Origin of the sequence: Serratia proteamaculans (assembly GCF_946227095.1) — a bacterium.
Taxonomy (GTDB): Bacteria; Pseudomonadota; Gammaproteobacteria; order Enterobacterales; family Enterobacteriaceae; genus Serratia; species Serratia proteamaculans_E.
Genome location: NZ_CAMISV010000020.1, coordinates 1 through 57,671, shown reverse-complemented (window position 1 = coordinate 57,671; position 57,671 = coordinate 1). Strand labels below are relative to the sequence as shown.

55 protein-coding genes and 1 tRNA gene (1 of these 56 running past the window's edge) are annotated in these 57,671 nt (G+C 54.6%); 17 read left to right on the top strand and 39 right to left on the bottom strand.

Features of this window, described 5'->3' with window-relative positions; translation table 11 throughout:
- The 3 genes from rcsF to proS all read left to right on the top strand — a co-directional run.
- Positions 1-93, top strand: the end of a protein-coding gene (rcsF, locus tag OC597_RS25470) for an envelope stress sensor lipoprotein RcsF (protein WP_262211074.1). It extends 312 nt beyond the left edge of the window; only the last 93 of its 405 coding nucleotides appear in the window; its start codon lies beyond the left edge, outside the window; it ends in the stop codon at positions 91-93.
- Positions 90-797, top strand: coding sequence for a tRNA (N6-threonylcarbamoyladenosine(37)-N6)-methyltransferase TrmO (gene tsaA / locus OC597_RS25465; protein WP_261425213.1), 708 nt, complete (start codon positions 90-92; stop codon positions 795-797). Before rcsF ends, tsaA begins: the two co-directional genes overlap by 4 nt.
- A 124-nt stretch (positions 798-921) precedes the next feature.
- On the top strand, positions 922-2,640 hold the full coding sequence (gene proS, locus OC597_RS25460; RefSeq protein ID WP_261285184.1) for a proline--tRNA ligase: 1,719 nt from the start codon (positions 922-924) through the stop codon (positions 2,638-2,640).
- Between the two features lie 51 nt (positions 2,641-2,691).
- On the opposite strand, the gene nlpE is transcribed toward proS, so the two are convergent.
- The 3 genes from nlpE to OC597_RS25445 are packed head-to-tail and all read right to left on the bottom strand — an operon-like array spanning position 2,692 to position 4,370.
- A complete protein-coding gene (gene nlpE, locus OC597_RS25455) occupies positions 2,692-3,375 on the bottom strand; it encodes an envelope stress response activation lipoprotein NlpE (protein ID WP_261258501.1) in 684 nt (227 codons plus the stop codon).
- 29 nt (positions 3,376-3,404) lie between these two features.
- Positions 3,405-3,818 carry an alternative ribosome rescue aminoacyl-tRNA hydrolase ArfB gene (arfB, locus tag OC597_RS25450; protein ID WP_262211073.1) on the bottom strand — a complete coding sequence of 138 codons (414 nt, stop codon included), beginning with the start codon at positions 3,816-3,818 and terminating at the stop codon, positions 3,405-3,407.
- A 3-nt stretch (positions 3,819-3,821) separates the two neighbouring features.
- Positions 3,822-4,370 carry a YaeQ family protein gene (locus OC597_RS25445; protein WP_099065025.1) on the bottom strand — a complete coding sequence of 183 codons (549 nt, stop codon included), beginning with the start codon at positions 4,368-4,370 and terminating at the stop codon, positions 3,822-3,824.
- A gap of 213 nt (positions 4,371-4,583) precedes the next feature.
- On the opposite strand from OC597_RS25445, the gene OC597_RS25440 reads away from it, so the two are divergent.
- Positions 4,584-4,784, top strand: coding sequence for a YaeP family protein (locus OC597_RS25440; protein ID WP_012146467.1), 201 nt, complete (start codon positions 4,584-4,586; stop codon positions 4,782-4,784).
- Positions 4,777-5,034: a Rho-binding antiterminator gene (rof, locus tag OC597_RS25435; RefSeq protein ID WP_349289746.1), complete on the top strand. Its 258-nt coding sequence runs from the start codon at positions 4,777-4,779 to the stop codon at positions 5,032-5,034. The genes OC597_RS25440 and rof overlap by 8 nt, the downstream gene beginning before the upstream one ends.
- Before the next feature lie 86 nt (positions 5,035-5,120).
- Here rof and OC597_RS25430 read toward each other — a convergent pair whose 3' ends face one another.
- The 8 genes from OC597_RS25430 to OC597_RS25395 form a co-directional block, all read right to left on the bottom strand.
- Entirely contained in the window at positions 5,121-5,438 is a 318-nt protein-coding gene (locus tag OC597_RS25430; protein WP_181575030.1) for a c-type cytochrome, read from the bottom strand.
- Between the two features lie 17 nt (positions 5,439-5,455).
- A complete protein-coding gene (tilS, locus tag OC597_RS25425; protein WP_262211072.1) occupies positions 5,456-6,766 on the bottom strand; it encodes a tRNA lysidine(34) synthetase TilS in 1,311 nt (436 codons plus the stop codon).
- A 56-nt stretch (positions 6,767-6,822) separates the two neighbouring features.
- On the bottom strand, positions 6,823-8,271 hold the full coding sequence (gene dtpD / locus OC597_RS25420; RefSeq protein ID WP_099065022.1) for a dipeptide permease DtpD: 1,449 nt from the start codon (positions 8,269-8,271) through the stop codon (positions 6,823-6,825).
- A gap of 66 nt (positions 8,272-8,337) precedes the next feature.
- Positions 8,338-10,479: a lysine decarboxylase CadA gene (cadA, locus tag OC597_RS25415; protein WP_262211071.1), complete on the bottom strand. Its 2,142-nt coding sequence runs from the start codon at positions 10,477-10,479 to the stop codon at positions 8,338-8,340.
- Between the two features lie 91 nt (positions 10,480-10,570).
- Positions 10,571-11,920, bottom strand: coding sequence for a cadaverine/lysine antiporter (gene cadB, locus OC597_RS25410; RefSeq protein ID WP_099065020.1), 1,350 nt, complete (start codon positions 11,918-11,920; stop codon positions 10,571-10,573).
- A 359-nt stretch (positions 11,921-12,279) separates the two neighbouring features.
- A complete protein-coding gene (gene cadC, locus OC597_RS25405) occupies positions 12,280-13,836 on the bottom strand; it encodes a lysine decarboxylation/transport transcriptional activator CadC (RefSeq protein WP_261258513.1) in 1,557 nt (518 codons plus the stop codon).
- A gap of 88 nt (positions 13,837-13,924) precedes the next feature.
- On the bottom strand, positions 13,925-14,314 hold the full coding sequence (locus OC597_RS25400) for a VOC family protein (RefSeq protein ID WP_261258515.1): 390 nt from the start codon (positions 14,312-14,314) through the stop codon (positions 13,925-13,927).
- Positions 14,315-14,437: 123 nt separating this feature from the next.
- Positions 14,438-14,671 (bottom strand): glutaredoxin family protein, encoded by a 234-nt coding sequence (locus OC597_RS25395; RefSeq protein ID WP_262211070.1) that lies wholly within the window; start codon positions 14,669-14,671, stop codon positions 14,438-14,440.
- A gap of 151 nt (positions 14,672-14,822) precedes the next feature.
- Between OC597_RS25395 and OC597_RS25390 the strand changes: the two genes are divergently transcribed.
- Positions 14,823-15,368 (top strand): MarR family winged helix-turn-helix transcriptional regulator, encoded by a 546-nt coding sequence (locus OC597_RS25390; protein ID WP_085118514.1) that lies wholly within the window; start codon positions 14,823-14,825, stop codon positions 15,366-15,368.
- Here OC597_RS25390 and OC597_RS25385 read toward each other — a convergent pair.
- The 18 genes from OC597_RS25385 to rpsB form a co-directional block, all read right to left on the bottom strand.
- A complete protein-coding gene (locus tag OC597_RS25385; protein ID WP_262211069.1) occupies positions 15,365-17,509 on the bottom strand; it encodes a lysine decarboxylase LdcC in 2,145 nt (714 codons plus the stop codon). The genes OC597_RS25390 and OC597_RS25385 overlap by 4 nt on opposite strands.
- A 133-nt stretch (positions 17,510-17,642) precedes the next feature.
- The gene (accA, locus tag OC597_RS25380) at positions 17,643-18,602 is read right to left on the bottom strand and encodes an acetyl-CoA carboxylase carboxyl transferase subunit alpha (protein ID WP_262211068.1); all 960 of its coding nucleotides are present in this window, start codon (positions 18,600-18,602) and stop codon (positions 17,643-17,645) included.
- Positions 18,603-18,614: 12 nt separating this feature from the next.
- Positions 18,615-22,103: a DNA polymerase III subunit alpha gene (gene dnaE, locus OC597_RS25375; RefSeq protein ID WP_261258525.1), complete on the bottom strand. Its 3,489-nt coding sequence runs from the start codon at positions 22,101-22,103 to the stop codon at positions 18,615-18,617.
- A gap of 83 nt (positions 22,104-22,186) precedes the next feature.
- Entirely contained in the window at positions 22,187-22,780 is a 594-nt protein-coding gene (gene rnhB / locus OC597_RS25370) for a ribonuclease HII (protein ID WP_262211067.1), read from the bottom strand.
- Positions 22,777-23,925, bottom strand: a complete 1,149-nt coding sequence (gene lpxB / locus OC597_RS25365) for a lipid-A-disaccharide synthase (protein ID WP_261258527.1) — start codon at positions 23,923-23,925, stop codon at positions 22,777-22,779. The genes rnhB and lpxB overlap by 4 nt, the downstream gene beginning before the upstream one ends.
- Positions 23,926-23,928: 3 nt before the next feature.
- Positions 23,929-24,717, bottom strand: a complete 789-nt coding sequence (lpxA, locus tag OC597_RS25360; RefSeq protein WP_135317742.1) for an acyl-ACP--UDP-N-acetylglucosamine O-acyltransferase — start codon at positions 24,715-24,717, stop codon at positions 23,929-23,931.
- A 3-nt stretch (positions 24,718-24,720) separates the two neighbouring features.
- Positions 24,721-25,176, bottom strand: coding sequence for a 3-hydroxyacyl-ACP dehydratase FabZ (gene fabZ, locus OC597_RS25355; RefSeq protein WP_017893789.1), 456 nt, complete (start codon positions 25,174-25,176; stop codon positions 24,721-24,723).
- Positions 25,177-25,337: 161 nt separating this feature from the next.
- Positions 25,338-26,360 carry a UDP-3-O-(3-hydroxymyristoyl)glucosamine N-acyltransferase gene (lpxD, locus tag OC597_RS25350; RefSeq protein ID WP_085118523.1) on the bottom strand — a complete coding sequence of 341 codons (1,023 nt, stop codon included), beginning with the start codon at positions 26,358-26,360 and terminating at the stop codon, positions 25,338-25,340.
- Between the two features lie 3 nt (positions 26,361-26,363).
- Complete coding sequence (gene skp, locus OC597_RS25345; RefSeq protein WP_261258532.1) at positions 26,364-26,861, bottom strand: molecular chaperone Skp; 498 nt, start codon at positions 26,859-26,861, stop codon at positions 26,364-26,366.
- Between the two features lie 157 nt (positions 26,862-27,018).
- A complete protein-coding gene (bamA, locus tag OC597_RS25340; protein WP_261258534.1) occupies positions 27,019-29,424 on the bottom strand; it encodes an outer membrane protein assembly factor BamA in 2,406 nt (801 codons plus the stop codon).
- Positions 29,425-29,459: 35 nt separating this feature from the next.
- Positions 29,460-30,815 carry a sigma E protease regulator RseP gene (gene rseP, locus OC597_RS25335; RefSeq protein WP_261258536.1) on the bottom strand — a complete coding sequence of 452 codons (1,356 nt, stop codon included), beginning with the start codon at positions 30,813-30,815 and terminating at the stop codon, positions 29,460-29,462.
- A 28-nt stretch (positions 30,816-30,843) separates the two neighbouring features.
- The gene (gene cdsA, locus OC597_RS25330; RefSeq protein WP_099065008.1) at positions 30,844-31,692 is read right to left on the bottom strand and encodes a phosphatidate cytidylyltransferase; all 849 of its coding nucleotides are present in this window, start codon (positions 31,690-31,692) and stop codon (positions 30,844-30,846) included.
- A 9-nt stretch (positions 31,693-31,701) separates the two neighbouring features.
- Positions 31,702-32,460, bottom strand: coding sequence for a (2E,6E)-farnesyl-diphosphate-specific ditrans,polycis-undecaprenyl-diphosphate synthase (gene ispU, locus OC597_RS25325; RefSeq protein WP_219016854.1), 759 nt, complete (start codon positions 32,458-32,460; stop codon positions 31,702-31,704).
- A 278-nt stretch (positions 32,461-32,738) separates the two neighbouring features.
- Complete coding sequence (gene ispC / locus OC597_RS25320; RefSeq protein ID WP_262211066.1) at positions 32,739-33,935, bottom strand: 1-deoxy-D-xylulose-5-phosphate reductoisomerase; 1,197 nt, start codon at positions 33,933-33,935, stop codon at positions 32,739-32,741.
- Positions 33,936-34,092: 157 nt separating this feature from the next.
- Positions 34,093-34,650, bottom strand: coding sequence for a ribosome recycling factor (gene frr, locus OC597_RS25315; RefSeq protein WP_085118535.1), 558 nt, complete (start codon positions 34,648-34,650; stop codon positions 34,093-34,095).
- 123 nt (positions 34,651-34,773) lie between these two features.
- A complete protein-coding gene (gene pyrH, locus OC597_RS25310; RefSeq protein WP_085118537.1) occupies positions 34,774-35,499 on the bottom strand; it encodes a UMP kinase in 726 nt (241 codons plus the stop codon).
- Between the two features lie 148 nt (positions 35,500-35,647).
- On the bottom strand, positions 35,648-36,499 hold the full coding sequence (gene tsf / locus OC597_RS25305; protein WP_085118538.1) for a translation elongation factor Ts: 852 nt from the start codon (positions 36,497-36,499) through the stop codon (positions 35,648-35,650).
- Between the two features lie 127 nt (positions 36,500-36,626).
- Entirely contained in the window at positions 36,627-37,352 is a 726-nt protein-coding gene (gene rpsB, locus OC597_RS25300) for a 30S ribosomal protein S2 (protein WP_020828365.1), read from the bottom strand.
- A 356-nt stretch (positions 37,353-37,708) separates the two neighbouring features.
- Here rpsB and map point away from each other — a divergent pair, with 356 nt between their 5' ends.
- The 4 genes from map to OC597_RS25280 all read left to right on the top strand — a co-directional run bounded on the left by map (position 37,709) and on the right by OC597_RS25280 (position 42,643).
- A complete protein-coding gene (gene map / locus OC597_RS25295; protein ID WP_012146495.1) occupies positions 37,709-38,503 on the top strand; it encodes a type I methionyl aminopeptidase in 795 nt (264 codons plus the stop codon).
- 74 nt (positions 38,504-38,577) lie between these two features.
- Complete coding sequence (gene glnD / locus OC597_RS25290) at positions 38,578-41,256, top strand: bifunctional uridylyltransferase/uridylyl-removing protein GlnD (protein WP_261258556.1); 2,679 nt, start codon at positions 38,578-38,580, stop codon at positions 41,254-41,256.
- A gap of 43 nt (positions 41,257-41,299) precedes the next feature.
- A complete protein-coding gene (dapD, locus tag OC597_RS25285) occupies positions 41,300-42,124 on the top strand; it encodes a 2,3,4,5-tetrahydropyridine-2,6-dicarboxylate N-succinyltransferase (RefSeq protein ID WP_085118544.1) in 825 nt (274 codons plus the stop codon).
- Positions 42,125-42,253: 129 nt separating this feature from the next.
- On the top strand, positions 42,254-42,643 hold the full coding sequence (locus tag OC597_RS25280; protein WP_006318690.1) for a DUF3461 family protein: 390 nt from the start codon (positions 42,254-42,256) through the stop codon (positions 42,641-42,643).
- A 161-nt stretch (positions 42,644-42,804) separates the two neighbouring features.
- Here OC597_RS25280 and OC597_RS25275 read toward each other — a convergent pair whose 3' ends face one another.
- Genes OC597_RS25275 through OC597_RS25265 form a run of 3 tightly spaced genes read right to left on the bottom strand, consistent with a single transcriptional unit; the run spans position 42,805 to position 44,387 of the window.
- Complete coding sequence (locus OC597_RS25275; protein WP_176980358.1) at positions 42,805-43,254, bottom strand: flavodoxin; 450 nt, start codon at positions 43,252-43,254, stop codon at positions 42,805-42,807.
- 33 nt (positions 43,255-43,287) lie between these two features.
- Positions 43,288-44,058, bottom strand: coding sequence for a tRNA pseudouridine(65) synthase TruC (gene truC, locus OC597_RS25270; RefSeq protein ID WP_261258558.1), 771 nt, complete (start codon positions 44,056-44,058; stop codon positions 43,288-43,290).
- Positions 44,058-44,387, bottom strand: coding sequence for a YqcC family protein (locus OC597_RS25265; RefSeq protein ID WP_165366331.1), 330 nt, complete (start codon positions 44,385-44,387; stop codon positions 44,058-44,060). Before OC597_RS25265 ends, truC begins: the two co-directional genes overlap by 1 nt.
- 183 nt (positions 44,388-44,570) lie before the next feature.
- Between OC597_RS25265 and OC597_RS25260 the strand changes: the two genes are divergently transcribed.
- Complete coding sequence (locus OC597_RS25260) at positions 44,571-45,809, top strand: MFS transporter (RefSeq protein ID WP_262211065.1); 1,239 nt, start codon at positions 44,571-44,573, stop codon at positions 45,807-45,809.
- A 619-nt stretch (positions 45,810-46,428) separates the two neighbouring features.
- Here OC597_RS25260 and syd read toward each other — a convergent pair.
- Positions 46,429-46,980 (bottom strand): SecY-interacting protein, encoded by a 552-nt coding sequence (gene syd, locus OC597_RS25255; RefSeq protein ID WP_262211064.1) that lies wholly within the window; start codon positions 46,978-46,980, stop codon positions 46,429-46,431.
- 63 nt (positions 46,981-47,043) lie between these two features.
- Between syd and queF the strand changes: the two genes are divergently transcribed.
- The 3 genes from queF (at position 47,044) to xni (ending at position 50,402) form a co-directional block, all read left to right on the top strand.
- Positions 47,044-47,889, top strand: coding sequence for an NADPH-dependent 7-cyano-7-deazaguanine reductase QueF (gene queF / locus OC597_RS25250; RefSeq protein ID WP_262211063.1), 846 nt, complete (start codon positions 47,044-47,046; stop codon positions 47,887-47,889).
- A 211-nt stretch (positions 47,890-48,100) separates the two neighbouring features.
- Positions 48,101-49,465 carry a nucleotide 5'-monophosphate nucleosidase PpnN gene (gene ppnN, locus OC597_RS25245; protein WP_261258566.1) on the top strand — a complete coding sequence of 455 codons (1,365 nt, stop codon included), beginning with the start codon at positions 48,101-48,103 and terminating at the stop codon, positions 49,463-49,465.
- A 181-nt stretch (positions 49,466-49,646) separates the two neighbouring features.
- Entirely contained in the window at positions 49,647-50,402 is a 756-nt protein-coding gene (gene xni / locus OC597_RS25240) for a flap endonuclease Xni (RefSeq protein ID WP_261285195.1), read from the top strand.
- 32 nt (positions 50,403-50,434) lie between these two features.
- On the opposite strand, the gene rlmM is transcribed toward xni, so the two are convergent.
- The 4 genes from rlmM to OC597_RS25220 all read right to left on the bottom strand — a co-directional run bounded on the left by rlmM (position 50,435) and on the right by OC597_RS25220 (position 53,511).
- The gene (gene rlmM, locus OC597_RS25235) at positions 50,435-51,538 is read right to left on the bottom strand and encodes a 23S rRNA (cytidine(2498)-2'-O)-methyltransferase RlmM (protein ID WP_099064997.1); all 1,104 of its coding nucleotides are present in this window, start codon (positions 51,536-51,538) and stop codon (positions 50,435-50,437) included.
- A complete protein-coding gene (locus tag OC597_RS25230; RefSeq protein ID WP_099064996.1) occupies positions 51,531-51,926 on the bottom strand; it encodes a DUF423 domain-containing protein in 396 nt (131 codons plus the stop codon). Before OC597_RS25230 ends, rlmM begins: the two co-directional genes overlap by 8 nt.
- A gap of 51 nt (positions 51,927-51,977) precedes the next feature.
- Positions 51,978-52,895, bottom strand: coding sequence for a transcriptional regulator GcvA (locus OC597_RS25225; RefSeq protein WP_085118561.1), 918 nt, complete (start codon positions 52,893-52,895; stop codon positions 51,978-51,980).
- A 391-nt stretch (positions 52,896-53,286) separates the two neighbouring features.
- Entirely contained in the window at positions 53,287-53,511 is a 225-nt protein-coding gene (locus tag OC597_RS25220; protein ID WP_085118562.1) for a YgdI/YgdR family lipoprotein, read from the bottom strand.
- 194 nt (positions 53,512-53,705) lie between these two features.
- Between OC597_RS25220 and csdA the strand changes: the two genes are divergently transcribed.
- Positions 53,706-54,911: a cysteine desulfurase CsdA gene (gene csdA, locus OC597_RS25215; RefSeq protein WP_262211076.1), complete on the top strand. Its 1,206-nt coding sequence runs from the start codon at positions 53,706-53,708 to the stop codon at positions 54,909-54,911.
- An 18-nt stretch (positions 54,912-54,929) separates the two neighbouring features.
- Positions 54,930-55,364 (top strand): cysteine desulfurase sulfur acceptor subunit CsdE, encoded by a 435-nt coding sequence (gene csdE / locus OC597_RS25210; protein ID WP_262211062.1) that lies wholly within the window; start codon positions 54,930-54,932, stop codon positions 55,362-55,364.
- Here csdE and tcdA read toward each other — a convergent pair.
- Together tcdA and mltA are read right to left on the bottom strand one after the other, a co-directional pair.
- Positions 55,355-56,161, bottom strand: a complete 807-nt coding sequence (gene tcdA / locus OC597_RS25205; RefSeq protein WP_262211061.1) for a tRNA cyclic N6-threonylcarbamoyladenosine(37) synthase TcdA — start codon at positions 56,159-56,161, stop codon at positions 55,355-55,357. The genes csdE and tcdA overlap by 10 nt on opposite strands.
- A gap of 87 nt (positions 56,162-56,248) precedes the next feature.
- Complete coding sequence (gene mltA / locus OC597_RS25200) at positions 56,249-57,391, bottom strand: murein transglycosylase A (protein ID WP_085118567.1); 1,143 nt, start codon at positions 57,389-57,391, stop codon at positions 56,249-56,251.
- Positions 57,392-57,612: 221 nt separating this feature from the next.
- Here mltA and OC597_RS25195 point away from each other — a divergent pair.
- Positions 57,613-57,671 (top strand) — tRNA-Met (locus tag OC597_RS25195).

Sequence of the window (57,671 nt, the reverse complement as noted above, 5' to 3'; positions counted from 1 at the left end):
CTGTTGCATGACTGCCAGATTGTCAGCGGTGTTGCCGGCTGTTACCAACAGGCTATTTGCCAGGGTTCAGCGCTTAACGTTTCGTCCAAATGACCGAATTTGTTTTCAATCAGATCGGTACCATCCGTTCACCGTATAAAGAAAAGTTCGCCGTTCCCCGCCAACCGGGATTAGTCGAAGACGGTGGCGGTGAGTTAGTGCTGCTGCCGCCCTATAATCAGGCGGAAGCGGTACGCGGCCTCAGCGAATTCAGCCATCTGTGGGTGATGTTTATTTTCCATCAAACCATGGAGGGCGGCTGGCGGCCTACCGTCCGGCCACCCCGCCTCGGCGGTAATGCCCGGATGGGAGTATTTGCTACCCGCTCGACCTTCCGCCCCAATCCGCTCGGCATGTCGCTGATCGAATTAAAAGGCGTACGGGTGCAGGGCGGCGAAGTGGTGCTCGAGTTGGGCAGTCTCGATCTGGTTGACGGCACGCCGGTGGTGGATATCAAACCCTATCTGCCGTTTGCCGAAAGCCAGCCGCAGGCCCGCGCTGGGTTTGCTCAGGCAGCACCCTCCGGGGATATGCCGGTAAGCTTTACCCCAGAGGCGGAACAACAGCTGCAACAACATCAGCAGCGTTATCCGCACCTGCGGCGTTTTATCAGCCAGGTGCTGGCTCAGGATCCACGTCCGGCCTACCGCAAGGGGCAATCAGCGGAACGGGATTATGCCGTCTGGCTACTGGATTTCAACGTGCGTTGGCGAGTGGTGGATCAACAAACCGAGGTGCTGTCTGTCGACCTGCGTTAAAATTCCACCGTCTCTCTTTTGACAACCCGCTCGCACTGGTAAACTAAATCACTTTCGAAAATTTTGGCTGCCCTAACTACTGGCAGCCGGTTGCAATTTGCAGTTCTAACGGAACCAAAACACCATGCGTACTAGCCAATATCTGCTCTCCACCCTGAAGGAGACACCTGCCGATGCCGAAGTGATCAGCCACCAGCTGATGCTGCGCGCCGGGATGATTCGCAAGCTGGCCTCCGGTCTTTATACCTGGCTGCCGACCGGCCTGCGCGTTCTGAAAAAGGTTGAAAACATCGTTCGCGAAGAAATGAACAATGCTAACGCGATCGAAGTTTGCATGCCGGTGGTACAACCTGCCGATTTATGGCAGGAAAGCGGCCGTTGGGAACAGTACGGCCCTGAGCTGCTGCGCTTTGTTGATCGTGGCGATCGTCCCTTCGTGCTGGGTCCAACCCACGAAGAAGTGATCACCGATCTGATCCGTAACGAAATCAGCTCTTACAAGCAGCTGCCGCTGAACTTCTTCCAGATTCAGACCAAGTTCCGTGATGAAGTGCGCCCACGTTTCGGCGTTATGCGCTCACGTGAATTCCTGATGAAGGACGCCTACTCGTTCCATACCTCACAGGAATCTCTGCAGGCAACCTACGAAGCAATGTACGAAGCCTACAGCAAAATCTTCAGCCGTATGGGTCTGGACTTCCGTCCGGTGGATGCCGATACCGGTTCGATCGGCGGTAGCGCATCACACGAGTTCCAGGTGCTGGCCGACAGCGGTGAAGATGATATCGTGTTTTCCACCGGCTCCGATTTTGCCGCCAATATCGAACTGGCAGAAGCGGTTGCCCCGGCCGAACCTCGTGCTGCAGCCAGTGAAGAACTGCGCGTTGTGGATACGCCGAATGCCAAGACCATCGCCGAGCTGGTAGAGCAATTCCAACTGCCGGTGACAAAAACCGTCAAGACATTGCTGGTGCGAGCCAAAGAAGACAGCGGCCACAAACTGGTTGCTCTGCTGGTGCGTGGCGATCACGAACTGAATGAAATCAAGGCCGAGAAGCTGCCGCAGGTTGCTGCTCCAGTAGTCTTTGCCACCGAAGAAGAGATCCGCGCCATCGTGGGTGCAGGCCCTGGCTCACTCGGTCCGGTCAATTTGCAGGTTCCCGTGGTTGCCGATCGCAGCGTAGCGGCGATGAGTGATTTTGGTGCCGGTGCCAACATCGACGGTAAACACTACTTCGGCATCAACTGGGAGCGCGATCTGCCGCTGCCACAGGTTGCCGATATCCGTAACGTCGTAGAAGGCGACGCCAGCCCGGATGGTAAAGGCACACTGCTGATCAAGCGCGGTATCGAAGTGGGTCATATCTTCCAGCTCGGTACCAAATACTCAGAAGCGATGAAAGCCACCGTACAGGGCGAAGACGGCCGTAATCAGGTGCTGACCATGGGCTGCTACGGTATCGGGGTCACCCGCGTGGTCGCTGCCGCTATCGAGCAGAACCATGACGAACGCGGCATCATCTGGCCGGATGCTATCGCGCCATTCCAGGTGGCTATCCTGCCAATGAACATGCACAAATCCTTCCGCGTGCAGGCGCTGGCAGAAGAGTTGTACAACACGCTGCGTTCCCACGGTATCGACGTGATCCTCGATGACCGTAAAGAGCGTCCAGGCGTGATGTTCGCGGATATGGAACTGATTGGCGTACCGCACTCTATCGTGATCGGCGATCGTAACCTCGACAGCGAAGAGATTGAGTACAAGAACCGCCGTGTCGGCGAGAAGCGAATGATTAAAACCGGCGAAGTCATTGATTTCCTGCTGGGACAGATCAAGCGCTAATCCGCTATTGCAGAAACTAAAAACCCGCCTAGGCGGGTTTTTTTATGGCGATTATTTGCTGTCGCAATTTTTACTGCGGTCGAAGGCTATTTTTCCGTCCGGCACCAGTGCCTTCTCGGTAAGCCCCTCTTCCATTGACGGCTGAACGCTAAAGTGGCCATTCAGGGTCAGGAACACCGGTTCACCCGGCGTTTTGTAAGCCTTGGCATAACCCTGCTCCAGCGCAATAGTATTGTCGACCGGGAAAGTCTTACCGGTGGCACAATCTTTAAACACCGCCGCATCCGCCATGTAGGTGTAGCTGCCTTTCAGCGACATCGGCGTTTTAGGCAAGGCTTTCTCTACCGGTTCAAGACGGTAATTCAGCTGAGATTCAATCGGCATACCGGTTTGATCGAGCATTTCCAAACTTTTACCCACCGGACGGAAATAGCGCTTATCGCCACGGCTGTCGGTCAGCACCAGCTTATCGGCAGTACGCGCCCATTTGCCATAGTCAGCAAAGGTTTGATCGCCGTCTTTGGTGCCGCGATAGGTTTCCTGCAGCACGAAAGTGCCGTCTTTATCCAGGAACAAATTGGTATCCAGACCACCGCAGTCAGCACAAGGCAGCACGCCCTGATAACTTTGTTGCATCGCCTGAAGAGGTTGTTCTTTCGGCTGGTAGTGGTTATTACATCCCAGTAACGAAAGTGCCCCTGCCGCTAAAAACAGGGCCAGTGTAATTTTTTTCACAGTTATTCTCCTACTGTGTTCATGTGTCCTTAAGTGCGGATCTTGCCGCGCAGCGCTTTCGTCGCGCCTTTGCGTACCTTGCCTTCCAGGCGACGTAATTTTGCCCCTTTAGTGGGCTTGGTCGCCTTGCGTGTTTTTTCCACCACCATCGCCTGCTGGATCAACGAAACCAGTCTGGCCAGCGCCGCCTCGCGGTTTAATTCCTGGCTGCGATATTCCTGCGCTTTAATAATCACCACGCCATCGGCGGTAATTAAATGATTATTCAGGGCCAGCAGCCTTTCCTTATAATACTCTGGCAGGCTGGATGCCCGGATGTCAAAGCGCAAATGGATAGCCGTTGAGGTTTTGTTCACGTGCTGGCCGCCCGCGCCCTGCGCGCGGATTGCCGTCAATTCCACTTCGTTATCCGGTATGGCTAAGTTTCTTGACAGTTCAAGCACCGGTCACACCTGTGCCTGTTGCCATTCGGCAAACTGGATTTCCAGACTATTCTGAGCGTCAGAAAGCCAGATAGTTCCCTCTTGCAGCGTGGCCTGCAGCGTCATATTGCGGCTAACCAGCGCCGCCAGCTTGCCTAATTGTTCATCATCCAAAAAACGGATGCTTAGGTTTTTGTGGTTTGCCACTTTGCTCTGCATCGATTGCCACCATACGTGGCCCGCACGTTCGCCGTAAGCGTACAGCACTACTCGCGGTGATTGGTTGCAGGCTTTCTTGATGCGTTTCTCATCCGGCAGGCCCATTTCGATCCACATTTCCAGCCCGTTATGATCGTTACGTCGCCAAATTTCCGGCTCATCATCGGCGCTCAGACCTTTGGTAAACACCAGTCGCTCATCGGCATGGCAGATCCAGGCCAGCAGACGCAGCATCATGCGCTGTTCAGTTTCAGAAGGATGTTGGGCCAAAGTGAGCGTGGCGTCGTGGTAGAAGTGACGATCCATATCAGCGATATTGACCGTGGCTTTATAAATAGTAGCTTTCAGCGCCATGGGTGACCTCATTATTATCAGGCGACAGTGTACTAGATTTGGCCCAACCGCGGCCAGCCCGGCCGGGCAAAGCCCGGTGCGAAAGCCGCGCTGAGGTGCTAATAACTCCACAATAGCTGTGCTATAGTCGTCTAGGATAGAGTTAAGCTCCGAGTGCCTGCGCCTCATCGCTATTGGGCTTCGATGACGCAGAGGTTCTTAAGGGAGGAAACTGTGCAACAATACTGTGAGTTAGTACGCCGTTTTTACGCCGAGATCGGCAGTGGTGATCTCGGCTACGTGCCTGATGCGTTAGCATGTGTATTAAAGGCATTGGACGAAGTTGCTGCGAATAGCACGCTACCGTCCTCCGTTAGGGAACAGGCGGCCTTTGCCGCCGCTAACTTATTGGTGAGCGACTATGTTGATGAATGATGAGTACCAATCCATCAATTGCGATGACTATGAAAGCCTGGAACTCGCCTGTCAGCATAACTACATTCTGAAGCTGGAGTTACGCGACGGAGAAAAACTCGAAGGCAAAGCCACCGAGCTGAAGTTTACCAAGGGCGTTGAGTACCTGATTATCGATCGGGCCGGCGACGCTCTCAGCTTGCGCCTGGATCACATCCTCAGTTTCAGTCATCCGGAAATCGGTACCGTGGTCGTCAGCCTGTCTGATTGATTTAGCGGTAACGCCATCCCAACAGGGCAGCCCAACGGCTGCCCTCGTCATTTATGGCTTCAGGCTGGTTTGGGTTTGAGACTGGCCTAGGGTTTGAGACTGGCATAGTAGGCCGCCAGATCGGCAATATCCTCATCAGACAGCGCGGAAACGTAGGCTTTCATTACTTCCGCCTGCCCACCATTGCGCTCGCCCTTCTTGTACGCCTGCAGCGCATGCTCCAGATACATGGCATTTTGCCCCGCCAGATTCGGGTACATGGGCATTGAAACCTTCCCTTCCGCCCCGTGGCACGCCATACAACTGGCGGATTTATCCTTGCCCGCTGCCGCATCGCCCGCCGCCATCGCCGGCAAACTGCACAGCCCCAACATCACCACCATTGCGCTCACAAATTTCATCATGCTTCCTCAGTCTATTATTATTTTTTACGCCAATGCAGCCGCCAGGGTTGCTGCCCTTCGGGCACTTGTCCGGCCTCGCTGACAAAAACACCCAGCGCAGCGATAAGCTGGTCATCATAATAGATCAACGGGATACGCTCACGCTGCCACGGAGGAATACCCAACTCCTGCCACAGTTTTTTAATCGGTCGCGAATGGGCGCGCCCAAGGATGCGGTGTTTACCCTGAGCGGTAAAACGAATACTGACTTTTTGCTGGGGTTGCGGCGCACACAGGCAAATCTCGCCCTCCCCACTGACCAGCTCACCCAATCCATCCGGCAGTGTCAGCGAGCTGGCCAATGACCAGTTTAGACAAATTTCACGCAGATCGGCCATCAGTGGCAGCAGAGACAGGCGTCGGCGGAAGCGGCGGAGCTGATATTGTCCCAGTTGCAATTGCGGTTCGGCATCATCGCGGCTAAGCGCCACTTCATCCCATAGCCGCTGCAACTGTTCGCGTGAGGGCATGGTAACGCCAAATAGCGCGATCCAACGGCGCAACAAAGCAAAACGTCGGGCCGGCGAGCACGTCTGCAGACCATCAATCGCCAACGTACGCTCTTCGTCGAGTAGCGAGTGCAGTTGTTCTGCCAGCAGCTCATCCAGTAATTGCTCCTGCTCGGCACACAGGCTGGCGCTACGCGCCGTCGCAGCGGCAAAGTGCGGCCAGCGCTGGTTCAGCAGCGGCAATATCTGCAGGCGCAAAAAATTGCGGTCGAAGCGCGAGTCCTGATTACTGTCGTCGTCAATCCAGCTGAGCTGATGCTGCTGCGCGTAGGCTTCCAACTGCTGGCGGGAGTGACCCAACAGTGGGCGCAGCAGGCTATTCTCCCCCAGCGACGTCTGTGCAGCCATTGCCGACAGGCCCGCCGGGCCGCTGCCACGTTTTAGTGCCAGCAGGAAGGTTTCACATTGGTCGTCAAGGTGTTGCGCGGTAAGCAAGGTTTCACCGGCCAGCAGCGTGGTAGCAAAAGCAGAATAACGTGCTGCCCGGGCTGCGGCTTCGATCCCCCCGTGCTGGCTATCAACCTGCACGTGCTGAACCACCAAGGGTAGCTGCCAGGCAGCGCATTGTTGCTGGCAGTGCGCTACCCATTGGTCGGCAAAAGCACTCAGGCCGTGGTGTACATGTACTGCGCGAAGCTGCAAGTCTGGCAATTGCTGGCGTAACCCCACCAGCAGGTGCAACAGCACGCTGGAATCCAGCCCGCCACTGAATGCCACCAGCAAGTGCCGATGTGCGCCCAATTGGCGGGCAAGCTGTGCAGATAATTGATTGCTATTCATTGATTAGGCTTAATAACGTCCAGATAGCTGCACGTTAACCCCCGTCATACTATCAATCAAGCATTAACCGCACGGATATGACGACCGGCCAGCAACCACCACATGGCCAACACTGCCACCACTGCCGCCGTGCATCCCAATGCCCACCAACCAATTTGTGCAAACAGGTGGACATAGGCCTGCGCCGTCGCTCCCGTAGCCGGATCTTCAGCGGTTTGACCGGCGATAATGCCGGCCAGGTAATTGGCTATCGAGCCGGTGGTCAGCATATAAATACCGGTCAGCACCCCGGTAGCGCCGGGGATATTCAGCCGGGTAATCTGCGCCATAGCGACTGGATCGATAAACAGTTCGGCAAGCCCCATCACCGACAGCCCGGCGATCATCAGGCTCATTGACCCTTGGCCATAACGGGCGTTAAGCGCCATCAGGGTAAAACCGACGCCAATCAGCAGCAAACCAAAGGCGAACTTTCCCCAAATGCGCAGGGTGCGACTGCCATTGCCGTTGCCCCGCACCAACCAGGCCAGCATCACACCGCCAAACATCACGGCAAAAGCGTTAACCGACTGGAACAATGCGGTCGGCACCGTCCAGGAAAACCATTGGCGGTCGACAAAGCGATCGATAAACAGACTGATCGAGCTGCCCCCCTGCTGGGCAAAGGCCCAAAACAAGGTGCCCAACAGCATCAACATCACTATCTGCCACAGCCCACGGCGTTGCACCGTGGTGGCCCGGGCCATAATGCGGATCACCATCACTACCGCGGCAGCGCACACCAGCATCAATAATTGGCCGGCCAGGTCGTAAATAAACAGCGCAGTGAAGAACAGCGGCGCCAATAACAACATGGCACTTAGCCATACCCAGTTCGGTACCCGCAGCGTGGTAACGCACATCTGCGCCCGATCTACGCCGCGCGTGTGGCTGAAATGACGGCTGCCGAACAGGAAGATCGTCAACCCGGCCAGCATGCCGATCCCCGCCAGCGCAAAGCCGACGTGCCAGCCGTAGCGTTCGGCCGCCAGCCCACAGGCGATAGGTGCCAGGATCGAGCCGACATTACCGGCGGCATACAGCAGTGAAAAGCCCCCTTCACGGCGCGTGTCCTGCGGTTGATACAACTCGCCCAGCAGGCAACTGATATTGGATTTAAACAGGCCGTAGCCACAGATGATGATCGACAGTGCCAGGTAGAGTGAATGCGTCGAGACGGCGCTCAGGCCGAGTACGATATGGCCCAGCGTCATCAGTACCGCGCCGGCAATGACCGCGACGCGGTTGCCCAGCAGGCGATCGGCAAGCAGGCCGCCGAGGATCGGTGTGACGTAGACCAGGGAAGCGTAGGCGCTATAGAGGCTAATGGCGCGGCTGTCGGAATAACCAAGTTGGTGGGTAAGATAGAGAATAAGTAACGCACGCATGCCGTAAAAGCTGAAATATTCCCAAATTTGTATTGCTACGACATAGTAGATTGCGCGCGGCTGTGAGGGTGTTTTCATTGTTTTCTCCCATCAGTCGGTGAACGACAAAAGGGGAAGCGCAAGCGCCTCCCCCTGTTATTTCACTTATTTATCGTTTTTCAACACCTTCACGGTGTAACATCCATCCGCCTGGCGATAAGCACCATGGATATCCGTTTCGAAGCCTGGATAATGCGCGCCGATTTCGCACAGCATTTGCAGGAATTCCAGCACCGGACGGCTTTCCTCGGTGAGCATTTCACCCGGCATGACCAAAGGAACACCCGGAGGATATGGCAGGATCATGTTGGCATTCACTTTGCCCACCATGTCTTCCAAATAAACCTCTTCCACTTCGCCGTGCAGCTCTTTCTGGAAGGCTTTGAACGGATTCATCACCATCGCCGGCAGCACTTCAAAAGCACGGTACATCAGGTCTGGCAGGTTATGGTGTTTCACCAGATTGTGAATGTTCTGGGCCAGTTCCTGGATGCGCATGTTCTCATAAAACTCTGGTGCTTCTTTGTACAGCGAAGGCAGCATGTTTTTCACCCGCAGGTTCAGATCGAACGAGCGTTTAAAGTCAGTCAGACCGCGCAGCAGGCTGAGAGCTTTGGTTTTGTCGATGCCGATGCTGAACAGGAACAACAGGTTATACGGGCCGGTTTTTTCAACAATGATGCCGTGCTCATCAAGGTATTTAGCAACCAGGCTGGCCGGGATACCGAACGACTCCATTTCGCCGTCTTTGCTCATCCCAGGAGTCAGCATGGTGACCTTGATTGGGTCAAGGTACATATGCTCGTTATCAATACCTTTGAAACCATGCCAGGCGCTATCGGAACGCAGTGGCCAACATTCCGCTTCATCAATGTGCTCTGGCTGCCAAACATCAAAGAACCAGCCTTCAGACTCGACGTTCAGACGTTTGATTTCTTTACGGAACTTAATAGCACGTTCAATCGAACCGTTAATCAGACGCTTACCGGCATTGCCTTTCATCATTGCCGCTGCGGTTTCGGTAGAGGCCACGATGCCGTAGTGCGGTGAAGTGGTGGTGTGCATCATGTAGGCTTCATTGAAGGTTTCTTCGTTGATGTCGCCTTTCACGTGGATCATCGAAGCCTGTGAGAACGCCGCCAGCAGTTTATGGGTGGATTGGGTTTCATAAATCACTTTCCCTTCCACGCGGCCACCGCTCATACCGCATTTGCCTTTATAAATCGGGTGGAAATTGGTGTAAGGCACCCAGGCAGAGTCAAAGTGGATGGATTTCACATCCAGCGTGCTCTTGATGAAATCGGTGTTATACAGCAGACCGTCGTAGGTCGAGTTGGTGATTACCGCGTGTACCGGCCAGGTCGCGTTCGGCGTCTCTTTCACGCGTTTAGCGATAGTGGTGCGAGCAAATTCGCTCTGTGGAATACCACCAAGGATGCCGTAAGCATTACGGGTCGGGCGGAAATAGATCGGCGTAATGTCGCTCATCATCATCAGATGGGTCAGCGATTTGTGGCAGTTACGGTCAATCAGCACGGTGCTGCCGGCGGGTGCGGAGTACATACCGACAATTTTGTTGGCGGTAGAAGTCCCGTTAGTCACCATATAGCTGCGTTCAGCGTTGAAGACGCGAGCAATATACTCTTCAGCTTCTTTGTGCGGGCCGGAGTGATCCAGCAGTGAACCCAGTTCGGAAACCGAAATAGAAACGTCGGATTTCATCGCGTTCGGGCCAAAGAAATCATAGAACAGGCTGCCGACCGGGCTTTTCTGGAAGGCGGTACCGCCCATATGACCCGGAGTACAGAAGGTGTATTTACCTTCACGCACGTATTTGAACAGCGCTTTGGTCAGCGGTGGCAGGATGGTGTCAACGTACTCATCGGTGTTTTGTTTGATCTTGTCGGCAATGTCGTTGGCCGCACCGAGCGCATATTCAAAGAAACGCACCTGCATACGCAGATCGTTCAGGCTGACGTCCAGCGTTGAATAGGTGTTGGCAAAGGCATACAGCGGCATGTACTCATTCAATTCGCTGATTTCTTGGCACAGCTCAAGGTTGTATTTATCCCAGTCAAAGATCACCCCGCACAGACGGGCATTATTCTCGATCAGTTTGAGCAGGTCTTCGCGATCGTTAGGGTAGACAATGCGGAAGTTCAGTTTTTCCAACGCGTTGTGCAGTTCGCGGATGGGCTCTTCTTTGAAGTAGACACCCATGTGGTTCATGATAGCAATAACGTTCATAATCATTTCTCCAGGTAATGCGAGCCCCTTGCCATCACGGATGACAATAGTTGTTGCAAGGGGCTGAATTAAGAAGTGGGTCAGTGCGTGCTTAGTGCGCTTTGGCCGTCGAGCTGTTGTCGATGGCTACAGCATTGGCTTTAGCTGTCTGACGGGTATTCATTTTGCGGGCGTAGAACATCAGGATGATCAGGCTGATGATGAAGGTGCCGGCCAGTTCGAACGATTCGGCCCCCATCAGTGCGATGAAGCAGAAACCACAACCCAGAACCGATGCCACCAGGCTCAACAGGTTACGGATGTTGACGCCTTCAAAGCGGATCAGGTCTACGCAAGAGTAGAAGTAAGGCAGCATGGTCAGCAGCACCGCAATACCGGTCAACATCCCGAAGAGATCGGAAGCTTTACCACCGCCGGAGCTCATGGCAGTAATCAGTACCATCAGCGCGGTCATTTTGCAGCTGGCCAACAGCAGGCCTTTTCTAGGAATGCCGTTCTTATCCAGTTCACCGTAAACTTTCGGGAAGTTACCGTCGTTGGCGGCACGGACCCCAGCCTGGCCAACCAGCATCATCCAAGAACCGAGTGAAGTCAGGCAGGCAAAGGCGGTAAAGGCAGAGACCAAAGGTGCGGCCCAGTTACCCATAATGGCAGAGGCACTGACGGCGAACGGTGCGCCGCTGGCAGCCATTTGGCTAGCCGGGAACATACCGCTCATCACCTGAGTGGCCGCAATGTAGATAATCCCGGCCAGCGCGGTACCCAGCATGGTTGCCAGCGGTACGGTGCGTTTCGGGTTTTTCACCATGCCGGTGCTCACGGCGGCAGACTCTACGCCGATGAACGCCCACAGGCACAGCAGAATACTTTTGATTACCGCATGGCTGTCGGTGGTACCAGAAGTGTTCCAGTTAGCGTGATAGGTTGCAGCGTCGAACCAATGCCAGCCGGCAGTCGCGGTCACAATCACCGGGATCAGCACCAACACCAGGCCGAGGGTGGTCAAACGGCTGACCCAGGTCCCGCCGAGCAGGTTAATAAAGGTGAACACCCACAAGATGGCGATACAGGCGATACCTGCCGGCACCGGATTGTTCAGCTCTGGGAAAAAGGTAGAGAGGTAAGAAACTGCGGTAATGCCGATGGCCAAATTACCGATCCAGTTAGCATGGTAATAAAGCACGCCGGTCTGGAAACCAAATGCCGGGGAAATTTCACCGGCGTAAGCAATAGGACCACCCTGCTGTGGGTTTTTGGTGGCCAGACGCGCATAAACATAAGCCAGCGACATAGCACCAATAATGGAGATTACCCATCCCCAGATAGCGATAGAACCGAGACTTGCCAGGTTCGCGGGTAATAAGGCAATGCCGCTCCCCATCATATTACCGGCAACGACACCGGTGCAGGCAATAAGCCCTATTTTCTTGGATGAAGCCATGGTCAGTTTCTCCTGATTTTGATTTCTTATAAGTCTTGGTCGTTATGCAATTTTGCTAATGACCGAACTTGATAGTCAGGATGCTAATCATCGGCGGGAATAAAGTCCTAAAGATAAAGTGATATTACGCTCATGATCATACAAATGATAAATTGAGGTTTTTCATTAACACATCAAGAGATAAATACGCGCTCAAGAAAAGATAAACTTCAATTAAAAACAATAAGATAAGCATGTTATCCACAATAACAAATGAGAATATAAGAGGATAATTCATCAACGCATGGGGTTATTTTATTTAACAAATAAAACACAACAAATAACACCGCCGAGCAATGATATCGCCCGGCGGTGTGGGTTTATTGAGTTTGTTTATCGGGGTTGTAGTTTTCGAGGTAGGGAACTACGGTGTTGACTGAGGTATGGAAGACGGCATTGCGGATCCAATGCAACGTATTCTCACCCGGGCGCAGATTAAACGCGGTGATATAGGAGTCTGCAGCCAAACGGTTATGACCCTGCATCTCATAAACCTTGCCGAGTAACACATAATTCATCCATGACATCTGCAGCTCGATACCCTTATTTATCGCCTGATAAGCCTCATCGGTTTTCCCCTCCCCCAGCGCCTGTATCGTACGGATTTGCTGAATAATCGGGCTGTCTTTTAATGCCGGCAGCGCATCCAGGCGGGTTATCTCCGTCTCCAGCTGCGTCAGTTGCACGCTGTCAAAAGGTTGATAAGAGTTACGCAGCAAGTCCGCCAGCGCTTTTTCCGCCGCAACATAAATAAAGTCTGGAGATTTTTTAGCCATTTCGCCCAACAGATTGCTGGCATGGGTCAGGGAATCGATATCCCCCTGGATCAGCAGCTGATGCGCCTGATAATACTGCTGCAGGGCCGGGCCGGAGTTGGGCAACAGCTGCATCAGGCGCTGCTGCAAGGGTGCCGGCCATGGCTGATTGAGTGCCACAGACAGACTGCTCAGGAAGTCCTCCTGAATTTTTAGCTGGTTATCCGTAGTCACAAAGTAACGTTTATCCAACATGATCGAGCTGTCCGCATTGTCCACCAGCCGTACCGACAGGAAACATTGCTGCGCGCGATAATGGCGCTGGTTGACGAACTCAATGGTCAGCGATTTACCCGAGCTGCTGGGCCCGGTGTAGTTATAGTTGGTCTGATCGTGCACCAGGAAGGTGGAATAGGTATTCAGCGAATCCGTCACCACTTCGCTCAGGCCGACGACATAGGAAAGTTGCGGCGTCCAGTTACTGCAACTGTTGCCTCCCTGAATGCGGATATCAATATCACGCGGGTTCATCAGCACCGGCATAGTGGATTCCGGAATACGCTGGGACAACGTTGCGATAGCAACAAACACCACACAAGCGCTCAACGCGGTCAGGAAAGCCAACCAGACCCAGAACGGAGATTGACGGTAAAAAGGCGCCTTCGGTTTTGCCGCGGGCATTTTTGCCACGCTGGGTTTTGGCGGTTGATAGTCTATGCCGTCGTCTTCACTGCCATCTTCCGGCTCATGAGTGATGACCGCCAGCCGTGGCGCCGCAGGCAGGGTCGCCTCTTCCCCTTCACACCACATCACCGGCGCAGCCAACTTATAACCACGCTTAGGCACGGTAATAATGTATTCCGGGCTGTTACTGTCCCCGTCTTTCAGGTATTTGCGCAGTTCGGAAATACTCTGGGTCACCACATGATTGGTGACGATGTTGCGCTTCCAAACGTTATCGATCAGCTCATCGCGACTCAACACCACATCCGGGTGTCGGGCGAAATATTGCAGCATATCGATTAAGCGGGGTTCCAACGCCAGTTGGCGCCCGTCACGGCTTATTTTGTTGTCTGCGGGAGTAACCAACCACTCACCAACGCGAAAAACAGGTTCTTGCATAGTGAAAATAACTCAAAAGGGGGTACGGCAAGCGCGGGATAATACCATATGAGGGCGTGGCCTGCGTCGATACGCCCCGATTAAGCATTCATACCTCATATAATTCTAGAGGTAGTCCATCAGGATCGCTGAAAAAAGTGAAGCGTGACTGGGTATAAGGATCGACACGCACCGGCTCACAAACCACCCCGGCAGTTTGCAAATGCTGAATGGCCTGCTCAATATCGTCGACGCTGAACGCCAGATGGCGCAGGCCACAGGCTTCCGGGCGGCTGACGCGGGCGGGCGGTGACGGGAATGAAAACAGTTCGATACTGTATTGACCGTTGAGCGCCAAATCCGCCTTCCAGGAATCACGCTCTTCACGATAGAACTCACCCTGCAGGGTGAAACCCAGAATATCGCAGTAAAAACGCTTACTGGCAGCATAATCTGAACCAATGATTGCGATGTGATGTACCTGACGTAGTGCCAACATGGTGCTGCCTCATTATCGGTTTGATGAGGCACGGTATCCGGCGACGCGGGCAACGTCAACGGCAAAAAGCCCCGCAGGATAAGACGGGACTGTCATTCAGGTCTCTGTAACGTAACGGACCGATCAGGCTTTAAGATCAGCCAATGCCGCACCGTAGTTGATGTGCAATACCTGCCCATCCACCACCAGTGCCGGCACGCTCTGTACCCCGGCTTTTTCTGCATCGGCGAGACGCGCCGGCTTTTCACCCAGATGCACCACCTCCACCTGCACATCCTGGCTCAACAGGTCCAACAACTGCTGCTCTGCGCTGACGCAAACCGGGCAACCGGCGTGATAGAAAACGGCCTTAGTCATGATAATTCTCCTTGGTTATGACTGTTGCGGGCGAAATATGCCCACCCACTTAGTTTCGATTCGAAACCAAATGCACAATAAATCCTCCCTCCTGACTTGTCAATATAGTTTTTAATCGATACTATTTTAACGGCCTAATGAGGAGGATATATTGAGACTGTTTGATTTACTGGAGCGACTGAATAGCCTGCAACGCAGCTGGCTGCGCAACCATGAAGAACTGGATAGCCTGCCACCGGTGCAATTGAGTGCGTTGTATTATCTGGCACGCTGCAACCATTACTCCAACACGCCGATGGCAGTGGCGGAATATCTCGGCCTGACCAAGGGCACGGTATCGCAATCGCTAAAAAAGCTGGAAAGTAATGGGATGATCGCCCGTACTGCGGATGAGAAGGACCGCCGTAGCGTCAGGTTAAAGCTGACCGACAAGTCACGTGCATTGATGGATGCTCTGTTCCCACCGGCCTACTTACAAAATGCGCAGGATGCCATGCAGCAGGACGGTGGGCAGTTGCTGGAACTGTTGACGCAGTTACTGCGCCAGTTGCAAAAGCAGGATGATAACGTGGCGTTATTCGGCGAATGCCATCGTTGCCGTTATCACCAGCGGCAGGACGGCCAACCATTTTGTGGGCTGACGCAGGAACCGCTGCCATCAAGCAGCGTGAACCTGATTTGCCGGGAGTTTGCTTAAGCTAGCGGCGCTTTCAGCACCTTCACCAGATAACGTCCGTCCTCGGTCAGTTTCGCACCATGAATATCGGTTTCAAAGCCCGGATAGCGTTCGCCGATCGAGCACAGCATCAGCAGGAAATCGAGTACTGCACGGCTCTCTTTGGTGATCATCTCGCCGGGCATCACCAAAGGTACCCCCGGCGGATAAGGCAGGATCATATTGGCAGCCACCTTGCCAACCAACTGATCCAGTTCGCAGGTTTCTACGTTGCCACGCACCTGTTGCTGGAACATCTGATGCGGCGTCAGCTTCATTTCAGGCAGCACGTCAAACGCCCGTTGCATCAGGCCTGGCAGATCGTGCCGGCGGATTAAACTGTGGATCCCAGCAGCTAAATCCTGGATGCGCATATTGCGGTAGAAATCCGGATCTTCCGCAAACAGATCCGGCAGCATGTTCTTCACCCGCAGGTTGAGATCGTAAGCGCGTTTGAAATCGGTCAGACCACGCAGCAGGCTCATCGCCTTGGTTTTATCAATACCGATGCTGAACAGGAACAGCAGGTTATAAGGCCCGGTTTTTTCTACCACGATACCGCGCTCATCCAGGTACTTCGCCACCAGCGCCGCCGGTATCCCGCTCTCTTCCAGCATGCCCAACTCATTCATGCCCGGCGTCAGGATGGTGACCTTGATTGGATCGAGATACATGTGGTCGCGGTCGGTATTGCCGAAACCGTGCCAGTTATCATCCGGGTTCAGTGGCCAGCACTGCGCCTCGTCGATCTCCTCCGGCTGCCAGATGTCGAAGAACCAGCTATCGCTCTCCCCTCGCAACCGCTGTACCTCGCGGCGGAAATGCAATGCACGCTCCACCGAGCGATTAATCAAACGCCGCCCCGGATTACCACGCAGCATCGCCGCCGCGGTTTCCATCGAGGCCACAATGCCGTAATTCGGCGAAGTGGTGGTGTGCATCATATAGGCTTCATTAAAGGTGCTTTCGTCATAGTCACCCTTAATGTGGATCATCGAGGCCTGCGAAAACGCTGCCAGCAATTTGTGCGTAGACTGGGTTTCGTAGATCACCTTGCCGGGCGTGCGCTCACCGCTCATGCCACTCTTGCCGTCGTAAATCGGATGGAAGTTGGTGTAGGGCACCCAGGCTGAGTCAAAGTGGATCGAGGGCACATCCAGCGTCTGTTTGATGTAATCGGTGTTATACAGTAAACCGTCATAGGTAGAATTGGTGATCACCGCATGTACCGGCCAACTGGCATTAGCCGTCGCCGCGACCCGGCCGGCAATGCTCTCATGGGTAAATTCATGCTGTGGGATGCCACCGAGAATGCCATAGGCGTTACGCAGTGGGCGCAGGTAGATCGGGACTATATCGCTCATCATCAGCAAATGGCATAAGGATTTATGGCAGTTGCGATCAATCAATACCGTGCTGCCGGTCGGTGCCGAATACATGCCGACAATTTTGTTGGCGGTGGAGGTGCCGTTGGTCACCAGATAACTCTGTTCTGCGTTAAAGGTACGCGCAATATACTCTTCGGCCTCCAGATGCGGACCGGTGTGATCCAGCAATGACCCCAGTTCGGTGACCGAAATCGAAACGTCGGCTTTGAGAGTATTGGCACCGAAAAAGTCGTAGAACAAACAGCCAACCGGACTTTTCTGAAAGGCGGTACCGGCCATGTGCCCTGGGGTACAGAAGGTGTATTTCCCCTCACGCACGTAGTTAAACAGCGCCTTGGTCAAAGGCGGCGTAATAGTATCGATATATTCGTCAGTGTATTGCTGGATGCGCTGGGCAATATCATCCGCCGCATTCAGAGCGTACTCGAAGAAATACAGCGCCATCCGCATTTCATGCAGGCTGACGTCAAAGGTGGAGTGGGTGTTGATAAAGGCATACAACGGCAGATATTCATTCAGCTCATTGATGTCGCTGCACAATTCCAGGCTGTAATCGTCCCAGTCAAAAATCACTCCGCAAATGCGCGCGTTGGCCTCGATCAGCTTTAACAGGTCACCGCTGTTTTTCGGATACACCAGTTGGAAATCCATTGCAGTCAGTGCGGTGTGAAGCTCGCGGATCGGCTCGTCTTTATAATAAACGCCCGCTGGGCTCATGATCGCGATGATATTCAACGGCTGCTCCTGTCAGTTAACCAGCAATCGTCTATAACAACATGAAAACCCCGGACTGTGTACCCCAAAACCCCCTTTTCATCGGCCAAAAAAAAACCGCCCGGAGGCGGTTTCTTGCAACACATGATAAAACTCAGCAGTAGCCGTAGTTCATCAGGCGTTGGTAACGACGGTTGCGCAACTCTTCGTTGTTCAGACCGTCGAGATCTTTCAGATCAGCCAACAGCTGCGCTTTCAGCGAGGCTGCCATCGCCGGCACGTCACGGTGAGCAGAGCCCAAAGGCTCCGGGATCACCGAGTCGATCAGCTTCAGTTCTTTCAGCCGCGGTGCGGTAATGCCCATCGCTTCTGCAGCCAGAGGAGCCTTGTCGGCACTCTTCCACAGAATGGAGGCACAGCCTTCCGGTGAGATCACCGAGTAGGTGCTGTACTGCAGCATATTCACTTTGTCGCCAACGCCGATAGCCAATGCGCCGCCAGAACCGCCTTCGCCGATCACGGTGCAGATCACCGGGATATTCAGGCGAGACATTTCACGCAGGTTATGGGCAATCGCTTCTGACTGGCCGCGTTCTTCCGCGCCCACACCCGGGTACGCCCCTGGAGTGTCGATGAAAGTGATCAACGGCAGTTTGAAGCGAGAAGCCATTTCCATCAGGCGCAACGCTTTGCGATAGCCTTCCGGTGCTGGCATGCCGAAGTTACGGCGGATTTTCTCTTTGGTTTCGCGGCCTTTCTGATGACCGATGATCATCACCGGGCGACCATCCAGACGAGCAATACCACCGACAATCGCTTTGTCATCGGCATAAGCGCGATCGCCTGCCAATTCTTCGAAGTCGGTGAAGATGTGTTTGATATAATCCAGGGTATAAGGACGGCGTGGGTGGCGTGCCAATTGGGCAACTTGCCAAGCCCCAAGATCGGAAAAAATCTTGCGCGTCAGCTCAACGCTCTTTTCACGAAGGCGCTTAACCTCTTCGTCCAGATTAATATCTAATTTTTCGTCTTGACGGCTGACTGCAGTCAGCGAGTCAATTTTCGCTTCCAGCTCTGCAATCGGCTGTTCAAAATCAAGAAAATTCAGACTCATAGCATTCCTATTTTAGTCAAATTCCAGTTCCACCTGCTCATTACCTACCAAAGTCCGCAAATCTATCAATAAGCGGTCGGTGGGCGTCACGCGCCAGGTTGCGCCAAAACGCAGCTTGGCCCGCGCATCTTCCCGTTGATAGTAAAGATGCACTGGAATCGTCCCCGAGCGATGGGGTTCCAAAGACTGACGGAGACGGTTCAAAAGCTGGTCATCAATTTGCCTGTCCGTCAGCGAGATAGCAAGTCCGCGAGCGTATTTTTCACGAGCTTCACTGATGTCCATTAGCTCGCGGGCAGTCATTTTAAGCCCGCCGCTAAAGTCATCAAAGCTGACCTGTCCACTGGCGATCAGGATACGGTCTTTTTCCAATAAATGCTGGTATTTTTCTAACGCATCGGTGAATAACATCACTTCCAGACGGCCTGAACGGTCATCCAGCGTACAAATTCCGATGCGATTACCGCGCTTGGTGACCATAACCCGTGAGGCGATCACCAGCCCAACGGCGGTCGTCATCTTGCCCCGATCCGTCGGGTGCATATCTTTCAAACGCTGGCCACCGGCATAGCGTTCGATTTCCTTCAGGTACTGGGTGATCGGGTGGCCGGTGAGGTACAACCCCAGAGTTTCCCGTTCACCGTCCAGCACCACCTGCTCCTGCCAGAGGGGCACGTTGGCGTAGGATTGCTCCACCTGCTCTGGCGCTTCCGCCAGTACGCCAAACATGTCCACCTGGCCAATCGCTTCGGCTTTGGCATGCTGATCGGCCGCTTTCAGGGCGTCGCCCAATGAATTCATCAGTGCGGCACGGTGCGGCCCAAGGCGGTCGAATGCCCCGGACATGATCAGTTTTTCCAGAATACGGCGGTTCAGTTTTTTGATATCAGAGCGTGCACAGAGATCAAACAGGTCTTTGAAATAGCCCTGCTCGCCACTGTTACGCGCTTCAAGAATAGCTTCAATCGGCCCTTCCCCGACGCCTTTGATTGCGCCGATGCCGTAAACGATCTCACCTTCGTCGTTAACATGGAAATGATACTGGCCGCTGTTGATGTCCGGCGGCAGGATTTTCAGGCCCATACGCCAGCATTCATCCACCAGCCCCACCACCTTATCGGTGTTGTCCATATCGGCGGTCATTACCGCCGCCATAAACTCGGCCGGATAGTGCGCCTTCAGCCACAACGTCTGGTATGACACCAGCGCATAGGCGGCGGAGTGCGACTTGTTGAAGCCGTAACCGGCGAATTTCTCCACCAGGTCAAAGATTTTTACCGACAGTTCGCCGTCGATGCCGCGTGATTTTGCCCCGTCCTCGAAACCGCCGCGCTGCTTGGCCATCTCAACCGGGTTCTTTTTACCCATCGCACGACGCAACATGTCCGCGCCGCCCAGCGAATAACCGGCCAGTACCTGGGCAATCTGCATCACCTGTTCCTGATACAGGATGATGCCGTAGGTAGGCTCCAGCACCGGTTTAAGCGACTCATGCTGCCACTGAATATCCGGATAGGAAATCTCTTCACGTCCGTGTTTACGGTCAATAAAGTTATCTACCATGCCTGACTGCAGCGGCCCTGGGCGGAACAACGCCACCAGTGCGATCATATCTTCGAAACAGTCGGGCTTCAGGCGTTTGATCAGGTCTTTCATGCCGCGTGATTCGAGCTGGAAGACCGCCGTGGTCTCCGAACGCTGCAGCATGTCGAAGCTTTTCTTGTCCTCGAGCGGAATGGCGGCGATATCGATCGGTTCCAGCCCGGTTTTCGCACGGCGGGCGTTGATCATCGCCAACGCCCAGTCGATGATGGTCAGGGTTCGCAGACCCAGGAAGTCAAACTTCACCAACCCGGCGTATTCCACATCGTTCTTGTCAAACTGGGTTACCGGATGCTGGCCTTCAGCGTCGCAATACAGCGGGGCAAAGTCAGTGATTTTGGTCGGTGCGATCACCACACCACCGGCGTGCTTACCGGCGTTACGCGTCACCCCTTCCAGCTTGCGCGCCATGTCGATCAGCGCTTTGACTTCCTCATCGGCCTCGTAGATCTCCGGCAGTTGCGGCTCGGCAGCAAAGGCTTTTTCCAGCGTCATGCCCGGATCGGGCGGCACCAGCTTGGAGATGCGATCAACGAAGCCATACGGGTGACCCAGTACACGGCCCACGTCGCGAATAACCGCTTTCGCCGCCATGGTACCGAAGGTAATGATCTGCGATACCGCCTCACGGCCGTACATCTCCGCGACGTGCTCAATCACCAGATCGCGTTTTTCCATGCAGAAGTCGACGTCGAAGTCAGGCATCGAAACACGTTCCGGGTTAAGGAAACGTTCGAACAGCAGGTCAAATTCCAGCGGGTCAAGATCGGTGATTTTCAGCGCATAGGCCACCAGTGAACCGGCACCAGACCCACGACCCGGCCCTACCGGCACGTCGTTGTCCTTCGACCACTGGATGAACTCCATCACGATCAGGAAGTAGCCCGGGAAGCCCATCTGGTTGATCACTTTCAGCTCAATATCCAGACGTTCGTCGTATTCAGGGCGGCGCTCAGCGCGCACCTGCGGATCCGGGAACAGGAACTCCAGACGATCCTCCAGCCCTTCCTTCGACTTAAGGACCAGGAAATCCTCGGTGGTCATCTCACCGGTTGGGAACTGCGGCAGGAAGTACTCGCCAAGGCGGATCGTCACGTTACAACGTTTGGCGATCTCTACGCTGTTGAGTAACGCCTCCGGGATGTCGGCAAACAGCTCGCACATCTCGTCTTCGTTACGCATGTATTGTTGCGGAGTATAGTTACGCGGACGCTTGGGGTCGTCTAACGTGAAGCCGTCGTGGATGGCTACGCGGATCTCATGGGCATCGAAGTCATCCGCTACCAGAAAACGCACATCGTTAGTGGCCACCACCGGCAGCCCACGTTCCGTCGCCAGCGCCACCGCAGCATGCAGGTAGTTTTCTTCGTCCGGCCGACCAGTGCGGATCAGTTCGAGATAATAACTGTCGGGGAAGTACTGCTGGTAGAACTCCAGGCACTGCTCCACCTGAGGCTGGTTGCCGCGCAGCAGAAACTTGCCGACGTCGCCCAGACGGGCACCAGAGAGCAGAATGAGCCCTTCACGGTGTTCAATCAGCCAGTCACGGTCGATGATCGGACCGGCGGCGCCGTAACCACGCTGATAGGCGCGCGAAATCAGCAACGTCAGGTTTTGGTAACCTTCATTATTGGCGGCCAGTACGGTGAGCTGTGCCAGCTCATCGCCCAGCACTTCGCTTTGCACATGAAAATCTGCGCCGATGATCGGTTTGATCCCGGCGCCGTGCGCGCTGCCATAGAACTTCACCAGACCACACAGGTTGGTAAAGTCGGTAATTGCCAAAGCAGGCATGGCTAACGCGGCGGCTCTTTTCACCAACGGTCCGATCTTGGCTAATCCATCAATCATGGAGTAGTCACTATGAACGCGCAGGTGAATAAAACGAGGTTCGGCCATATCCAGATACCTGAATCTAGGGGCTCAGCGAACTGAACCCGGGTTAACTCTATCGCGTGCCTGGCCCGGATAAGGCCGGCAGATTACAGCGCCAGCACCCTTCTGACCGGGGCAAAGCTGCGGCGATGATGTTCGGTCGCACCCAGCGCGGCCAGCCGCTCCAGATGGAAAGCGGTTGGGTAGCCTTTATGCTGCGCAAAACCGTAGTCCGGGAATTCCCGATCCAGCTCGGTCATTTCGCGGTCACGCGTTACCTTCGCCAGAATGGACGCGGCGCTGATTTCCGCCACGCGGCTATCGCCTTTCACCACCGCCTGCGAACGCATCGGCAATTTCGGGCAGCGGTTACCGTCAATCAATACCATGTCCGGCGCGATATGCAATCCAGCAACTGCACGCTGCATCGCCAACATAGTGGCATGCAGAATGTTCAGTTGGTCAATCTCGTCCGGCTCGGCGCGTCCCAAACTCCAGGACAGGGCCTTCTCGACAATTTCGTCATACAGCGCCAGGCGGCGTTTTTCGCTGAGTTTTTTCGAATCCGCCAGCCCTACGATTGGCAGCGCAGGATCTAGGATCACCGCAGCGGTCACAACCGCGCCCACCAAAGGGCCACGGCCAACTTCGTCCACGCCGGCAATCAGCTTGGCGACAGGATAGATGAAAGGTTCAATCATGCTTTTGCCAGCTCCAACACAGCCTGAGCGGCCTGTTCATCGGCACCACAACGGATGCTTTGGTGCAAATTAAGGAAAGTCTGTTTCAGTTCGTCAGTTTGCGGACTAGCTTCCAGCAGCGGCATGACCGACGCCGCCAACTTGTCCGGCACGCAATCGTGCTGCAACAGTTCGGTGACGATTTCACGACCGGCCAGCAGGTTTGGCAGTGAGACATAAGGCGTTTTCACCAACCGTTGCGCTATCCAGAAGGTGAACGGCTTCATGCGGTAACCCACTACCATCGGGCACTTGGCCAGCATGCACTCCAGCGCGGCAGTGCCGGAGGCCAGCAATGCGGCGTCGCTGGCGATCATCGCCTCGCGCCCCTGACCGTTGAGCAAGTGAACCCTTAACTCTGGCGCCACTTCAGCCTTGATGCGTTCGAACTGTTCGCGTCGCTTGGCGTTAACCAGCGGCACCACCAGTTCCAGTTCCGGATAGCGGGTACGCAGCAGCTGGGCCGTTTTCAGGAAATCGGCGCTTAGCATTTCGACTTCCGCACCGCGGCTGCCCGGCAACAGGGCCAGACAACGTGCATCCGGGGCGATGCCCAGCGTGGCGCGCGCAGCCAGTTTATCCGGTTGCAGCGGCATGGCGTCGGCCATGGTGTGGCCGATAAACCGACAGGGAACGTTGAAACGATCGTAAAACGCTTTTTCGAAAGGGAGAAACGCCAGCACCAGATCGGTGGCTTTGCCTATTTTGAAAACGCGCTTTTGACGCCAGGCCCAAACGGACGGGCTGACATAGTGAATAGTGCGGATGCCGCGCTGTTTCAGGCGACCCTCCAGGGTGATATTGAAGTCCGGCGCGTCGATACCCACAAACACGTCCGGCTTCAGTTCGCTGAACCGGCGGGTCAGATCCTTGCGGATCTTTAACAGGCGTGGCAGGCGCTCAAGCACCTCGACCACGCCCATTACCGCCAGTTCTTCCATTTCGTACCAGGTTTCGCAGCCTTCAGCCTGCATCAGCGGGCCGGCGACGCCAACAAAACGCGCGTCGGGGATCTGCGCCTTGAGCGCGCGGATTAAACCGGCGCCAAGAATATCACCGGAAGTTTCTCCGGCGACCAATCCGATGGTCAATGGGCGATTTTGCATAGGTCAGCGAATAATACCGCGGGTGGAACGACCAAAGAAATCAAGGAACTGCTGCACCACCGGCTGTTCTTTCGCCAGGGTTTCGATTTCTGTTTTCGCTTCATCCAGCGTTTTCTCGCTGCGATAAAGAATTTTGTAGGCGTTACGAATGGCCTGCATTTCATCTTTATCAAAACCACGACGCTTCAGGCCAACGGCGTTAACACCGAATGGCGTGGCGTGGTTACCCTGCGCGATGACAAAAGGAGGCACGTCTTGGGCAACACCGGAACAACCGCCCACCATCACGTGAGTACCGATAATGCAGAACTGATGGATAGCCGTCATACCACCGATAATGGCATGATCATCAATTTCCACATGGCCGGCCAGCGTGGCGTTGTTTGCCAAAATACAGGAGTTACCCACCACACAGTCGTGCGCAACATGCACGTTGACCATCAGCAGGTTATCATTACCTACTTTGGTCAAACCGGTGCCCTGCGCTGTGCCGCGATGAATGGTGACGCTTTCGCGGATGCGATTGCGATCGCCAATCTCGACACGCGTCGGTTCACCCGCGTATTTCAGATCCTGATTCACTTCACCAATAGAGGCGAACTGATAGATCTGATTGTCGCGGCCGATTTTGGTCAAGCCATTCACCACAATGTGAGACTTCAGTACCGTGCCTTCGCCGATTTCCACCTGGGAGCCGACGTAGCAGAAGGGACCGATGTGCGCGCCAGCGCCGATAACGGCGCCTTCTTCAATAATCGCGCTAGGATGGATAAAGGCGGTTTTGTCGATCACGGATTAAGCCTCCCGGCTGCGCGCGCACATCATGGTTGCTTCGCAGACAATTTTGCCGTCGACGGTTGCCACGCCTTTAAAGCGCGTCAGACCACGACGAGTTTTCTCAAAGGTGACTTCCATGATCATTTGATCACCAGGCACGACCGGACGTTTGAAGCGGGCTTCGTCGATACCGGCAAAGTAATACAACTCGCCCGGTTCCAGTTTGCCGACGCTTTTAAACGCCAGAATACCGGTGGCTTGAGCCATGGCTTCCAGAATCAATACGCCTGGGAAAATCGGCTTACCAGGGAAGTGTCCCTGGAAAAACGGCTCATTTACGGATACGTTCTTCACCGCACGCAGGAATTTGTGCTCCTCAAACTCGAGGACGCGATCGACCAGCAAGAACGGGTAACGGTGAGGAAGCAACTCTAAAATTTCTGCAATATCCAGAGTATGAGTGTCAGTAGTCAAAATACTCTTCCTGTCTCTAAAAACTGATGGCATCAACAACACGGCCTGCGCTGCCCCCAATAAGGAGGAAGTCATGCAGGCCGCAAATTAACAACTCTTTGCGCTTTTGGTCTCATGACCAACGCGTTTCGTTTTGTACCCAGCGAGGCGGGCGGTAGTGATTAGTCTTTTCCGACTTTTCGTTCGACAGCTTTTAAGCGCTTGCTAATCTCATCGATATTCATCACCAACGCAGCGGTTTTACGCCAAACTTTGTTGGGTTGTAACGGAATGCCCGAAGAGTATACCCCAGGTTCGGTGATTGGTCGCATAACCATTCCCATTCCGGTGACAACAACTTTGTCGGCGATCTCCATGTGACCGTTGATCACGCTGGCTCCGCCGATCTGGCAATAGCGGCCAATCTTCAGGCTACCCGCCATGATCACACCGCCGGCAACGGCAGTATTGTCGCCAATCACCACGTTATGTGCAATCTGACATTGGTTGTCGATGATAACACCATTCCCGATCTGGGTGTTATCCAACGCGCCACGGTCAATGGTGGTGCAAGCGCCAATCTCGACGCGATCGCCGATGATTACCGTGCCCAGCTGAGGGATTTTAATCCACTCGCCACGTTCGTTAGCATAGCCGAAACCATCAGCACCAATCACAGTACCTGATTGGATCAGGCAGCGCTGACCGATCTCGACTTCATGATAAATAGTTACGTTTGCCCACAGACGCGTACCCGCGCCAATGCGTGCCAGTTTGCCGATAAAGCAGCCAGGACCGATAACCACGTTATCGCCCAGAACGGCGCCAGACTCGATCACCGCATTAGCACCAATGGCCACATTTTGTCCCAGAGTGGCTGCAGGTGAGATAACCGCGCTTGGGGCGATATCCTGAGCCGGAGACGGCGTGGTGTCCATCAGTTGCGCCATGCGCGCGTAAGTCAGGTAAGGGTTTTTAACCACCAGCGCCGCAGAACGACAGTGTGGTAAATCCGCCTCGGTAAGCACTACTGCGCTTGCCAGGCAGGAGGACAGCTGCTCTTGATAGCGGCTGTTTGACAAAAACGTGATTTGGCCAGCCTGTGCCGAATGCATTGAAGCAATGCCGGTGATGACGAGATCGCCATCACCGTGCAATTGTGCATCCAACTGCTGCGCTAGATCAGCCAGTCGAATTGAAGGCATGTGTTATTTAACCTGTTTCAGCACGTCAGCAGTGATGTCTTTAGAAGTCCCTGCGTAGGCAACTGCGTTAGCATCGATGACTACGTCGTAGCCTTCTTTGCTGGCAACAGATTTCACAGCGTCCTGAATACGGCTCAGGATTTTGTTACGCTCTTCCATCTGACGGCGACGGTTGTCCTGCTCAAAAGCCTGTGCTTTCTGAGAGAACTGCTCGCGCTGTGCCATTACGTCTTTTTCCGCCTTGCTGCGATCGCTGGCTTTCATGGTAGCGCCATCACGCTGCAAACGTTGCATTTTGGTCTGAAGGCTACGCTCCATGTTCTGAAGCTCACCCGCACGGCCTTTAAACTCGTTTTCCAGCTGTTTAGCTACGGCTTCACGAGCCGGCAACTGTTGGAAAATGCTGGAGACGTTAACTACAGCGATCTTATCTGCTGCCTGAACGCCAGCTGAAGCAGCCATTGCTAAACCGAGGCCTGCGGCACACAACCACTTTTTCACTATAAACTCCTTACCATCACCCATTTGTGTCATATGACACTGAAGTACACAATCTGCCAGACTTATCCCGAAAACAATGAGAATCATCTCTCTGTGCTCTGACGGGCGCCTGGCATTTGCGATTCTTAATAACTGCTATGCCCAGAAGCGGGACCTGTTACCAGGTCTTGCCAATGTTAAACTGGAACTGTTCGGACTTGTCGCCTTCGTATTTCTTGATCGGGTTGGCATAGGAGAACACCAACGGACCCAAAGGTGACATCCACTGCAAGGCGATACCGGCAGAAACGCGGATATTGCTCGCTTTACTGTAGTCCGGAATATCGTACATGCTGGTCTGAGCGTCATTCTTCCAGTTGGTATCCCATACCGTACCCGCATCCATGAACAATGAAGTACGCACTGAGTTGGCGTATTTCTCGCTGATAAATGGCGTTGGCGTGATCAGCTCCATACTGGCAACGGCCATGGCGTTACCGCCCACCGCATCGTCCGAACTACACACGGCGGCACCATTGGTACAGGTATACGAGTTAGAATTGTAGTACGCCGCTTTCGGGCCAATGGTGTTGGAACCGAAACCACGCACGGTGCTCGAGCCGCCGGCGTAGAAGTTCTCGTAGAACGGCATTTCTTTGCCGCCCAGACCATCGGCATAACCCAGACGGCCACGACCCAACAGCACCCAGGTGTGGTCATCGTTGATTGGGACGTATTGCACGCTGTCCAGCGTCATTTTGTAGTATTCGTTATCCGACCCCGGAATGGTGACTTTACCATTCAGCGTTGTGCGGTTACCCGAGGTTGGGAAATAGCCCCGGTCAAGGTTATTGTAGGTCCAACCCAGGTTCAGCGTGAAGTCATCGGCAGAATAGCTGGCCCGATCGGTCTTGTTCGGATCCAGACCCATCGAGTCCAGATAACGCCACATGGCAACCTGCGGCTGCATGTTAGACAAGCCGTTATGCACGTAACCCAAGCCGGTGCGCAACGAGTTGTTTTCGTTGATCGGGAAGCCCAGGGTGCCGTCGATACCGTAACTCTTGTTGGTATAATCGGACAGGTCCGCGTCATCGGCTTTAAAGTCGTTGTAGAAGATACGGCCACCCAAACTCACACCGTCAACGGTGAAGTACGGGTTGGTTACCGACAGCTCGGTGTAAGTCTGGTAGTCGTTCTTGGTCCCGCTGATGCCGACGGAATAGCCGGTCCCCAGCCAGTTGTCCTGCTGAACGCCCGCCTGGAAGCTCACGCCGCTCTCGGTGCCGTAGCCGACGCCGAAGTTGAAGGTACCGGTGTTACGCTCTTTCACCTTGTAGGTGACGTCAACCTGATCCGCAGTACCCGGAACGCGCTGGGTTTCCACATCTACCGTTTCAAAATAACCCAAACGGTTCAGACGCTCTTTACCCTGCTCAACCTGAGCGTTGCCCAGCCACGCACCTTCCATCTGACGCATTTCACGGCGCAGTACGGAATCTTTACTGGTGTCGTTGCCTTCAAACTTGATGCGACGCACATAGAAACGGTTACCCGCATCAATGTTCACATGCAACTTAACGGTTTTATCCGCGTCGTTGATTTCAGGCTGGGTAGAAACACGCGGGTAGGCGTAACCATAACGGCCCAACATCGTTTTGACGTTGTCTTCCATCTTGGTCACTTTACTGCCGTTATACAGCTCACCTGGCTCAATCTTGGTCAACTGGGCAACTTCCGCCGAGTGGCCGGCCAGATTGCCGTTTACCACCACGTCGGTGAGCTTGTACTGCTCGCCTTCAGTGATATTGACGGTGATGTAAATGCCTTTTTTGTCCGGCGTCAGGCTGACCTGAGTCGAATCAATATTGAAACGTGCATAGCCGCGGTCCAGATAGAAACTGCGCAGGGTTTCGAGGTCACCCGCCAGCTTTTGTTTCTGGTATTTGCGATCGCCAACCACGTTCCACCATGGCACTTCATCACGCAGTTGGAAGCGTGAGATCAGTTCATCATTGGTGAAGGCATGGTTGCCGACAATGTTGATTTGTTGAATCTTGGCGGAAACCCCTTCCGTGAACACCAGTTTCAGGTCGACACGGTTACGCGGCAACGGCGTGACTACGGCTTTCACCGAGGCACTGTATTTACCGACGCTGTAGTAGAAGTCTTCCAGCCCTTTTTCAATGCTGGATATGGTAGTGCGATCGAGCGCTTCGCCAACCCGAACGCCAGAGGCCTCCAGGTTTTGCTTGAGCATGTCATCTTTCACCGACTTGTTGCCGGAGAAAGTGATGCTGGCAATGGTAGGGCGTTCCTTAACCTGAACAATCAGCGTAGTACCATCGCGCAGCACGCGAACGTCCTCGAAGTTGCCAGTGGCAAACAAGGCACGGATGGTATTACTGATATCATCGTCAGTGACGGTATCGCCTACGCGAACCGGCATGTTGAGTAACGCCGCACCGACGGCGACTCGCTGCAGGCCTTCGAAATGAATATCCTTCACTACGAACCCGTCTGCACCGTATACGGTGGCGCTGCCAAACAGCAGCGACGCTATGAGCAACTTTTTCATCGCCATCGTTGTTATGCGTTCTTCCTAACCTATCCCCGCCCCTAAAGACGAGAAAAATCATTGAAAAGTGCAAGACCCATTAAAAGCACCAACACGATCGAACCTATGCGGTAACTGTAGTCCTGTACTCGCTCGGAAACCGGCCCACCCTTCAGCTTTTCTATCGCCAGGAAGAGGAGATGCCCACCATCTAACACCGGTAATGGGAACAGGTTGATGATACCCAGGTTGACACTGATCAACGCCAGGAACATCAGATAATACACAAACCCGACCCCAGCTGACGCCCCTGCTCCCTGTGCAATCGAAATCGGGCCACTCAGGTTGTTCAGCTTTACATCACCGGTTATTAATTTACCCAGCATTTTGACCGTAAGGCTCATAAGCTGCCAGGTCTTGTCCCCAGCCTGATACAGCGCCGGGAAAGGTCCATACTGGCGAATCGTCTTATATTCGTCCGGCAGCGGCAGCACTTTCGGAATGATGCCTGCAAAACCCACCGATTTGTCTTTTCCCACCGGCTTTGTATCCGGTATCAGCGTCAAAGACAAGGGGGCGCCGTTTCTTTCGATCTCTAAAACCAGCGGTTGCCCAGGGCCGTTATGGATCCGTTTAACCAACGTTTGCCAACGACCCAATAGCTGACCATCGACTTTAACGATCCTGTCCCCCGCTTGTAAACCTGCCTTTTGCGCTGCCGAGTTCGGCTGCACTTCGGCAAGGACAGATTCTATCTGTGGGCCGCGAGGAATAATACCCAGCGCCACCACGGGATCCTGTTTGTCCGGCTCAAAATTCCACTGGCGCAAATCCAGGGTTTTAGTCACCACCCGAGAACTGCCAAACGGCGCGATACCCACTTCGGTTTCTGCGTCGCCAATCTTCGCCACCAGAGCCAGACGAACTGATTCCCAATCAGGCGTTTCGATGCCATCTACGGACTTAAGTTCCATTCCTGGCGAAATTTCAGCGTTGGCCGCTATCGATTGGGGCGCGATTTCACCGATCACAGGACGGAAGCTGGGAACGCCGATAATGAAGACCAGCCAGTAAGCAAGGATAGCAAACAGGAAATTGGCGATAGGACCGGCACTGATGATAGCGGCGCGCTGCCAAACGGTTTTGTTGTTAAACGCCTGATGGCGGAGTTCCGGTGCAACCGAATCAACCCGCTCATCGAGCATCTTTACATAGCCGCCAAGCGGGATCAGGGCAATGACGTATTCCGTGCCCTGACGGTCGGTGCGGCGCCATAAGGCGCGGCCAAAACCGATGGAGAAGCGTTCTACACGGACGCCGCAGCGACGGGCGACCCAAAAGTGCCCGAACTCGTGCACGGTGATTAAAACACCGAGCGCAACAAGAAATGCGACTAAGTTCCAGAGCACGCTAACCATAATCCCTTCACTCCCCGCCATTGACGGATTAAAACACTAACAGCATCAGGCAGGCAAATACAGGCACTGCTGCGGTCAGGCTATCGATACGATCCAGTATGCCGCCATGACCCGGTATCAAATGACCACTGTCTTTGATACCCGCTTCGCGTTTGAACATGCTCTCGGTAAGATCGCCCAGCACAGAAGCCAGCACGGCAATCACCGAACAAATCAGTAAGGTCGTCGGCACCACATTCAGCGGAGCGTACCGGCCAAACAGCCAGGATATCAGGGCTGAAGTAATCAGGCCACCAATCAGCCCCTCCCAGGTTTTCCCCGGAGAAACTTTCGGCGCCAGCTTGTGCTTGCCAAACAGTTTGCCGAACATGTAGGCGCCGGAATCTGCCCCCCAAACCAGTAACATCACATACAGCAGCCACCAGGCGCCGGTGAAGTGGTTCTGTTCATAGCCGAACTGGCGCAACGACAGCATGCCCCAGAAGAACGGCACTATGGTCAGCAGACCGAAAACCAGACGTATCGGGCGTGAGTTACGCCACAGTGCAGCCGAGCCGGGATAAAACAGCACCAGCAACAGCGCTACCAGCCACCAGGCCAGTGACAACCACAGCGGCCCGCCGACCTGAAGCAGATGGACCGACTGGTGATAGGCCGGGATGCTGAGCAACATCAACGCCAGCAGGAAGCCGCACAGTATCGCCAACCAGATGCGCTGCGAGCGGGAGGTAAAACCGGCCAGTTGGCCCCACTCCCAGGCCGCTAACATGCACACCACGAGTGTTACCAGGGCAAAGCCCACCGGCGGCAGCAAAAACAGCGCCGCGATAACAATCGGAATTAAAATCAGAGCAGTTATGAGGCGATACTTCAGCAAAAGTTCCCCCTAGGACGCATCGGCGCCGATAGGTGTTGTTCCCCCGAAGCGACGCTCGCGTTGTGCAAATGCATTCAGCGCACCTTCAAAGACAAGTTCATCAAAATCAGGCCAGAGTACATCAGTAAAGTAAAGTTCGGCGTAAGCAATTTGCCACAGCAAGAAGTTACTGATGCGGTGTTCTCCACCGGTGCGGATCACCAGATCCACCGGTGACAGATCGTTCATACAGACCCGCTCACCCAGTAATTCTTCGCTAATTTGATCCGGACGCAGTGAACCATCCTTCACCTGCTCAGCCAGTTCCCTTACTCCCTGAATAATATCCCAACGGCCGCCATAGTTGGCAGCGATGTTGAGCGTCAGGCCATCGTTATTTTCTGTCAGTTGCTCAGAGCGACGGATCCGCTCCTGCAAACGCGCGCTGAAACGGCTGATGTCGCCGATCACTCGCAATCTGACGTTATGTTTATGCAGGCTTTTTACTTCACTGTCCAAGGCGCGGACAAAAAGCTCCATTAGGGCGGAGACTTCCTGCACCGGACGGTTCCAGTTCTCGCTGCTGAAGGCATAAAGCGTGAGTGCATCCAAATGGTTGTTGGCGGCGAAACTGACCGCACGACGTACCGATTTCACCCCTGCTTTATGACCGAAGACACGTAACTTACCCTGACGTTTAGCCCAGCGCCCATTGCCGTCCATAATAATGGCGACATGCCGTGGCCCCAGAGTGGACAGATTAGCCTCTTGTTGATTTGCGGACGACATAACTCGTACTTATTTCCTCAATAGAAATACAACTGCCCTTCCGGAACATCAGGCCCTTACGCGCAAAAAAAGCCGTGTGCCCGACACGGCTTTTCAGTCTGCCCTGCGACAGCCGGTAATCTGCGCTGCGCTATCGGCATTCGAGATGTCAATCAGGCCATAATTCAACGGTATAACCGCTGAAAGGTGGCGCAGACTATACCACCTCAGCAAGGCCTGAACAAACGGCCCCACTGCGGCACGCGTAATTTGCAAACAAAATAGGATAATTGCCGGTATCAGTTACACAGTGATTTAACCAATCCAACCGCAACCTCACGTGCCTGACGATCTATTTCTAAGACCGCATCAATGCAGGACGGTTCCTGCAGTGACAGCCGTTCGACGACTTTTTGGTTCACTGTCGCGATATCGGTAAAGCGAATCTGTTCCTGCAGGAAAGCCGCCACGGCCACTTCGTTGGCCGCGTTCAGCGCGGTGGTTGCCGCCTGCCCCGCATCAAAGGCCTCAATCGCCAGATACAGGCAAGGGTAACGCTCCCGCTCCGGTTCGGCAAAGGTCAGCGACCCGATGCGGCAGAAATCCAGCGCTTCCACACCGGAATTGACCCGCTGCGGGTAAGCCATCGCATGGGCGATTGGCGTACGCATATCCGGCGTGCCCAACTGGGCCAACACGCTGCCGTCGGTGTAACGCACCATGGAGTGGATCACCGACTGCGGATGCAGAATCACTTCCATTTGTTCGGCCGAGGCGTTAAACAGCCAACGGGCCTCGATATATTCCAGTCCTTTGTTCATCATGGTGGCGGAGTCTACCGAGATCTTGCGCCCCATCGACCAATTTGGATGGGCACAGGCCTGATCCGGCGTCATCGTGGCAAACTGATCCAGCGGCGTGGTACGGAACGGGCCGCCGGAACCGGTAAGCACAATGCGCGACACACCATGACTTTCTAATGAAGAGTATCCCAACTGACGCTGAATGCTCTCAGGCAAACTCTGAAAAATGGCGTTATGTTCGCTGTCCAGCGGCAGTAATTGCGTCTTGCTTTGCTGCACCGCGTCCATAAACAGACGCCCGCAGGTCACCAGCGACTCTTTGTTCGCCAGCAGTACCTGCTTACCGGCACGGATGGCCGCCAGCGTAGGCAGTAGACCGGCAGCGCCAACAATGGCTGCCGTAATCTGATCGACGTCGTCCAGTGCCGCCAACTCACAGGCGGCCTGCTCGCCCGCCATCACCTCGGTGGCAATACCGTTTTCCGCCAGCACAGTACGCAGTTCACGCGCTGCGCCTTCGTCGGCCATCGCGGCATATGCCGGGCGAAACTCTATGCACTGTTGCGCCATGACCGCGACATTGCGGCCGGCAACCAGCGCTTTAATCGCAAAACGGTCGGGATTTTCCCTGACCACGGCCAGGGTACTGGTCCCCACTGAGCCGGTGGAGCCAAGAATAGTCAGTTGCTTCATGAGCTCACTCTGAATAACTGTCTGATGAGATCGGAGGTGTTCCAGTGTGTAACCTTGGCCACCACTTGTCCATGATCAATCAGTACGATGAAACGGGATCTGCGCCACAAAAAACAAAGCGCCGCCCAGGCGACGCTTTTTTTCTGCGCGATACTGATTAGAAATCCATCAGCTCTTTTTCTTTATCCGCCAGAGCGGCATCCAGAAGTTTGATGTAAGCATCGGTCAGTTTCTGAACGTCGTCCTGTGAACGACGATCTTCATCTTCGCTGATTTCTTTGTCTTTCAGCAGCGCTTTAACTTTGTCGTTGGCATCACGGCGCACGTTACGTACCGCCACACGGCCCTGCTCTGCTTCGTTACGGACGACTTTGATCAGATCTTTACGACGTTCTTCCGTCAGCGGAGGCAGTGGAACACGGATCACGCTGCCGGCTGAACTTGGGTTCAGCCCGAGGTCGGAAGACATGATGGCTTTTTCTACCGCTGAACCCAGGGAGCGATCAAACAGGTTGATTGCCAGGGTACGGGAGTCTTCAACGGTCACGCTAGCCAATTGACGCAGCGGTGTGGCGGAACCGTAGTACTCAACCATGATGCCGTCCAGGATGCTTGGAGAAGCACGGCCGGTACGGATTTTGCTAATTTGGGTTTTGAATGCTTCTACGCTTTTTTCCATGCGTGAATCAGCATCTTTTCTGATTTCATTAATCACGTTGCGAGCCCTTGAAAGCTGGATACTTGGCAGGCCATACCAACGTACAGCCCGTGAATTTTACTCGAGGAGAGCGCACAACGTTCGGCGTTATCCGCTCCCGCTAAATTTGGCAGAACAGCTTTATTTGCCGATCAGCGTGCCTTCGTTTTCACCCATTACTACCCGGCGCAGTGCACCTGGCTTGTTCATGTTGAATACGCGGATTGGCAGACCGTGATCGCGAGCCAGCGTAAATGCCGCCAGGTCCATCACTTTCAGCTCGCGCTCCAGCACGTCCTGATAGGTAATATGTTCGTACAATGTGGCATCCGGATTTTTAACCGGGTCAGCGGAGTATACACCATCCACTTTAGTTGCTTTCAATACCACATCCGCTTCGATCTCAATCCCGCGCAGACAGGCAGCAGAATCGGTGGTGAAGAACGGATTACCGGTACCGGCGGCAAAGATCACTACGCGGTTATTACGCAGCAGGCTGATCGCCTCGGCCCAGCTGTAGTTGTCGCATACGCCGTTCAACGGAATTGCCGACATCAGGCGGGCGTTCACATAGGCACGGTGCAGTGCATCACGCATAGCCAGTCCGTTCATCACGGTAGCCAGCATTCCCATGTGGTCGCCCACTACGCGGTTCATGCCGGCTTGTGCCAGGCCCGCACCGCGGAACAGGTTACCGCCGCCAATAACTACACCGACCTGAATTCCCAGTTCGACCAGCTCTTTCACTTCCTGAGCCATGCGATCCAAAACGCTAGCGTCGATACCAAAACCTTCTGCGCCTTGCAGGGCTTCGCCACTCAGTTTAAGCAGAATACGCTGATATACGGGTTTTGCATTGGTTGCCATGGTGATCTGTCCTAAGAAGCAGTATTAGTATTGGGGATTTCAGCCGATGAAACGCGCCTGTGCTGTGTATCATGCCACAGGGCTTGCCACCGGTGTAATTCTGGCTGGATAAAATGGAACCGCCAGACGGCGGCTCCATTAACAGTCATTAAGACTGCTTGCTCATTGCTGCAACTTCAGCAGCAAAGTCGTTCTCAACTTTAGCGATGCCTTCGCCCACTTCGAAGCGGATGAAGTTAACCACGTCAGCGTTATGCTCTTTCAGCACCTGGCCAACGGTTTTGCTTGGTTCGATTACGAAAGGCTGACCGGTCAGAGAAACTTCGCCGGTGAATTTCTTCATGCGGCCTTCAACCATTTTCTCTGCGATTTCTTTCGGCTTGCCAGACTGCATGGCGATGTCCAACTGAACCTGGTACTCTTTTTCTACCACTTCAGCAGACACATCTTCAGGCTTAACGAATTCAGGCTTGCTTGCCGCAACGTGCATGGCAATTTGCTTAACCAGCTCTTCGCTAGCGCCTGTAGCTGCGATCAGAACGCCGATACGCGCACCGTGCAGGTAGCTACCCAACACTTCGCCTTCCAGGGAAGCAACGCGACGGATGTTGATGTTCTCACCGATTTTCGCAACCAGCGCTACACGTTCTTCTTCGAACTGTGCTTTCAACACTTCAACATCAGTGATTTTGCCGGCAAAAGCAGCATCCAGCACTTTGTCAGCGAATGCCTGGAAACCAGCATCTTTAGCTACGAAGTCAGTCTGGCAGTTAACTTCCAGAATCAGACCGTAGTTGCCTTCAATCTTGGTTTTGATCACGCCGTCAGCAGCTACGTTGCCTGCTTTTTTCGCCGCTTTGATCGCACCAGATTTACGCATATTTTCGATTGCCAGCTCGATGTCGCCGTTAGACTCAACCAGAGCTTTCTTACAATCCATCATGCCAGCGCCAGTACGCTCACGCAGTTCTTTTACCAGAGCAGCAGTAATATCAGCCATTTCTTTTTCCTCGGTTATCTCGCGTGGAGACAGTCTCATTCAGATAAGCAAAGGGGGCCTATAAAGGCCCCCCTAACCAACATATTCAATACCTGGTTAATAAGGGCTCAGTGACGAGCTTGCCTTATTATTCAGCTTCTACGAAGCTTTCTTCCGCTTGAACGGCCAGATCTTGAGAACGACCTTCACGGACGGCGGCAGCAACGGCAGTCAGGTACAATTTGATTGCACGGATTGCATCGTCGTTACCAGGGATGATGAAGTCAACGCCGTCTGGATCGGAGTTGGTATCAACGATAGAGAATACCGGGATACCCAGGTTGTTGGCTTCTTTGATCGCGATGTGTTCGTGATCAGCATCGATGACGAACAGAGCGTCAGGCAGACCACCCATGTCCTTGATACCACCCAGGGAGTTTTCCAGCTTGGCCAGTTCGCGAGTACGCATCAGCGCCTCTTTCTTGGTCAGCTTGTCAAAGGTGCCATCTTGAGACTGGATTTCCAGATCTTTCAAACGCTTGATTGACTGACGAACGGTTTTCCAGTTAGTCAGCATGCCGCCCAACCAGCGATGGTTCACGAAGAACTGGTCGCAGGTGTTAGCATATTCTTTTACCGCTTCGCTTGCTGCGCGCTTAGTACCAACGAACAGGATCTTACCTTTACGGGAAGAGATCTTGGTCAGTTCAGCCAGTGCTGCGTTGGCCATTGGTACAGTTTTTTCCAGGTTGATGATGTGAACCTTGTTACGTGCGCCGAAGATGAAAGGCTTCATTTTCGGGTTCCAGTAACGGGTTTGGTGACCAAAGTGTACACCGGCCTGGAGCATGTCGCGCATGGAAACAGTTGCCATGATTAAACCTCTATAGAGTTAGTTGGGGTTATGCCTCCACGTATCCCATAACGCCGACCCTGGCGGTGATAAATCACCTCAGGGCACCCCGGCGGATGTGCCGATACGTGTGTGTTATTTACACAAAGTGAGTGCAGTTAAAGTATTTTCGGCCTTTTCCGTCATTATCACAAGGACGAAGAGCGGATCTGCCGGCGCGCTTTATACCATAAACCCGCCCCCGACACCAACTTTTGTTGCCAACCAAAGTCCGGCGAGAAATCAAATTTGGCAGCCTCAGGCCGGGCTGATACCATAAGAGACTGCTTCTTATTTCTTTCTGTTGTCGGCGAGCACGACACCTGCGGACGAATTTCATGGCAATTTCAATTAAAACACCTGATGACATCCAAAAAATGCGCGTGGCCGGCCGATTGGCTGCCGAAGTGCTGGAAATCATTGAGCCGCACGTCAAACCTGGCGTAACGACCGGCGAACTGGATCGTATCTGTCACGATCACATCACTAACCAGCAGCAGGCCATTTCTGCCTGCCTGGGCTACCACGGCTTCCCGAAATCCGTGTGTATCTCGGTGAACGAAGTGGTATGCCACGGCATCCCAAGCGATGACAAAGTCCTGAAAGACGGCGACATCGTTAATATCGACGTCACCGTGATCAAAGACGGTTTCCACGGCGACACATCTAAAATGTTCATCGCCGGCAAACCGACCATTCTGGGCGAGCGCCTGTGCCGCATCACTCAGGAAAGCCTGTATCTGTCACTGAAAATGGTGAAGCCGGGCATCCGTCTGCGTACTCTGGGCAAAGAGATCCAGAAATTTGTCGAAGCCGAGAATTTCTCGGTGGTGCGCGAGTACTGCGGCCACGGCATTGGCGAAGTGTTCCACGAGGAACCGCAGGTGCTGCACTATGACGCTGACGACGGTGGCGTGGTGTTGCAAGCCGGTATGGCTTTCACCATCGAGCCGATGGTCAACGCCGGTGATTACCGCATCCGCACCATGAAAGACGGCTGGACGGTAAAAACTAAGGATCGCAGCTTGTCGGCGCAGTACGAGCATACTATTGTGGTCACAGATAACGGCTGCGAGATAATGACGTTGCGCAAGGATGACACCATCCCCAACATCATTACGCACGAGATGTAAGCGCCGCGGCGTTTTGCCGCGATGCATGATGTCACAGGCCGGCTTTTGCCGGCCTTTTTTATGGGCTGCGTACTATGTCTGAAAACTTTCGCCAACAAGACACCTCGGTCATTATGCAACAGGCCGTGCCGGAGCAGCCTGAATATCCCAACGCCTATGGCGATGAGGAAATTAACTGCATCGCGCTAAAACAGCGCCTGGAACAGTTCCAACTGTGGCTGGCGGCGGCATTCAACGCCGGCTCCAGCGCCGAAAGCCTGGTGGCCGCCCGCAGCGACTTTATCGACCGCCTGCTGCGCCGTCTGTGGATCTACCATGGCTTTGAGGATATCCCGGAAACCGCACTGGTTGCCGTCGGTGGCTATGGCCGTGGTGAACTCCACCCACTCTCGGACATTGACGTGCTGGTGCTCAGCCAGCGCCGCCTGAATGAACAGCAATCCCAACGCGTGGGGGAATTTATCACCCTGCTGTGGGATCTGAAGCTGGAAGTGGGCCACAGCGTGCGAACGCTGGAAGAGTGCCTGCTGGAAGGGCTGGCGGACCTGACCGTCGCCACCAACCTGATTGAGTCGCGGATGATCTGCGGCGATGTCGCGCTATTCCTGCAAATGCAAAAACATATTTTCAGCGATGGTTTCTGGCCCTCGCCGCAATTTTTCCACGCCAAGGTGGTTGAGCAACAGGAACGCCATCAACGATACCACGGCACCAGCTACAACCTGGAGCCGGATATCAAGAGCAGCCCCGGCGGCTTGCGCGATATTCACACGCTGCTGTGGGTGGCGCGTCGTCACTTTGGCGCTACCTCGCTGGACGAAATGGTCGGTTTCGGCTTTCTCACCCAAGCCGAACGCAACGAGCTGAACGAATGCCAGAGCTTCCTGTGGCGTATCCGTTTCGCACTGCACCTGGTGCTACCGCGCTACGACAACCGCCTGCTGTTCGATCGCCAGCTCAACGTGGCACAGCTGCTGCGTTATGAGGGAGAAGGCAACGAACCGGTTGAACGCATGATGAAGGACTTTTATCGCATGACGCGCCGCGTCGGCGAATTGAATCACATGTTGCTGCAGTTGTTCGACGAGGCCATTCTGGCGCTGGATGCCACGGAAAAACCCCGGCCGTTGAACGATGATTTCCAACTGCGCGGTGATTTGATCGATCTGCGTGACGAGACGCTGTTCATCCGTCAGCCAGAAGCCATCATGCGGATGTTCTACCTGATGGTGCGCAACCGCGAAATCAAAGGTATTTATTCCACCACCGTGCGCCAATTGCGCCACGCTCGTCGCCATCTGAAGCAGCCGCTGTGCACCATTCCGGAAGCGCGTGAGCTGTTTATGGCCATTCTGCGCCACCCTGGCGCGGTCTCTCGGGCATTGGTGCCGATGCATCGCCACAGCGTACTGTGGGCCTACATGCCACAGTGGGGCAAGATCGTCGGGCAAATGCAGTTCGACCTGTTCCACGCCTACACCGTTGACGAACACACCGTTCGCGTCCTGCAGAAGCTGGAAAGCTTTGCCGATGCCGAAACGCGACCACGTCATCCACTGTGTGTGGAGCTGTATCCCCGCCTGCCGAATCCGGAACTGCTGCTGCTGGCCGCGCTGTTCCACGATATCGCCAAAGGGCGCGGTGGCGACCACTCGATCCTCGGCGCGGAAGATGCACTGGAGTTCGCCGAACTGCATGGCTTGAACTCCCGCGAAACCCAACTGGTCGCCTGGCTGGTACGCTGCCATCTGTTGATGTCGGTGACCGCCCAACGCCGTGACATCCAGGATCCGACCGTTATTCAGCAATTCAGCGCCGAAGTGCAGAGCGAAACCCGCCTGCGTTATCTGGTCTGCCTGACGGTGGCAGATATCTGCGCCACCAACGAAACCCTGTGGAACAGTTGGAAACAGAGCCTGTTGCGTGAACTGTACTTCGCCACCGAAAAACAGCTACGCCGCGGCATGCAAAATAGCCCGGACCTGCGCGAGCGCGTGCGTCATCATCGCCTGCAGGCGTTGGCACTACTGCGTATGGACAATATCGACGAGGAAGCGCTGCACCGAATTTGGAGCCGCTGCCGCGCCGATTACTTCCTGCGCCACTCGCCCAATCAGTTGGCCTGGCACGCTCGTCACTTGCTGGCCCATGACTCCACCAAACCGCTGGTGCTGGTCAGCCGACAGGCAACGCGTGGTGGCACCGAAATTTTCATCTGGAGCCCGGACCGTCCGTACCTGTTTGCCGCCGTGGCCGGCGAGATGGATCGTCGCAACCTGAGCGTACATGACGCGCAGATCTTCACTAACCGCGACGGCATGGCGATGGACACCTTTATCGTGCTGGAACCGGACGGCAGCCCGCTGGCTCAGGATCGTCACACGGCGATCCGCCACGCGCTGGTGCAGGCCATTACTCAACGGGAGTATCAGCCGCCGCGCGTGCGCAGGCCATCTTCCAAGCTGCGCCATTTCAGCGTGCCGACCGAAGTCAGCTTCCTGCCGACCCATACCGACCGCCGCAGCTATCTGGAACTGACCGCACTCGACCAACCTGGCCTGCTGGCCCGGGTCGGTGAAGTGTTCGCCGATCTGGACCTGTCGCTGCACGGCGCACGCATCTCCACTATCGGCGAGCGGGTTGAGGATTTATTTATTCTGGCCGACAGTGATCGACGCGCCCTTAACCCGGAAACGCGCAGAAAGTTGGAACAACGGTTGACAGAGGCCCTCAATCCAAACGATAAAATGTGATACAAGTAACCTTTTCGTAGACAACATCAGGACAGAGAACAGCATGCAGCAATTACAAAACGTTATTGAAAACGCCTTCGAACGCCGTGCGGAAATCACCCCGGCGAACGCAGACACCGTAACGCGCGAAGCGGTAAACCAGGTGATCGGCCTGCTGGACAGCGGCGCCCTGCGCGTTGCCGAGAAGATTGACGGTCAGTGGGTAACGCATCAGTGGCTGAAAAAAGCCGTGCTGCTTTCTTTCCGCATCAATGACAACAAAGTAATGGACGGTGCCGAAACCCGTTATTACGACAAGGTGCCGATGAAGTTCGCTGATTACGACGAAGCGCGCTTCCAGAAAGAAGGCTTCCGCGTAGTACCGCCAGCCACCGTACGCCAGGGTGCGTTCATCGCCCGTAATACCGTGCTGATGCCATCCTATGTGAACATCGGTGCCTACGTTGACGAAGGCAGCATGGTGGATACCTGGGCTACCGTCGGCTCTTGTGCGCAGATCGGTAAAAACGTTCACCTGTCCGGCGGCGTCGGCATCGGTGGCGTACTGGAGCCACTGCAGGCCAACCCGACCATCATTGAAGACAACTGCTTCATCGGCGCACGTTCGGAAGTGGTTGAAGGCGTGATCGTGGAAGAAGGTTCAGTGATCTCCATGGGCGTGTACCTGGGCCAAAGCACCCGTATTTACGACCGTGAAACCGGCGAAGTGCACTACGGCCGCGTCCCGGCCGGTTCGGTGGTGGTTTCCGGTAACCTGCCGTCCAAAGATGGCTCTTACAGCCTGTATTGCGCGGTTATCGTCAAGAAAGTCGATGCCAAGACGCGCGGTAAAGTCGGCATTAATGAGTTATTACGCACCATCGACTAAAATAGACATGGCGGGTTAATCACCCGCCATTTTTTTATCTTCATTACGTGAGCAGTCACAGTCTCTGGCGCGGTTATTCGCCATAATCCCAGACCGTGGAATATAGTCTATTTATAAGGTGGCGCTATTATGTATGACAACCTGAAAAGCTTAGGAATCAATCAACCGGAAGATGTCGATCGCTATAGCCTGCGTCAGGAGGCCAATAACGACATTCTTAAGATTTATTTCCGCAAGGATAAAGGCGAGTTCTTTGCCAAGAGCGTGAAATTCAAATATCCGCGCCAACGCAAAACGGTAGTGGCGGACAACGCCGGCCAGGGTTACAAAGAAATCCACGAAATTAACCCGAATCTGCGTTACGTCATTGATGAGCTGGATCAGCTATGCCAGCGCGATCAGGTGGAAGTGGATCTGAAGCGCAAAATTCTTGATGACCTGCGTCATCTGGAAGGCGTGGTCTCTCACAAGATTGCCGAGATCGAATCCGATCTGGAAAAACTGACTCGCGGTAAATAAGGGTTCAGCGAACTGGATCTACTGGACTTCATTTTTACCCTATGAATTTCGAGTTGCAGCTAGGCAGCCAGCTTGCTCATCCCCAGGCGCTTACTTAAGTAAGTCACTGGGGTGTGCAAGTACAGCTAACAACGCTGCAACTTGAAAGGCGACGGGTAAATCTATTTCAGCAACGTGCCCCATTTTTCGACCCACGGGCAAGAAACCACTTCCGGTTCCGGCTGTTCCATCGCATCGATTTCCAGCACCTCACCCACGCGGGTGGCACCCTGCTCCTGCAACAGCGCATCAAACGCACGCCCGGCACCGCAGAAATTGTCATAGCTGCTGTCACCCAGCGCGATCAACCCATAGCGCAGCTCCGGTTGGTAGCCGACCTGGTCACGGATGGCGTGGAACAGCGGTGCAATGCTGTCCGGCAAATCGCCCTGGCCCGTAGTTGAGGTGATCACCAGCGCATGGTGCTGACGGTAAAACTGCCAGGCCTCAAGCGTGCCCTCTTCAAACAGTTTGACCTCATGGCCCTGCTCGCTGAGGATAGTTTCAGCTTCTTCCGCCACCAATAATGCGTTGCCGTAGACCGTTCCCACGAAGATTCCAACCTGAGCCATTGCCCCTACTCCCTTCAATACCTTTGAAAATGATCAGTTATCCTGACCGCAAGCCGGGGGAAACTCAACCCTGGCAAGCTCAGGGATACTCTCTGTCCAGCCAAACTGTGACATGACGCCCTGCCAGCGTTCATCCCAGCGCGCGGAAAGATGCAGCGGCTCACCGGTCACCGGATGATTCAGTTGCAGATGACTGGCATGCAGCATCAGGCGTGGGCAGCCAAAATGCTGGGCCATACCCCGGTTCTGGTTCAGGTCGCCGTGTTTACTGTCGCCAATGATCGGATGGCGGATATGCACCATATGGCGGCGCAACTGGTGCTTGCGGCCATTTTCCGGCTTCAGTTCAACCAGGCTGTAGCGCGCACTTTCGTAACGGCCAATCGCCACCGGCATCTCAACCTGTGCCAACGGCCGATAATGAGTGACGGCCGGCTGTGGGCCTTTGTCCTTCGAAGCAAACTTGTCGGCGATCTTGTCCAGCTCTTCCGTCAGCGGATAATCGATGGTAGCGCCTTCCAGCACGTAACCCCGCACCACTGCATGGTAGGTTTTCTGCATCTGATGCTGTTCAAACTGCTGCGACAGCAGCCGTGCCACCTCGCTCGACAGCGCCATTAACAGCACCCCGGAGGTCGGCCGATCGAGGCGGTGCACGGTATATACGTGCTGGCCAATCTGATCGCGCACGGTTTGCATCACAAACTGGGTTTCATGGCGATCCAGCCAGCTGCGGTGTACCAACCACCCAGAAGGCTTGTTCACCGCCACCAAATGCTCATCCTGATAAAGAATCTCAAGCATTATTGCGGCTCTTTATTCAGCATTTGATCCAGACGCTGCAACAGCACCAACAGCGGCATGCAGTTAGGATCATTATCTTTCAACGCCTCTTCAAAGTAAGGCGTGATAGCAAAACGCGTCGGCAGCGGCGCTCCCGCATCCAGCAACGCATACATGCGTGGCAGAAAGACCCACTGTAGCCAGGCTTCGGCCGACATGCTGTCTATGCAAAACGGCTCGGGGCTGGCGAAGGCTTCAGGCTCGGGCGGCATAGCTTGCCACAGCGCCAACTCTCGCATTGACTGTTCAATCGCCTGCAAACTATGGCGAACCTGATTTTGTATACTCATCTGCATTCCCGATCTGTTTAAACCATGATATTCAGCGGCGCGGCTGAAAGGCGGCAAAGCATAGCATTTTACTTTTTATAGCCCAAATCCAGCTGAATTGATGGCATGGATATATTTGAACTGGTGGCCGGCACGGCCACACGGCACAATAAGTTCACCGAATAAACCACACAGATTAGACAGATGCCCGCAATCACACCGACAAAAAATCACGCCACGCCCGGCAAAGCCATGCTGGCTTCGGTCACCGGCTACGCCATGGACGGCTTTGACCTGCTGATCCTCGGCTTTATGCTGCCAGCCATCAGTATTGAAATGGGGCTAAGCGCCTCCGCCGCTGGTTCACTGGTCACCTGGACGTTGATCGGTGCCGTACTGGGCGGCGTGATTTTCGGCCACCTCAGCGATCGCTTTGGCCGTATCCGGGTGCTGACCATCACTATCCTGATGTTCTCATTGTTTACCGGTCTGTGCGCGCTGGCACAGGGCTACTGGGATTTGCTCGCCTACCGCACACTGGCGGGGATCGGGCTCGGTGGTGAATTTGGTATCGGCATGGCGCTGATCGCCGAAGCCTGGCCGGCGGAAAAACGCAATCGCGCCTCGGCCTATGTGGGCATGGGTTGGCAGCTTGGCGTGCTGGCAGCCGCCTTCCTCACCCCACTGTTGCTGACGCATATCGGCTGGCGCGGCATGTTTCTGGTCGGGTTGCTGCCAGCGCTGGTGTCATTCCTGATCCGCCGCACCCTGGGTGAGCCGGAAGAGTTTGTCCGCCAGCAAAACAGCGGCCAACAACTGTCGTTCACTCAACGCGTGCGGCTACTGTTCAAAGACCGGGCCACCAGCAAGGCCAGCATCGGCATTTTTATTTTGTGCTCGGTGCAAAACTTCGGTTATTACGGACTGATGATTTGGATGCCCACCTACCTGGCAAAAAACTTCGGTTTCTCGCTGACCAAATCCGGCCTGTGGACCGCCGTCACGGTGATCGGCATGACCTTCGGTATCTGGCTGTTTGGCGTATTGGCCGATCGCTTCACCCGTTGGAAGATTTTTATCTGCTATCAGATAGGCGCAGTGGTGATGGTGGTTGTCTATGCGCAGCTTAGCGACCCCACGTTGATGCTGTTTGCCGGGGCGCTGATGGGGTTGTTCGTGAACGGTATGATTGGTGGCTACGGTGCGTTGATTTCCGATACCTATCCGGTTCAGGCCCGTGCCACTGCGCAAAACATCCTGTTTAATCTGGGGCGCGGCGTCGGCGGGCTGGGGCCATTGGTGATCGGTGCCCTGGTGACCCAAATTTCCTTCACTGCGGCTATCAGCCTGCTGGCGGCTATTTATCTGCTGGATATCTACGCCACACTGTTCCTGCTGCCGAAAAAACAGGGCAATGGCGATACACTGGGAGCGATTGGTTAACAACTGAGATGAATTTGAGCAGGGGTAAGCATCCTGGATGCTTAAAACTTGACCTCGTATAAAAGTTGAGGGCACTGCGCTAACAGTGCCCTCGGTTCGTTTTATAGCAGTCCCGCTACACAGTGTGCTCCCTGCTCAATCCTTGAAAACTTTTCCTGCGGCCATCCTGACCAAAACCATCCTGGCTCTATCCTGTAGCATCATCCTGACGCGATTCCTCAGTCTTCATGACCCGCCAACCATCCTGTGCCGGCTCTCAATCTCCATCCTGGAGGTGTCCCTGGTTTCAATCCTGAAACATCCTTGGCATCTCCTGACGCCGTCCTCCGCTCTTCACTGAGCGCATCCACTTCTTCATCCTGAAGCTGCATCATCCTGATGCTTTCCCGCTCCACCGTATCCCTTCCGGTGAACATAAGATCGCTTAATTATCCCGGGTTCACAAGGGCTTACTGGCTGGCTGACAGGAAATTAACGCTAAGAGTTATCCTAAAGAAAATCTAACCAATTGATCTGGATAACAATAAACCCCATGCAAGCCGCCGAGAGAGGAAAATTAAAAGCGATCTCTCACAGTCCGTGTGAGAGATCTCGCACACGGATTTCGCTGTAATTGGCCTCAAACACCCAAGGTCGGGCGCAATGCATCGAGGAAATTGCCCAACGAAGCCGCCAGCAAAGTGCGTTTATCACTGCCAAACTGCTCCAGCACCACATTGCCGCTGACGTTACACAGCGAGACCATGGTCATTTCTGATTCGGTAGTTGCCAGGAACAGCGTCGGCGACAGCTTCAGGCGCTTTTGCGTCACCAGATGACCGATCAGGTTTTCCTGCAGGCGAATAAAATCGTCCTCGCTCCACACCTGCAACAGGGTCACATGGTGCTCACCGAACTGCGCGCTCATGTCACCCGCATACTGCTGGGTATAAAACAGGTTGATGTCCGGCTGCAAGCGCAGTTCGAGTGCAGTTTCTACCTTTTCCAGCGTTGCCGCCGGGGTAAACGGCTGCGGCAACCACAGCACTTCATCATCGCGATTCTCTACCAGGCAAGGCGACGGCACGCCGTACAGATCCTGGCTGGCTGGGGCATGACCACGCCCTTGCTGCCAAAGATCAACATAACGCTGGGTGAATTCACGCAGGGCGTGCGGTACATCATGGTCCATATTTTTTCTCGCATACGGTAAACTGGCGACCATTGTACCTATCTATCACCAAGGTGACAGCAGATGTCCTCATATCAAGACCACCATGCCCTGTCGGCGCTAACGCTGGGTAAAGCCACCGCGTACCGCGACCATTACGACGCCACGCTGCTGCAGGCAGTGCCGCGCAGTATGAACCGCGAGCCGCTGGGATTGTATCCGGACAGCCTGCCATTCCACGGTGCCGATATCTGGACGCTGTATGAACTCTCCTGGCTGAACGATAACGGTCTGCCGCAGGTCGCCGTCGGCGAGATCAGCCTCAATGCCGACAGCATCAACCTGATTGAGTCCAAAAGCTTCAAACTTTACCTCAACAGCTTTAACCAAACGCCGTTCAGCGACTGGGAGACGGTGCGCAACATCCTGCAACGCGATCTGTCCGCCTGCGCACAGGGCGAGGTCAGCGTCTCATTGTTCCGCGTCGATCAACTTGAAGGCAGTCCGATCGCCCGGTTAGAAGGTGAATGTATCGATCATCAAGACATCCGCATCGATAACTACGAATTCAACGCCGATTACCTGCAAAATGCCACCGGCTCCCTGCAGGTGGAAGAACGGTTGGTCAGTCATCTGTTAAAGTCCAATTGCCTGATCACCAACCAACCGGATTGGGGCTCGGTACAAATACATTATCGTGGCACGCAGATCGATCGCGAGGCGCTGCTACGTTATCTGGTGTCCTTCCGTCATCACAATGAATTCCACGAACAATGTGTCGAACGCATCTTTAACGATTTGCTGCGCTACTGCCAGCCGCAGAGCCTGACGGTGTATGCACGCTACACCCGTCGCGGTGGGTTGGATATCAATCCATGGCGCAGTAACACTGACTTTGTTCCGTCACATGGCCGTCTGGCACGCCAATAGTGCGAAGCATTGCTCAACAACTGAGCTAACGAGCGGTTTGTATTGGTAAAAACCAGGGGACGGCGGTAAGGTTAAATCAACAGCGCCCGGTGCTATGCCGGGCATTCCGGCTGGCTAATAATGATGTTGCCGCCGTGCGCTCACTATAACGAGATGCTGTTCTGCTGCGTATGGATTACTACTGCCCCATTCTGGGTGCAAAGGAGTTACCTTGATTACACACATCAGCCCGCTTGGCTCTATGGATTTGCTGTCGCAGCTGGAAGTAGACATGCTGAAGCGTACCGCCAGCAGCGATCTATACCGTTTGTTCCGCAACTGTTCGCTGGCTGTCCTGAACTCCGGCAGCCAGACCGACAACAGCAAACAGCTGCTGTCGCGCTATGAAACCTTTGATATTAACGTCCTGCGCCGTGAGCGCGGAGTCAAACTTGAACTGGTGAATCCACCGGAAGACGCCTTTGTCGATGGTCGAATCATCCGTTCGCTGCAGGCCAACCTGTTTGCCGTGCTGCGCGATATCCTGTTCGTCCACGGACAGATCGACAGCGCCGGTCGTTTCCAGCATCTGAATCTGGAAAATTCGGCCCACATTACCAATCTGGTGTTCTCTATCCTGCGTAACGCCCGTGCACTGCACCTGGATGAAGATCCTAATCTGGTGGTGTGCTGGGGAGGGCACTCGATCAACGAAAACGAATATCTGTATGCACGCAAGGTCGGCAGCCAACTGGGCCTGCGCGAACTGAATATCTGTACCGGCTGTGGCCCGGGCGCCATGGAAGCGCCGATGAAAGGTGCGGCCGTAGGCCATGCGCAACAGCGCTACCACAACAGTCGCTTTATCGGCATGACCGAGCCGTCGATCATCGCCGCCGAGCCGCCAAATCCGTTGGTCAATGAGTTGGTGATCATGCCGGACATTGAAAAACGCCTGGAGGCCTTCGTCCGTATCGCCCACGGCATCATTATCTTCCCAGGCGGTGTCGGCACGGCGGAAGAACTGCTGTATCTGCTGGGGATCCTGATGAACCCGGAGAACAGCGAGCAGGTATTGCCGCTGATCCTCACCGGACCGAAAGAGAGCGCCAACTACTTCCACGTGCTGGATGAGTTCATCATGAACACGCTGGGAGACGAAGCGCGCCGTCACTACCGCATTATCATCGACGATCCTGCCGAAGTGGCACGTCAGATGAAAAAAGCCATGCCGCTGGTGAAAGAAAACCGCCGTAATACCGGTGATGCCTACAGCTTTAACTGGTCTATCCGCATCGCGCCGGACTTGCAGCTGCCGTTTGAGCCAAGCCATGAAAATATGGCGAATCTCAACCTGTATCCGGACCAGCCTGCTGAACAGCTGGCTGCCGCGCTGCGCCGTGCGTTCTCCGGTATCGTCGCCGGTAACGTGAAAGAAAATGGCATTCATGCCATCGAACAGTTTGGTCCGTACAAGCTGCACGGCGAACCGCAGATGATGAAGCAAATGGACAGTCTGTTGCAGGGCTTTGTCGCCCAGCACCGGATGAAACTACCGGGCACCGCTTATGTGCCCTGCTACGAAATCGTCGCTTAATAAGCCATCCCGGGCGGCCTAATAACCGCCCTTCTTTTACCTGACTTTTTCCGCCTTTACTCTATGGATTTCAAGTTGCAGCTAGGCGGCAAGCGTGCTCATCCCCCGGAGCTTACTTAGGTATGTGATGGGGGTGAGTACGTGAAGTCAACAACGCTGCAGCTTGAAAGACGACGAGTAAATGCCTATACACCTACTGATTGTCGACGCCCTCAACCTTATCCGCCGCATACACGCCGTGCAGGGTTCCCCTTGTGTGAATGCTTGCCAGCACGCGCTGCAGCAGTTGATCCAGCATAGTCGGCCAACGCACGCCGTGGCGGTGTTTGACGAAGACGATCGCAGTGATAGCTGGCGTCACCAAATTCTGCCCGACTACAAAGCGGGTCGTTCGCCGATGCCGGACAATTTGCAGCAGGAAATGCCGCAGCTGCGGCAGGCGTTTGAAGCGCTCGGCGTTGCCTGTTGGCATTCTCCGGGCAATGAAGCAGACGACCTGGCGGCAACGCTGACCACCAAGGTTGCAGGCGGTGGTCATCAGGTGACCATTGTGTCCACCGACAAAGGCTATTGCCAACTGCTGGCGCCCAGCGTGCAGATCCGCGATTACTTTCAAAAACGCTGGCTGGACATGCCCTTTGTGCAGCAAGAGTTTGGCGTATCGCCACAACAATTAACGGATTACTGGGGACTGGCGGGAATAAGCAGCAGCAAAATCCCTGGCGTGGCCGGTATTGGACCGAAGACGGCGGTATTGCTGTTACAGCAGGCAGGTTCGCTGGATGGGGTGTATCAGGATTTGGAACAGGTGCCGGAGAAATGGCGAGGTAAACTGCAACAGCACCGCGAGATAGCCTATATCAGTAAAAGGGTCGCGACCTTGCGAACCAATCTGACGTTAACCGGCAACCTGCAGCAACTGCGGTTACCGGTTTAAATCCGGGCGCTGCACAAGCAACGCCCTATCGATTATTCACGTTCGTCGCGACGCCCCGCCACGGCCGACCACATACGGCGGACGTGGATGGTGACTTCTTCACGATCGTGATACAGCTGTTTGGCATGAATTTCTGAACTGATCCCCGCCGCATCCAACGCTTCTTTGATCGACAGCAGGTTCTGCGAAACCTCTTCGTAGCGTTTTTTCATCGGCAGTTTCAGGTTGAAGATCGCCTCACGGCACCAGCCTTTCACCAGCCACTGGATCATTAAGCTGGTCACCTTCGCCGGTTTCTCCACCATGTCACACACCAGCCAATAAATCTTGCTGCTGGAGGGTTCATATTTGAAACCGTCGGCGCGGTGATGCGTCACCTGGCCGGTATCCATCAGGCTCTGCGCCATGGTGCCATTATCCACCGCGTGCACCATCATGCTGCGTTGCACCAGTTGATAGGTCCAGCCACCCGGACAAGCCCCCAGATCGACCGCATGCATGCCGCTGCCCAAACGTTCCTCCCACTCATCGGCAGGAATGAACACGTGGAACGCCTCTTCCAGCTTCAGGGTGGAACGGCTTGGCGCATCGGACGGGAACTTAAGCCGCGGAATACCCATATAGAACGGGGAGTTGTTGTTGCTGAAGGAGTAACCCACATAGCAGCAACCCGGCGCGATAAAGAATACGTGGACCACTGGACGAGTCTTGTTCTCACGCGCCATCAACACCTTCTGCTCACGCATTGCCGCGCGCAATGGCACCGTCAGCTTGCGGCAGAACTTCAGCAGCTCTTTGCTTTCGTTGGTGTCCGGCACTTCCACGCGCAGCTCACCGCCACGATCGACCACACCCATCAACATACCGACAATCGGTGATACTCGGTCTTCCGGCGGCAAATCACGCAGCAACTCGCCAACCACCAGCATCTGACGGGCAAAAATCAGTTCACGGAACGGGATTTCCCGCGCCAGGCGATCGGCATCATCAGGCTGATAGCACTCGAACAGCACATAACCGCTGTTATCTTTCACTCTGGCAAAACCGAATATTTCCAGCTCGGCTGCCTTGGCGGTAATTTCTGCCGCGCACTCTTTTTCAAAGCCTTGACGGCAATACAACGCAAGTCTATTCATGGCGCTCGGCCTTTTTCCTCAGACGCAAAGCGCCAATCAACATCAATGCCCAACCGATCAGGAAACACACGCCGCCAATCGGCGTGATGTAAACCCAGAACTTCAGGTGTGACAGCGCCAGACAGTAGAGACTGCCGCTGAACAGTACGGTGCCGAGCGCCAACAGCGCCCCGCTCCAATAAAACCACAGGCTGACGCGGCGTTGCATTGCCACCGCCAGTGCCAGGATCGCCAGAGTATGGAACCCCTGATAGTCCAGCCCAGTACGGATCCAGACCATCTCGTTGGCACCCAAGGTGCCGCTTAATACATGTGCGCCAAACGCGCCCAGAGCAACAAATACAAAGCCGCTGATAGCGGCAAAAATCAGCATTGAACGACTGCTCATCGTTATTTACCTTTATTGAAAAAGCCGGCTGCGACAACACGGCGACCGGCCTTATTGTTCGTAGCGAAAGCGAAACTTTTCTTGTTCGCTGGCTGCCCGTGCCAGGATCCATTGACGAAAGGCGGCTATTTTACCCAGTTCTGCCTGACTGTCATGACATACCAGATAAAAAGCATTTTTACTGACCAACACTTCGTTAAAGGGACAGACCAACCGCCCGGCTTCGATCTCGGTCTGCGCCATCACATTATTGACCAGCGCAATCCCCTGACCATGTACCGCCGCCTGAACCACCATGGCGCTGTGGCTGAAAATCGGCCCCTGCTGCACGTTGATGTGCTGTAACCCCAGTTGACGAGTGTAGGCCAGCCAGTCGCGGCGTGAAGTATCATGCAGTAGCGTGTGATAAGCCAGATCGCTCGTCACTTTTAACGCATGTTCTCCAGTCAGCAGGCTGGGTGAGCACACCGGTAACAGATATTCCGCATATAAACGTTCAGCTCGTAACCCGGTCCAGTTGCCGCGACCGTAGAAAATCGCCACGTCGACATCATCCGCCAGCTTGTCTTCTTCGCGGTCTACCGCCTGGATACGCACGTCGATTCCCGGATAAGCTGAGTTAAAGCCGGACAGCCGTGGCACCAGCCACTGAATAGCAAAACTCGGGGGCAAACTGACGGTTAATGCCCCCTTGGCGCTGCGTGCCTGCAGCTTGCGTGTCGCCTCATTGATAGAGGTGAAGATTTCCTTGATATCCAGGTAATAACTTTGCCCTTCTTCCGTCAGCAACAGCGAGCGGTTGCGGCGTCGAAACAGCTTCAGGCCGAGGAAGTCCTCCAGCGACTTGATCTGGTGACTCACCGCGGCCTGGGTGACAAACAGTTCTTCTGCCGCTTTGGTAAAACTCAGGTGACGGGCAGCCGCGTCAAACACCCGCAGTGCATTAAGAGGTGGTAAGCGTTTAGACATTTATTAGCTACTTTTGTGTAACAATATTCCGAGTGATTCGGCATAAAAAATCAGGCGGCGTTATCTGCCGTGCGATAGGCACCAGACAGCCAAGCGCTACCATTAGTTTTTTTAATCCGAGCCATTATAAATTGTCCGTTGAGCATGCGCCAGTAAATACCTATAGTGGCGGCACTTCCCGGGCCGGAACGAAAAGGGAGTGGGTGTCGAGGACGCCGATGAACTTTTGGCTTGTGGTTGTGATGTTGTGTTTGCAAATTGTCTGGCAATCCAGACGTGGTAGCTAAGCTACTGTTTTTCACTTCCTGTACATTTACCCTGTCTGTCCATAGTGATTTTATGCAGCACCGCAAGCTTTGCGGTGCTTTTTTTTGCCCATTTTTGGCCGACGTTACTGGTCGCTTTCAACCATTTCCTTCACGTCCGAGCGGTTGATCTGCTGCTCAACGCCGTTGGCATCTTTATAGCTGATCATGCCGGTGTCGTTATCCAACGCGGGCTTTCCTTTAGCGACAATGGTGCGTCCATCATTGGTCTGCATCACGTAGTTGCTGGAACAGGCGGCCAGGGTAAACGTTAGCATCAGGGCAGAGATAACTGCGGCTGTTTTCTTCATTGTGGACTCCTTGTAGTTTTAAATGCTGTAAAAACCTTTTATGTAATTTAACGCCATGACTTAGTGCGCACGTAACAGCATAACAAACTTACCTATAATTTCCAGACGATGAATCCTAATATGCGGGATAGCTTGTCTCAGCCGAGAAAATAGGACAGGATCAGTCATTGACTCAAGCCAGTGACAATCAGGGTATGACACCTTTTAATCCCATCGCCTTTCGTAATCAGTTTCCTGCCTTGCAGCAAGCGGGTATTTATCTCGACAGCGCCGCCACCGCGTTGAAACCGCTGGCGGTGATCGCCGCTACGCAGCAGTTTTACCGTGACGACGCCGCCACCGTGCACCGCAGCCAGCACCGGGCCGCGCAGGATCTGACCGCGCGTTTCGAGCAGGCGCGCCAACAGGTTGCGACGCTGATCAATGCCCCTTCGGCCGATGACATTATCTGGACCCGTGGTACCACCGAAGCGATCAATTTGGTGGCACAAAGCTATGCCCGTCCCCGCCTGCAACCGGGTGACGAAATTCTGGTGAGCGAGGCCGAGCACCACGCCAACCTGATCCCCTGGCTGATGGTGGCGGAACAAACCGGTGCACGGGTGGTGAAATTGCCGCTTGGCGCTGACCGCCTGCCAGACCTGGCGCAGTTGCCAAGCCTGCTGAGCGATAAAACCCGCCTGCTGGCGCTGGGGCAAATGTCCAACGTCACCGGCGGTTGTCCGGATCTGGAGTTGGCCATTAGGCTTGCCCACAGTGCCGGTGCCCGGGTGATGATCGACGGTGCGCAAGGCATAGTCCACTGCCCGGCTGACGTTCAGCGACTGAACATTGATTTCTATGCCTTCTCCGGCCACAAGCTGTATGGCCCAACCGGCATCGGTGCGTTATACGGTAAAAGCGAATTGCTGGCGCAGATGGCCCCCTGGCAAGGCGGCGGCAAGATGTTGGCTCAGGCGTCCTTTGAAGGCTTCACACCGCAAAAACCGCCGCACTGTTTCGAAGCCGGTACGCCAAATATCGCCGGTGTACTGGGGCTGGCCGCCGCATTGGAGTGGCTTGGCGAGCAGGATCTGGCAGCAGCCGAGCAATACAGCCGTGAACTGGCCAACCTTGCCGAGCAACGATTGGCGCAGCTGCCGGGATTCCGCAGCTTCCGTTGTTCTGGCTCCAGCTTGCTGGCATTTGATATTGCCGGGATCCATCACAGCGATATCGTCACCCTGCTGGCAGAACAAGGTATCGCGCTGCGTGCCGGTCAGCACTGCGCCCAGCCGCTGATAGCGGCGTTGGGTGTCAGTGGGACGCTGCGCGCCTCCTTTGCCCCTTACAACACGCTGGAAGACGTCGATGCCCTGGTGGCAGCACTGCACAACGCCATCGACCTGCTGGCCGACTAAATGATTCCCGGAGACGCTATGCTTGCCCCCCACCCCTTTGGCCGCGAAATCACCGCCGAAGCGTTGATCGAGAAATTTACCGCACTGAAGCAGTGGGAAGATCGTTATCGCCAACTGATCATGCTGGCGAAACAATTGCCGCCGCTGCCAGAGGCATTACGCGCAGAGGAAATGGAATTGAGTGGCTGTGAGAATCGAGTCTGGCTGAGACATCAGTTACTGGCGGACGGCACGTTGCACTTTTACGGTGACAGCGAAGGCCGCATCGTACGCGGCCTGTTGGCGGTACTGCTAACAGCGGTAGAAGGAAAAACGCCACAGCAGATCGCGGCGATAGACCCCCTGGCACTGTTTGAGCAACTGGCATTACGTGCTCAGCTTAGTGCTACCCGTGCCAGCGGGCTGGCAGCGTTGGCCGCTGCCGTGAAGGAAATGGCCGCTCGTTACGCCTGACGCGCGGCTTTTGCCACCATCTTCTTCAGCGCATGAGAAACGGCGACAAAACCAAAGGTCGCGGTCACCATGGTTGCCGCACCAAATCCCGCACTGCAATCCATTCGTTTTGGCCCTTCTGCGGTACTGCGTGATGCGCAAACGCTGCCATCCGGCTGTGGGTAAACCAGCGGCTCGCTGGAAAATACGCAGTCAATGCCCAGCTTGCCTTTGCTGTTCTTCACCACGTTAAAATCATTTTTCAACCGCTCACGCAGCTTGGCAGCCAACGGATCCTGAATGGTTTTCGCCAAATCGACCACCGCTATCTGGGTCGGATCTATCTGACCACCGGCACCGCCGGTAGTGACCACCGGGATCTTGTAACGACGACAATAGGCCAACAGCGCGGCCTTGGGCCGTACGCTATCGATCGCATCGATGACATAACTGAAATTGTTATTCAGCCGCTCGGCGACGTTGTTCGCAGTAATAAAATCATCAATGCAGGTCACCCGGCACTCTGGGTTGATGGCCAGAATGCGTTCCGCCATCACTTCTGTCTTTGACTGGCCCACATGCTGACGCAGGGCATGGATTTGGCGGTTGGTGTTGGTGACACAGACATCATCCATATCAATCAGCGTAATGGCACCGATGCCGGTGCGCGCCAGTGCCTCGGCCGCCCAGGAGCCCACGCCGCCGATGCCAATCACGCAAATGTGCGCCTGGGCAAACAGCGCCAGCGCCTGCTGACCGTACAAACGTGCTGTGCCGCCAAAACGCTGCAGATAGGCTTCAGAATAGGCTGTGCTCATAACGCTTTAGTACCTTAACATTGCAAATGATAAGGGCCGGAAATCCGGCCCTTGCGGGTCAATCTATCGCTGTATAACTCAGGGCTGTTAGCGGGTAACCAACAGCGAGCCGCCGGAAGCGGTATTGTTCTGACTGGTGAACAACGGTGCGTTAACGTTAGCGCCTTTCAGTACCCAAACGCGGCCGTAGTGGTTGTAGAAACCTGCCGAGTGACCGGCATCCGGCCCGATGCCCTGGTACATATCGAAGTGCTGGCCTTTAATCGCCCCACCCACATCCAGAGCCACCATCAGGCGCATCTCGTATTTTCCCGTGAATTTACCCTTATTGTCCAGCAACGGCACTTCCGCCAGCAGCGTGGTGCCCGCTGGGATCAGTGAACGGTCGGAAGCCACCGAGGCCTTGGCGACCAGCGGCACGGCACTGGCACCCCGTACTGGCGCAAAAGCCTCAGGACGGAAGAAGACAAAAGAAGGGTTTTGCTCCAGCAGTTCACGCACTTCGGCGGCGCTGTGAGTATCCGCCCATTGACGAATCGCCTGCATCGACATATCCGCTTTAGCCACTTCGCCACGATCGATCAGCACTTTACCGATACTGCGATAGGCGTGGCCGTTCTTGCCGCCGTAGCCGAAGAACACCAACGGCTGACCGTTGCCGTAATCCACATAGCCGCTGCCCTGGACTTCCATCATAAAGTTGTCCATCAGCGAGTTGGTGTACGCCACGATATAGCGGTCATCCAATGCGCCCGAGTAAATGCCCGCGCGATCGGGCAGGCGGCCTTTACCTTTTGGCGGCATACGGTACAGCGGATAACGGAACTCACCCTGCTGGGTGTAGCGTGCCTGCAGCACCGGCGTGTAGTAACCGGTAAATTGTACGTTGCCGTAGCTGTCCACGCCTTCCATTTGATAAGCGCTGAGGCCGTATTGGTTCAGAGTGCGAGTGTCGGCACCGGATGCCATCCAGCTTTGTACTGCCTGAAAGGTGGTGTTGTTGCGATTAAAGAGTGAAGGAGAGGCGTATTTAATCTCCATCAGTTGATCCGAGTAATCCTTGGCATTCACCGGCACGCCCTTGGCATTGGGTTGATTCACCAACTCCAGCGACTGATCCAGGTGACCGTCCTTATATTGTTGTCCCCGGTCGGTCGGCTTGGAAGAACAGCCTGCCAGTACCGCTACCATTAACCCGCCCAGCAGGTATTTGCCCCAACGTCCTTTCATCACGCACACTCTCTACATATATGATCTACCGGCGAACGATAACAAACGCCCATAGATAAAGGAATCGCCGCCAATAAAAAAAGCCATACGGCCAATAACGACGAAAAAGAACGCACATTGCGGACTAATCCAGCAGAAAGACCGTTTTAGTTCAATTAAATGCAAAAAGGGTTGCAACAAAATGCACGGAGAGTATAGTGCGCTTCCATCGGACGCGGGGTGGAGCAGCCTGGTAGCTCGTCGGGCTCATAACCCGAAGGTCGTCGGTTCAAATCCGGCC

Bases quoted from the DNA above. Each gene is read 5' to 3' on its own strand.
- bamA (WP_261258534.1), bottom strand. From the start codon at position 29,424: ATGGCGATGAAAAAGTTGCTCATAGCGTCGCTGCTGTTTGGCAGCGCC.
- OC597_RS25230 (WP_099064996.1), bottom strand. From the start codon at position 51,926: ATGAGCAGTCGTTCAATGCTGATTTTTGCCGCTATCAGCGGCTTTGTA.
- OC597_RS25225 (WP_085118561.1), bottom strand. From the start codon at position 52,895: ATGTCTAAACGCTTACCACCTCTTAATGCACTGCGGGTGTTTGACGCG.
- rnhB (WP_262211067.1), bottom strand. From the start codon at position 22,780: ATGATTGAACCTTTCATCTATCCTGTCGCCAAGCTGATTGCCGGCGTG.
- queF (WP_262211063.1), top strand. From the start codon at position 47,044: ATGTCCTCATATCAAGACCACCATGCCCTGTCGGCGCTAACGCTGGGT.
- OC597_RS25220 (WP_085118562.1), bottom strand. From the start codon at position 53,511: ATGAAGAAAACAGCCGCAGTTATCTCTGCCCTGATGCTAACGTTTACC.
- rpsB (WP_020828365.1), bottom strand. From the start codon at position 37,352: ATGGCAACTGTTTCCATGCGCGACATGCTCCAGGCCGGTGTACACTTT.
- cadB (WP_099065020.1), bottom strand. From the start codon at position 11,920: ATGGCTTCATCCAAGAAAATAGGGCTTATTGCCTGCACCGGTGTCGTT.
- OC597_RS25280 (WP_006318690.1), top strand. From the start codon at position 42,254: ATGTATGACAACCTGAAAAGCTTAGGAATCAATCAACCGGAAGATGTC.
- truC (WP_261258558.1), bottom strand. From the start codon at position 44,058: ATGCTTGAGATTCTTTATCAGGATGAGCATTTGGTGGCGGTGAACAAG.
- dnaE (WP_261258525.1), bottom strand. From the start codon at position 22,103: ATGGCCGAACCTCGTTTTATTCACCTGCGCGTTCATAGTGACTACTCC.
- tsaA (WP_261425213.1), top strand. From the start codon at position 90: ATGACCGAATTTGTTTTCAATCAGATCGGTACCATCCGTTCACCGTAT.
- rlmM (WP_099064997.1), bottom strand. From the start codon at position 51,538: ATGAATAGACTTGCGTTGTATTGCCGTCAAGGCTTTGAAAAAGAGTGC.
- OC597_RS25275 (WP_176980358.1), bottom strand. From the start codon at position 43,254: ATGGCTCAGGTTGGAATCTTCGTGGGAACGGTCTACGGCAACGCATTA.
- tcdA (WP_262211061.1), bottom strand. From the start codon at position 56,161: ATGAGCACAGCCTATTCTGAAGCCTATCTGCAGCGTTTTGGCGGCACA.
- xni (WP_261285195.1), top strand. From the start codon at position 49,647: ATGCCTATACACCTACTGATTGTCGACGCCCTCAACCTTATCCGCCGC.
- OC597_RS25260 (WP_262211065.1), top strand. From the start codon at position 44,571: ATGCCCGCAATCACACCGACAAAAAATCACGCCACGCCCGGCAAAGCC.
- OC597_RS25445 (WP_099065025.1), bottom strand. From the start codon at position 4,370: ATGGCGCTGAAAGCTACTATTTATAAAGCCACGGTCAATATCGCTGAT.
- cadC (WP_261258513.1), bottom strand. From the start codon at position 13,836: ATGCAAGAACCTGTTTTTCGCGTTGGTGAGTGGTTGGTTACTCCCGCA.
- tsf (WP_085118538.1), bottom strand. From the start codon at position 36,499: ATGGCTGATATTACTGCTGCTCTGGTAAAAGAACTGCGTGAGCGTACT.
- accA (WP_262211068.1), bottom strand. From the start codon at position 18,602: ATGAGTCTGAATTTTCTTGATTTTGAACAGCCGATTGCAGAGCTGGAA.
- rseP (WP_261258536.1), bottom strand. From the start codon at position 30,815: ATGGTTAGCGTGCTCTGGAACTTAGTCGCATTTCTTGTTGCGCTCGGT.
- proS (WP_261285184.1), top strand. From the start codon at position 922: ATGCGTACTAGCCAATATCTGCTCTCCACCCTGAAGGAGACACCTGCC.
- ispC (WP_262211066.1), bottom strand. From the start codon at position 33,935: ATGAAGCAACTGACTATTCTTGGCTCCACCGGCTCAGTGGGGACCAGT.
- syd (WP_262211064.1), bottom strand. From the start codon at position 46,980: ATGGACCATGATGTACCGCACGCCCTGCGTGAATTCACCCAGCGTTAT.
- OC597_RS25265 (WP_165366331.1), bottom strand. From the start codon at position 44,387: ATGAGTATACAAAATCAGGTTCGCCATAGTTTGCAGGCGATTGAACAG.
- map (WP_012146495.1), top strand. From the start codon at position 37,709: ATGGCAATTTCAATTAAAACACCTGATGACATCCAAAAAATGCGCGTG.
- OC597_RS25400 (WP_261258515.1), bottom strand. From the start codon at position 14,314: ATGTTGGCACTACGTCAGGTACATCACATCGCAATCATTGGTTCAGAT.
- glnD (WP_261258556.1), top strand. From the start codon at position 38,578: ATGTCTGAAAACTTTCGCCAACAAGACACCTCGGTCATTATGCAACAG.
- OC597_RS25395 (WP_262211070.1), bottom strand. From the start codon at position 14,671: ATGACTAAGGCCGTTTTCTATCACGCCGGTTGCCCGGTTTGCGTCAGC.
- rof (WP_349289746.1), top strand. From the start codon at position 4,777: ATGAATGATGAGTACCAATCCATCAATTGCGATGACTATGAAAGCCTG.
- OC597_RS25430 (WP_181575030.1), bottom strand. From the start codon at position 5,438: ATGATGAAATTTGTGAGCGCAATGGTGGTGATGTTGGGGCTGTGCAGT.
- dtpD (WP_099065022.1), bottom strand. From the start codon at position 8,271: ATGAAAACACCCTCACAGCCGCGCGCAATCTACTATGTCGTAGCAATA.
- lpxB (WP_261258527.1), bottom strand. From the start codon at position 23,925: ATGCAAAATCGCCCATTGACCATCGGATTGGTCGCCGGAGAAACTTCC.
- tilS (WP_262211072.1), bottom strand. From the start codon at position 6,766: ATGAATAGCAATCAATTATCTGCACAGCTTGCCCGCCAATTGGGCGCA.
- lpxD (WP_085118523.1), bottom strand. From the start codon at position 26,360: ATGCCTTCAATTCGACTGGCTGATCTAGCGCAGCAGTTGGATGCACAA.
- ispU (WP_219016854.1), bottom strand. From the start codon at position 32,460: ATGTCGTCCGCAAATCAACAAGAGGCTAATCTGTCCACTCTGGGGCCA.
- mltA (WP_085118567.1), bottom strand. From the start codon at position 57,391: ATGAAAGGACGTTGGGGCAAATACCTGCTGGGCGGGTTAATGGTAGCG.
- pyrH (WP_085118537.1), bottom strand. From the start codon at position 35,499: ATGGCAACCAATGCAAAACCCGTATATCAGCGTATTCTGCTTAAACTG.
- cadA (WP_262211071.1), bottom strand. From the start codon at position 10,479: ATGAACGTTATTGCTATCATGAACCACATGGGTGTCTACTTCAAAGAA.
- csdA (WP_262211076.1), top strand. From the start codon at position 53,706: ATGACACCTTTTAATCCCATCGCCTTTCGTAATCAGTTTCCTGCCTTG.
- dapD (WP_085118544.1), top strand. From the start codon at position 41,300: ATGCAGCAATTACAAAACGTTATTGAAAACGCCTTCGAACGCCGTGCG.
- csdE (WP_262211062.1), top strand. From the start codon at position 54,930: ATGCTTGCCCCCCACCCCTTTGGCCGCGAAATCACCGCCGAAGCGTTG.